Here is a 57671-nt window from a genome sequence, read left to right as displayed (position 1 = left end):
GCTTCACGGCGACGTCAATCGCATTGGTGTCGCTGTCAAAATTCATATCCCAGACCTGAGAGGCAATCAGCGAACGCGGCAACACTTCTCCCTGATGACGCAGGAAAAATTCAAGCAGCGTAAACTCTTTACTGGTCAGGGTGATGCGTGTGCCGTTGCGGGTGACCTTTCTGCTGACCAGATCGACCATTAAATCCGCGACCTGAAACTGACTTTCGACAATGACCGCGGCTCCCCGTCGCAGCAGCGTTCTGACCCGCGCCAGCAATTCCGCAAAGGCAAACGGTTTAACCAAATAATCATCAGCCCCCAGCTCCAGACCTTTGACCCGATGCTCAATGGTACCCAGTGCGGTGAGCAGCAGAATGGGCATGCCTTTGTTGGCGGTGCGCAGCATCCGCACGATATCCCAGCCGTTTACATCGGGCAGCATGATGTCGAGAATGAGCAGGTCATAATCACCGGTCATTGCCAGGTGATATCCGTTCAGACCGTTGTCCGCCAAATCCACAACAAAACCCGCTTCCGTCAGGCCTTTCGTCAGGTATTCGCCGGTTTTTTTTTCATCTTCGACAATCAAAATCTTCATGACATTCTCCATCACGCACTGGCTGTGCGGATTTTCAATTCTAGAGAAGGCGGATCGGATAGCAATCGGTTATTGGCAAAATGACAGTTTTGTCATTTTCCTGTCACCGGTTAAACAGAGTCATTCAGGTATAAATTCACACATCTTTTATGGTTATCAGTCCGGTCTGGACGAGAAGAACTATGTACAAATTTAAGCTTCTTACCCTCAGCGCTATTTTTGTTCTGGCTGGCTGCTCGTTGGCTCCGGACTATCAGCGTCCGGCATTGCCGGTTCCGCAGCAATTCTCCTTAAGTCAGAACACGCTGGTTTCGGCCCCGATGGGATATCAGGATACGGGCTGGCGTACCTTTTTTGTTGACTCCCAGGTGAAGGCGTTGATTGGTGAGGCGCTGGTCAATAACCGGGATTTACGCATGGCGGTGCTGAAGGTTCAGGAAGCGAAAGCGCAATATGGTGTGACGGATGCCGATCGTTACCCGCAGCTTAACGCCGGTTCCAGCGGTACCTATAGCGGGAAATTAAAAGGCGATAGCAGCACCAATCGGGAATTTGAAGCGGGACTGAATCTCAGTTTCGATCTGGATTTCTTTGGGCGACTGAAAAATATGAGTGAAGCCGATCGGCAGAATTTTTTCGCCAGTGAAGAAGCGCGTCGAATGGTGCATATCTCATTAATTTCTAACGTGGCGCAAAGTTATTTCAACCAACGTCTGGCTTATGCGCAACTGCAAATTGCCGAAGAAACGTTGCAAAACTACCAGCGCTCTTATGCGTTTGTCGAGAAACAGTTGATGACCGGCAGTACGAACGTGCTGGCACTGGAACAGGCTCGCGGCGTGATTGAAAGCACACGCAGCGATATTGCCAAACGTCAAGGCGAACTGGCGCAGGCGAACAATGCACTGCAACTATTGCTGGGGACGTACGGGAAATTACCGGACGACCGCGTGCGCAGTCGCGGTGATATAAAACCCGTGACACTGCCCCCCGCACTCCCATCGCAAATATTATTGCAGCGCCCGGATATTATGGAAGCCGAACATGGATTGCTGGCGGCGAACGCCAATATTGGCGCTGCGCGTGCCGCATTTTTTCCATCGATTACGTTGACCAGTTCAGTATCCAGCAGCAGTGGCGATCTTTCCAGCCTCTTTAATGCGGCCAGCGGCATGTGGAATTTTGTCCCGAAAATAGACATTCCGATCTTTAACGCTGGACGTAATCAGTCAAATCTCGATTTAGCAGAAATCCGCCAGCAGCAATCGGTGGTGAATTACGAGCAGAAAATTCAGAACGCATTTAAAGAAGTTGCGGATGCGCTGGTGTTGCGTCAAAGCCTTGCCGATCAAATTACCGGACAACAGCGTTATCTGGACTCATTACACATCACGCTGCAACGCGCTCGTGCACTCTATCAACATGGTGCGGTTAGTTATATCGAAGTACTGGACGCCGAGCGTTCTTTATTCACTACACAGCAATCGTTGCTTGACCTTAATTATGCCCAACAGGTTAATGAAATTAAGCTGTTTGCTGCCTTAGGCGGTGGCTGGGTTGAATGATCTTTAATCTTAAATTCTCAGGAGTATATTGCATGAAAACTACCGCTAAAGCTGCTTTGTTTACTGTGTTATCTGTAGCCATGTTTAACGCTCAGGCCAATGAACATCAGCATGGCGAGATGGTGAATATGGCGCCTGCGGCCCAGCAGGAGCAAGTGATTAGTGCGACAGGCGTGATTGAATCTATTGATATGGATAGCAAAAAAGTCACGATTAAACATGAACCTATTCCCGCAGTGAACTGGCCGGCAATGACGATGCGTTTCACGCTGGTATCTGATACCAGGGCCGATGATATCCAGCCTGGTGATAAAGTTGCATTTACGTTTGTTCAGCAGGGAAATCTCTCTGTCTTACGCGATATTCACATCAGTAAATAACGGATCTCGCTGCTCTCTTTTATTCTTGCCCGGGTTTTCCTGGACACGGGCGAGACTATCGCGCAATGGAAATCACTATGGCGTCTTTAAATATTAAAAATACCGCGCTTATTCTCGGCAGCATGATTGTCGGCGGAATTATTTCTGTCGGTGTGTATACCTATTATTCATCCGCAAAAGTATCGGCCGATACCGGCGCTGCTCCACAAAAAGAAGAGCGTAAAGTTTTATTCTGGTACGACCCCATGTATCCCAACACGCGGTTTGATAAACCGGGTAAATCTCCGTTTATGGATATGGATTTGATCCCGAAATATGCCGATGAAGAGACGGCGAATACATCCGCACCGGGTGTGCGTATTGACCCGACACAGACCCAGAATCTGGGGCTAAAAACCGAACCCGTGCGCCGTGGGCCATTGCAATATGCACAAACTTTCCCGGCGAACGTCAGTTATAACGAATATCAATTTGTCATTGTTCAGGCGCGTTCGGCAGGCTTTATCGAGAAAGTCTATCCGCTGACCGTGGGCGACAAAATTAAGCAGGGCTCGCCGCTTATCGATCTGACAATTCCTGACTGGGTAGAAGCGCAAAGTGAATATTTACTGCTGCGGGAAACGGGCGGCAGCGCGACGCAGGTTGAAGGCATTCTGGAGAGATTACGCCTGGCGGGAATGCCGGAGGCGGACATTCAACGCTTGAAAGCGACGCGGAAAATTCAGACCCGCTTTACCCTCAAGGCTCCTATTGATGGGGTGATTACCGCGTTTGATTTACGTACTGGTATGAACATCTCAAAAGATAATGTGGTCGCGAAAATTCAGGGAATGGATCCGGTATGGGTCAGTGCTTCAGTCCCGGAATCTATCGCCTGGCTGATTAAAGACGCCTCACAATTCACCATTACCGTACCTGCCTGGCCGGGTAAACCCTTCACCATTAGCAAATGGAGTATTTTGCCGAGTGTGGATGCCACGACGCGCACGCTCCAGCTTCGTCTACAGGTTGATAACCCGGATGAGGCCCTTAAGCCGGGAATGAATGCCTATCTGCAACTAAAAACGCAAAGCGAACCGATGCTGCTGATCCCGTCTAAAGCGCTGATTGATACTGGTACCGAACAGCGGGTTATCACCGTCGATAATGAAGGACGATTTGTACCTAAGCAGGTTGCCGTATTTCATGAGTCTCAGGGGTTAACGGCCATCCGCTCTGGTCTGAGCGAAGGTGAAAACGTGGTGTCCAGCGGTCTGTTTCTGATCGATTCCGAAGCGAATATTTCTGGCGCTCTGGATCGTATGCGCACCCAGGAAAATAGGACACACGCTGTACCCGCGATGCCTGCCCAGGCGACCCATTCACACTGAGGACATGATAAATGATTGAATGGATTATTCGCCGCTCGGTGGCAAACCGTTTCCTGGTGATGATGGGGGCGCTGTTTCTCAGCATCTGGGGCACCTGGACCATTGTGAATACGCCGGTTGATGCGCTGCCCGATCTTTCTGATGTGCAGGTGATCATCAAAACCAGTTATCCGGGGCAAGCGCCGCAAATTGTTGAAAATCAGGTGACCTATCCGCTGACCACCACCATGCTGTCGGTGCCGGGAGCGAAAACGGTGCGTGGTTTCTCGCAATTTGGCGACTCTTACGTGTATGTCATTTTTGAAGACGGTACCGATCCTTATTGGGCGCGCTCCCGTGTCCTGGAATATCTCAACCAGGTGCAGGGGAAATTACCCGCAGGCGTCAGTGCTGAAATGGGACCTGATGCGACAGGGGTCGGCTGGATATTTGAATATGCGCTGGTGGATCGCAGCGGCAAACATGATCTTGCCCAATTACGTTCGCTGCAGGACTGGTTCTTAAAATATGAATTGAAAACCATCCCTAACGTAGCGGAAGTTGCCTCGGTGGGCGGGGTGGTCAAAGAGTACCAGGTTGTCATCGATCCGATGAAGCTGACGCAATATAGCATCAGCCTGGGTGAGGTGAAATCGGCGCTGGATGCCTCAAACCAGGAAGCCGGTGGTTCATCTGTCGAAATGGCAGAAGCGGAATATATGGTCCGTGCCAGTGGGTATCTGCAGTCCCTTGATGACTTCAATAATATCGTGCTGAAAACCGGCGCTGATGGCGTTCCGGTCTATCTACGTGATGTTGCCCGCGTACAAATTGGGCCAGAAATGCGCCGCGGGATCGCCGAGCTGAATGGCGAAGGCGAAGTGGCAGGCGGCGTAGTGATCCTGCGTTCCGGTAAAAATGCGCGCGAGGTGATCTCCGCGGTTAAGGCTAAACTTGAAACGCTGAAGAGCAGTCTGCCGGAAGGCGTTGAAGTAGTTACAACATACGATCGCAGTCAACTGATCGATCGCGCGATTGATAACCTGAGCTACAAGCTGCTGGAAGAGTTTATCGTTGTGGCGCTGGTGTGTGCGCTGTTCCTGTGGCATATCCGCTCGGCGCTGGTGGCCATTATTTCTCTGCCGCTGGGACTGTGTATCGCGTTTATCGTGATGCATTTCCAGGGACTGAACGCCAACATTATGTCGCTTGGGGGGATAGCCATCGCGGTCGGCGCGATGGTTGACGCCGCAATCGTTATGATTGAGAACGCGCATAAGCGGCTGGAAGAGTGGGGGCATCAGCATCCGGGTGAAAAGCTGGATAACGATACGCGCTGGAAAGTCATCACCAACGCCTCGGTGGAAGTCGGCCCGGCGCTGTTCATTAGCTTACTGATTATCACGCTATCGTTTATCCCTATCTTCACCCTTGAAGGGCAGGAAGGGCGGTTGTTTGGTCCGCTGGCGTTTACCAAAACCTACGCGATGGCAGGTGCTGCGTTTCTGGCCATTGTGGTGATCCCGATCCTGATGGGATTTTGGATCCGTGGCAAGATCCCGGCGGAAAGCAGCAACCCGCTTAACCGTTTCCTGATTCGTATTTATCATCCGTTATTGTTGAAAGTGCTGCACTGGCCGAAAACGACCTTGCTGGTGGCGGTTCTGTCGATCCTGACCGTCATCTTCCCGCTGAATAAGGTTGGGGGCGAATTTTTACCACAGATTAACGAAGGCGATCTGTTGTATATGCCTTCAACCTTGCCGGGGATTTCCGCAGCGCAGGCGGCAGATATGCTGCAAAAAACCGATAAGCTCATCATGACGGTTCCTGAAGTGGCGCGCGTGTTTGGTAAAACCGGTAAAGCTGAAACGGCGACCGACTCCGCGCCGTTAGAAATGGTGGAAACCACCATCCAATTGAAGCCGCAGGATCAGTGGCGCCCGGGAATGACGATGGACAAAATCATTGAGGAACTGGACAAAACCGTTCGTTTACCGGGGCTGGCGAATCTGTGGGTCCCGCCAATTCGTAACCGTATCGATATGCTCTCTACGGGGATTAAAAGTCCTATCGGCATTAAGGTATCGGGTACCGTGTTGTCGGATATTGACGCCACGGCAGAGCAAATCGAAGAAGTCGCAAGAACGGTGCCTGGCGTGGCGTCCGCACTGGCTGAACGTCTGGTCGGCGGACGTTATCTTAGCGTAGATATTCATCGTGAAAAGGCCGCCCGTTATGGGATGACCATCGGCGATGTGCAACTGTTTATCACCTCAGCGGTAGGCGGCGCCATGGTAAGTGAAACGGTTGAAGGTATCGCCCGCTACCCGATCAATCTGCGTTATCCACAAAGCTATCGCGATAGCCCGGAAACGCTACGGCATCTGCCGATACTGACGCCAATGAAACAGCAAATCACGCTCGCGGATGTGGCGGATGTGCAGGTGGTTTCGGGGCCGTCGATGTTGAAAACCGAGAATGCGCGGCCAACCAGTTGGATCTACATTGATGCCCGCGATCGCGACATGGTGTCGGTGGTGAACGATCTGAAAAAAGCGATTGCTGAAAACGTCCAGCTAAAACCGGGGACCAGCGTGGCATTCTCCGGGCAGTTTGAGCTGCTTGAGCGCGCCAGCCACAAGCTTAAACTGATGGTGCCGATGACGCTGATGATTATCTTCGTACTACTGTATCTGGCATTCCGTCGTTTTGGCGAAGCACTGTTGATTATCACCAGTGTGCCCTTTGCGCTGGTAGGCGGAATTTGGTTTCTCTACTGGATGGGATTCCATATGTCGGTCGCGACCGGGACCGGATTCATCGCACTGGCAGGCGTGGCTGCCGAATTTGGTGTGGTGATGCTGATGTACCTGCGCCACGCCATTGAAGCTGAGCCTGCGCTGGAAAATCCGCAAACCTTTACCGTGGATAAACTGGATGAGGCGTTGTACCACGGAGCGGTACTGCGTGTGCGTCCTAAAGCAATGACTGTCGCGGTCATCATTGCGGGTCTGCTGCCGATTTTATGGGGAACGGGAGCCGGGTCTGAAGTCATGAGCCGTATCGCTGCACCGATGATTGGCGGCATGATCACGGCACCTTTGCTGTCACTGTTTATCATTCCGGCAGCGTATAAGCTGATGTGGCTGCACAGGCATCGCACCCAGAAATAGCCCCCGATAGCGCTCGCCTTCAATCCTTTGACGGTGGGCGCTATGATTCCAGCGCTTTCACCCGTTTACGGTACTCGCCAGGCGTGCAGCCGAATTCACGCAGAAAAACTTTGTGAAAAGATGACGCGCTGGCATATCCCACCGATTCGGCAATCACGACCAATGGCTGGGCGCCGCGCGACAGCATCTGGGAGGCGAATTGCAGACGCAGTGTGGTGAGTACGGCGAGCGGCGTGGAGTTTGAAACCTCGCGAAACAGTTGAGCAAAACTGGCCCGGGACATATGCGCGCGCAGCGCCAGTTCTTCAACACTCCAGGGATGTGCGGGTGATTCCAGCATCTGGAACACCACCGCTCCCAGTCGGGGATGTAATAGCAGATTCAGCACATTTTTGGCAGGGGGGGCCTGAGATAACCATTCGCGAACGGCAAGCGTGAACAGCGTGGCGCATTGCTGGCTGCACACAACGTTGGAACCGGGCAGCATGCTTAATGATTCCTGCTGCATCAGCCCAATCATCGCCTTAAGCCAGTGGTAAACGGGGCTATTTTCGTCAGGTGCCAGCAGCAAAACTTCCGGCAGCGCGGTTAAAAAATAGCGGGAGGATGTCTGTAGTTGCAGACTTCCGCAGACAATATGCGTTTGCTCTTCACCTGACTGGCACAACCGATGCGCGGAGTTTTGCGGCAAGATGACTACCGTACCAGGACGCAGTGTATAAGTGTTGCCGTCAGGCATCTCCAGTAAAGCGCTACCTAGGGTTACCGTATGCCAGCGGATCACGGATAACTCACCAGCTGCATGAGGGAGTTGCCAGTCTCTGCTCAATAAGCAGTTTTGATCAATAGAACCCTGCGGATCGTTAAGCATTAGCAAGCGGCTAAGTGCATCCATAAAGACTCCTGAACAATTTTTGTTGTTGTTGATAGCACCGTAATTATCATCATATTTTTGCATTAAATTAATACCATCAAATAGTTAATTTGCATTTGGTTTTGCATATCTTTAGTTTTTATTATTTGGGATTAGACGATTGAACAGAAAATTGCGCGTTATGGATATGCTGACCTGACAGGGCACTGCCTATAATCCAGAGTAACAAATGAACAATGACTTTGCGGAGAGGCAGCATGAAACAATATCAGGCGATCATTATTGGATTTGGCAAAGCAGGTAAGACGCTGGCGGCTACGCTGGCAAAGACGGGCTGGCGGGTAGCGATTATTGAGCAATCCAACACCATGTATGGCGGAACATGCATTAATATCGGCTGTATTCCAACCAAAACCCTGGTACATGATGCTGAGCTGCAGCATGACTTTGCGACTGCGATGCAACGTAAGACTTCCGTGGTCAGCTTTCTGCGCGATAAAAACTTCCATAATCTGGCCGATCTGGAAAATGTGGATGTGATTGAAGGGCGTGCTGAATTTGTCGACAACTATACCGTGCGGGTAATGCAGTCGACAGGGACGCTTGAGCTAAGCGGTGAGAAGATTTTTATTAATACCGGTGCACAGTCGACGATTCCGGATATTGCGGGATTATCCAGTACGCCAGGCGTCTTTGACAGCACCGGGTTGCTGAATTTGACCCAACGCCCACAGCGCCTGGGTATCCTGGGGGGTGGCTATATCGGCGTTGAGTTCGCGTCGATGTTTGCCAACTTCGGCAGTCAGGTCACTATTTTTGAGGCTGCACCGCTGTTTTTGCCCCGTGAGGACCGGGATATCGCCGATGCGATCGCTGATATTTTACGTGATAAAGGCGTCAAACTGATCCTCAATGCTAAGGTGCAGTCGGTTTCGTCTCATGATGGCGCGGTGCAGCTACAGATGCCGGAAGGGGAACCGGTGGTTGACGCACTGCTGGTGGCATCAGGCCGCAAGCCGGCGACGGAACAGCTGCAACTGAAAAAAGCCGGTGTCGATGTGAACGATCGTGGCGGCATTATTGTGAATAAATATTTGCGGACGTCGGCGGATAACATCTGGGCTATGGGAGATGTAACAGGGGGGCTGCAATTTACCTATATCTCACTGGACGACTTCCGTATTGTGCGTGATGGCCTGTTAGGCGAAGGGCTAAGAAACACCGGCGATCGGCAAAATGTGCCATATTCCGTCTTTATGACACCGCCACTTTCCCGCTTGGGGATGACTGAAGAGCAGGCTCGTGCCAGCGGTGCGGCGGTACAGGTGGTGACGCTTCCCGTCGCTGCGATTCCACGGGCGCGAGTCATGGATGATACGCGTGGTGTACTTAAAGCTGTGGTGGACACGGATACGCAGCAGATATTAGGTGTCTCACTGCTGTGTGTGGATTCGCATGAGATGATTAATATCATTAAAACTGTGATGGATGCCGGGTTACCTTATACCGTGTTGCGTGACCAAATATTTACCCATCCAAGTATGAGTGAGTCATTAAACGATCTTTTTTCTCTCGTGCAATAATAAATATAGAGTCTGCATCTTTGCCCCACCTGTGTGGGGGTTTTTTGGCCCACGTCAGTGTATCTGCTGTTTCAGCAGCACCTTCTGTTGTCGAAGAGGCCATTGCTAAACTGGCGCAAGAAAAGCAGGCATCATCATGGAAAATTACCTCGATGAGAATTGATAGCAGTACTTATGCCACTGTAATTTTGTACAAGTAGGATTGCCGTCATGGAAAAATATCTTCGTTTACTGGGGCAGTGATGATAATTGCCGATTCTGCCCGAGCAATCGTTAAACAACGGTATTGAATTTTTAACGCTGTACCCTCTGTAAGAGAGTTTGCCACTCTAATTTAATTCGGTATTTACCGGGGCCAACATCATGCTGGTCTTTTTATTACTTAAGTTAAATTACGATTAATATACCTGAATGATACATTCATCCCTGTGAAATGAGGCGTCATTGTATTGGTATTAGTTGGCTAATGACCACCTGCTGGATATCGTGCCTATAGGTTCAGCAACCCCCTGTCCACGCTCTGTATTGTCAACCTCTTATTTTTACAGCATTTTTTCTATTTTATTTCTATGCGATTATTGCTATTTATTATCTCAAAATCGAATTTTTAAAAGTGTTGTTATTCACTTTTGTTATAATCATTGCGTAGGTTTGCATGGTTTTAGGCATGGCTTAAGCTAAAATTAATTCTGATTAAATGTTTTTACGTATCAATAAATGATGAAAGATAGTTAAAAACTTAAGTTTTAATCAACTGTTCGACATGGAATCCACTATGGTAATTAGGCGCCAGGGGTGGATGCTGATCTCGCGTTTTTGTCTGTCATCAGACCGGGGCCGAGACATATCTTAAATATGGAAATAAGGGTTTTAGAATGAACTTTGGATTAGCAAAGGACAACAAGTTTGAGATCATCGCTATCCTTCGTGAAGAACTGCATAAGAAGACGAAGCTGGAAGTTTTATGTGAAAACACCAGCGTCATCACGCAGTTAGAAAGGATCGATTTTGAACGCTTTGTAGTCACCGGTCATGAAGACATCATTCCTGAAAAGATCCAATACTTTATCCTGCATAGTGACAGCGGGATTATAAAATTTAGCGCCAGATTTGAAGCAACCTCATCAACAGGTGCTGAGGCAGGATTATCCTACCTCATCCCGGATATGATTTTCTTTGCCCAACAGCGACAGAATCAGCGGTTTTCTTTTCTGAAGGGGTTCGATTTTTTCTGTTTTGGTCGTTACAAAAACGGAGAGAACTACTCACTTAAGATTAAAAACATCTCTCAAGGTGGCTGTGCGTTAATCGCTAAAGATGTTAATGCCCGTTTTCTTTACAAGGATGCAGTGATTAAAAATGCTGCTCTGGATTTTGATACGTTCGGCAGTTTTCAGCTTGATCTAAAAGTCATTGATGTCGTCGCGATCAACGAATTTGATGAGGATAATCAATTGTATGCCTGTCATCAGGTTTCTTGCGAGTTCGATTTTAAGAACCGTCGTGAAGAGGCTGAAGTTGAGAAAACCATTATTAAATTTTTAATGAGTAATAAAATTAGAAGCTTATAAGGAGCGGTGAACAGGATGTTGATGTGTGGCAGTGATAATTTTGTAGGCAACGGTATGTTTGCCTACCTGACAAGCAAACATGTGCCGATAAAAACATTCCAGTTTGAGGATATGTTGCAGCAGCCGTCATTATGCCAGCATCAGACAATGGTTTTTAATATCATTAACAATGAACAGCCTTGTTCCGCCATTGTGCAGTTTTTGAATAAAAACCGGTTCAAGTTTTATAATAGCGTCGTCGTTATCGTTGCTGATAGTTTGGTGGCGAAATTATGTGTTGAATTATTATACGTTGAAAAAACCATAGTATTGACTGAGAAATCCTCATTGCGTGATTTTGCTCAGTTGGCTACGTTGTCAGCCGGGAAATGGAATCCCCGACTGTATCGTTCGCAGAAAAGATTGACGGAAAGAGAGCAACAAATCCTCAATCTATTGGTAAGTGGTTATTCTGCCAAGGAAATCTCTGAATTGGTTAGCCTGAACTATAAGACTATTCAGGCGCATAAGATGAGAGTTGTCGCCAAGCTGGGACTGACCAATACCTCTGATCTGAATAAACTGATTGTCAGATTTACCCACAGCATGTCTTTTTTACCCTAACCTGGCTATTCTTTTCTGATGTAACGCACTTAACAGCACGTACAACTCGGGAGTGATTTTGACTGGTTTTTAATTTATATGATTTGTAGAGGGAGAGGGGGAATGTTTAATTCCGATGAGGTGCTCACCGCGCTTGAAAAGGCATTGAATACCAGTCAGCTTTATATGGTTTATCAGCCTATTTTTAATTTACATACCGAGTGTATTAGCGGGTTTGAAGCATTAATGCGGTGGAACAGCCCTCAGATGGGTATGATTTCTCCTGATGTATTTATTACGTTACTGGAAGACAGAGGCAATATATTTTCAATTGAAGATATGGTTGCCAGTCCGCCGTGGAATGTTGCGAGTACCTGGTCCGAACCTCTTGTATTATCAGTAAATATTTCTGCGCTTGAATTCTGCGATCCTCTTTTACCTCAACGAATCAGACAAAACCTGGCCGCTTCCGGCCTTCCGGTTCATCGATGCCAGATTGAAATAACGGAAACATCGCCGCTGTGTGACAGCCAAATAGCGGCGAAAAATATGACGGAACTGAAGGCAATAGGGGTCAAGTTAGCGCTTGATGATTTTGGTACCGGGCACGCTAATCTTAATTATCTGTTGAAATACCCTTTTGATACCTTAAAAATTGATAAAGAGTTTGTCACCGAAATAGAGCCCGACACTAAATCGACAAGGATTATTGAGGGCATCATTTCTTTAGCGCACAATTTTGGCATTGAAGTCCTGGCCGAAGGGGTCGAAACCCAGTCTCAACTTGATCGCCTGACGCAGATTGGCTGTGACAAAATTCAAGGCTTCTTCATTTCTCCCCCGGTGTTGGCAGAACAGATTCCTTCACTCTTAGCGCAATATAACCGTTAATCTCATCCCTCTTTGTTGTTCCCCTGATCGTTGATTCTTCCGCGTTACCGGGTGGTGTCGCCTGTGCCTTATCCGGCCTGCAGGAACGAACACAAGTCCGTAGGCGTGATAAGTGCGGCGTATCAGGCAGTGCTGTATTCTGGACCGACAAAAAAAAGCCCCCTGTGAACAGGGGGCTTGCGAGTTTATACCTGCTTAAAACGATTTCTTAAAGCCAATAGACGCATTGACCGGGGCTTCAACCTGCGATTTATTGCTGCCGTTGCTGAACTGTGTCCCCAGTTCGCCGTAGACCTGCAGATTTCGGTCGATAGACCACGACAGACCCGCTGCAACCTCGGTGCTGGAGTACTGCTGTGAAGATTCCAGCGTGGTGGTGGCGACCGCATTGCTGAAGTGCGTTTTATCTTTGGAACCCAGACCCTGCCAGACGTTTACCCGGCCGTACGGCTGGAATTTACCATGGTTGGTGTCGTAGTCCGCGACCAGACGCACGCCCAGACGCGCGGTAAAGGAATCGGCGGTGTCCATATTCACTCTCGTTTGGGTTACACCATCCAGCGTGCTGTTATCAAAGTCGCTGTACTGATAGATCAACTGGGCCTGCGGTTCCAGGCTCCAGGCGCTGGCACCTAAACGGAATGCTTTACCCACTTCAGTTGAGGCCGTCAACGTATTGCCTTTGACGGTGTAAGAGCCGTTGTTACCCGATGCCGACAGGCGGGATTTATGGTTCCCGTATTGCAGCACGTTATCGACATACATACCGTCACCAGAGAACCAGGTGGCATAACCGCCAACGTAAAATGCGTTGTCGTCGATGTTGCCGCCTTTGCCGTTGCTGCCCGTTTTACTGCCTTTCACATTGCTGTCGATATCAAGGATGCTGGTATACATCCCGGCTTTCCAGCTTTCATTGGCGTACATATCGACGCCGACCTGAATACCCATGGTATGGGAGCTGGTTTGCGTCCCGGCCGCATCATCCAGTTTGGTTTTACCGGAATAACCAATCATTCTTGCCCAGGCGCGATTGTCTTCATCAAGTCCCGGTTTAACCTCGTCACCCATACGCTGGTGCATGTTGCCTAACAGGCTGATGTCACCCTGGCGAACCACGCTGGCGAGACCAGAATACAGCATGGTTTCTGGACGGTATTCACTCCTCAGGTACCAGTTTTCGCCCTGACCCTGCGCATTCCCGGCATGCAGTTGGTACTCAAATGCGCCCGCAGCCATACGCTCGGCGGCAAGATGGAAGGCATCCCGTGAGGTTTGCGCCGTGGTGGTTGCACCGTTGAGCGCCGTAACCACTTCGATGCCGTCACCCACGGTCGGTGCGCCAAGGCCGGAGCCATCGACATCCAGCAGCGTACTGCCGCTGGCTTTACCGCCATCAATAATCAGACGGTCAGCAATACCTGCGCCGCTACCGTTCTGGATAGCCGCCATGTTGATAGTGCCTTTTTCGCCGGCGTAATCCCCTTTGACGGTTAAGGTTGTGCCAGGTTGCTGGCCGATGAGCGACACATCGCCACCGTTGCTCAGCCCTGCGACTGTCTGGTTATAACCCTGGGTATTCAGGGTGGTGCCCGCGACAACATAGTGGTGCGAGGCGGCGCTCAGGGTATTGGTATCACCGGCTTGCAATACCCCGCTGGTGATGAGCGTTGCACCGCTGTAGCTGTTTTGGCCTTGCAGCTCCGTCGTACCGCTACCGGTCTGATGCAACTGACCTTCTCCGCTGATATTACCGCTTAACGCCAGAGTATCGGCGCGATTAACGTTGAGCACGCCGTTATCAACGATATCCCCTTCAATACTACCTATCGTACCGCCAGTGCCGAGCTGCAATACACCTTGTTCGATGGTGGTGCCGCCGGTATAGGTGTTATCCAGCGTCAACGTCAGTGAACCTTTACCGGTTTTGGTCAGTTGACCGTTACCTTCGACTTCCGTCAGCAGGGACACATCATGTCCGTTGGTGTCGAATGTCCCACCACCAGATTCCAGCGTAACCTGACGTGCGGTATCAAACGCTTCACCATATTTCAGCGTACCGCCGTTAAAGGTGATTCCGGTCTCTGCCGCGCCAAGGTTGGTATCGCCTGCAACCTGAAGCGTCCCTGACGTGATAGTCGTGCCGCCGCTGTAGGTGTTGTTGCCCGTCAGGATCAACGTACCGAGATCGCCTTTATTCAGACCACCGGTACCGCGGATCACGCTGTCAATGGTTGCGGTGTAGTTGACGCCATCGATCGTACCATCACCGACGCGAATCAACGTATTGGCGGTATCGGTAGTAATGGCTTCACCGCCTACACGATAACCGTCGGTGGCGAATTGTGCGCCACTGATGATGACATCGCCTTTACTGTTATCGACGGTCACATTACCGGCTTCCCCCTGGAAGACGGCAAATGCGGCATCGGTAAACGGAGCATTCAGCGCGCCCTCTGGCGTCGATTCATCCGTGGTCCAGTTGTCGTTACCCTGGCTGGATTGCCAGATACCGTCGCCGCCGTTGATGACGCCGTTGTTTTTCAGCTCGCCATTTTCACCGCCGGTGCCGTCCCAGAAGCGCAGCGTTAGTCCGGCATGGTTAACCAGGTTAACCTGATTTTTCACCGAAGTTTGTACGTATAAACTGTCTGCGGCTTCCGGTGCGTTAGCAATGTCCATCACATTGTTGGTTAATGTGCCGGTATAGTTGATGACGCGATAAACGCCAACGTCAAAGCTTCCGCCCGGAGAAGTCTCGATATTGAGCTTACCGTCGAGCGTCAGGGAGCCATTCACGTCGATCAGGTCGTTGAATGCGCCGCCTGGGGTATAAGCCTGGCCAAACTGGTAATCCAACTGGGCGTTATCGCTTAGCGTCAGTGAACCGGTAGTCAGTTTACCCACGCTATTGATGGCGGCACCGGCGGTAATATGGCCGTTATCCTGCACATCGACCGCACCGCCGATAATGCCGTTACCGCCGAGGGTGGCACCCGATTTCACTGTGACCTGACCGGTAGAAGCAGACTGATTGCCGTTGACCAGCAGCACACCTTCGTTGACGTCCGTGGTGCCGGTGTAGGTGTTGTCGCCGGTCAGGATCAGTGTACCGTTACCGATTTTCACCAGGCTGCCGTCGTTGCCGCTGATAATGCCGCTGATGGTGTCAGGCTCCGGAAGCACCAGATTCCCCAGCGACAATTCTTTATTGCCCAGTTCGACATTACCCGCACCGGACAATGAACCGATGGAAGTCGCGCTGTTGACTGCGCTGACATCTACCAGACCGCCTGCAAGGTTTTTGACGACGGTATTCTCTGCCATTGCCTGGTCAGCAAAGGTCATCAGCCCGCTGTTAGTTACATCGGCATTGCCGCCGTTGGCGTTTTCTTCCAGCGCCAGTGTGCTGTCTTTTGCCACGCTGACCGTCGCGTTGCCCGCAGTGGCGTTATTGGTTAACAGCGCTTTCGCTGTGCCCGTCAGGTTCAGTTTGGCGCGGGCGGCTGTGACGGTATCCGCCAGCGTTAACAGGCTGTCGGCAATGTTCATGGTCAGTGATTGCAGACGGGTGTCTGCGCCGCTGACGTTGAGCGTTGCCCCATTATTAACAGTGATGGTGCTGCTCTCGTTGCTGCCGAACGCGCCGGTTTTGCTGGCATTGACCGTCACATTGTTGGCATTGCCGGTGCCGGCAATTTCGGTGTCGCCTTTGTAGCTGTTCGCGCGGTCGAGCGTTAAGGTACTGCCCGCATCGCTTGAGCTGCTGGTGACTTTCAGTTTACCGTCGCCGGTAATCTCACCGGTTGGCGTGAAGTGGTGCGAATTAAGGTCAAACACCGCGGCTTTATCATTCGCGCCCAGTTCAATGGTGCGATTGCTGGTCAAATCCGCACCTAATTGCAATGTCGAGGCGTTGTTAATCGCCAAATCGGTTCCGCTCTGTCCGAGGTTATTATCGGAGGAGATCTGCAACGTGCCGCTATCAATGCGCGTACCGCCACGATACTCGTTATTGCCACTGAGGATCAGGCGACCGAGGTCGGTTTTCACCAGTGTCAGTTTGTCGTTTGTGCTGGCTTCACGGATGACGGACTCAATGGTCGCGGTATAGTTTTGCCCCGCGCCACCGGCTCCGACGCGCAGCATCAGCTCACCGGTTCCCGGTGTCTGGCCTGCGTGGGTCGCGCTTTCCGTGGTGGCATATGCGTTAAGTGCATTACCTTTTACGACATAGCCATCGGCATCAAACTGTGCCCCGGAGAAGTTAACCTCACCTGCAGCGTTATCCACGGTAACGGTACCGCCCTTGGTGGTGAAGACAGCAAAGGATTTCTGCGCCCACGGGGCGTTGCCCTCGCCGGTAGCTGTCGTCCAGTTGTTGTCACCCTGAGCACCGATCGCCATCCATTTACCATCGCCACCGTCAATCTTGCTGTTGCCTTCGATGCCGGATGCACCATGGCTCTGATTGACGGTTGCACCGTCCCAGAACTGCAGGGTAACGCCGTTGGCGTTCACCAGGTTGACCTGTTTGTCGATAGAGGTCTGGACAAAGATGTTGCTCTTATTCTGAGTGTCCGGTACAGCACCTAACTCCAGCGTCTGGTTATTCAGCGTACCGCCGTAGTTATAAATACGGTACACCCCAGGACCGAAATTCCCGCCCGATGACGTGGTGACATCCAGAGTCCCGTCCAGTTGCAGATCGCCTGTGACGTTGATCAGGTCATTCAGCTTACCGCCCGGTGTATAGGCCTGGCCCAGTTCGAAGGCGGAAGTCGTTTTGCTGCCAAGCTGCAGATTACCGTTAATGGATAACGTACCCGCACCGCCGTCACCAGCGCTAATTGTTGTGGCATCGTTCATCAACACGTTGCCGCCGATAATGCCATTACCACCCAGTGTGGATGTGCCGCTGACGGTGGTTGCGCCACGTGCCGCGCTTTGATCGCCATTCACCAACAGCGTGCCGTTGGTGACGGTGGTATCACCGGTATAGGTATTGTTGCCGGTCAGACGGGTAATGCCGCCACCTATTTGCTGCAGTGCACCGATACCGGATATAACGCCATTCAGCAGAACGTCGTTGGCGCGATTAATCGCCAGTATGCCGTTATCGATGATGTCAGATTCGGTGCTGACTTCGCCCGTGTTTCCGCCGGAACCTAACTGCAACGTACCTGTTTGCGCAATGGTGGTAGAGCCGGTGTAGCTGTTGTTGGCGGTAAAGACCGTGGTGCCGCCTGCCGCACGTTCAAACTTCCCGTCACCGCTGATAGTACCGTTATAGATTTGCGCCGCGGTGTTATCACCCTGGGTATCGAAGATAACCCTGCTGCCTGCGCCCTGGGTTGTGACATTGTAGTCGCCAATACTGGCGGCAGTACTGGTTGGCTCGACATGGTCGCCGGTGCGCAGCGTTGCACCATTGTTTACAGCAATAGTTTTGCTTGCCAGACTCAGGTTTTCAACGATGCGGACATCCGCGTTTGACCCGCTGAGTGTCAGCGAATCCCAGCCGGTGCCAATATTCGTGCCGGTAGTCAGGTTGTCGCTGACCAGCGTTCCAATCTTCGCATCTTTTGTATCGGTGAAGGTGAGGGCGTTGCCCGTACCTGCAGCGGTAGTGATGTGCCGCGTTTTCTCCAGCGTCACATTGCCGATGTTGGCTTTATTGTTACCGCCAGTACCGGCGAAATTCACTTCACCGGCATAGGTGCCGCTACGCCAGTTGAAGGTGTCCGTACCTTCACCGGTATTGATTACGCCGCTGGTGACACCGCCGCTGATATCAATAGTGTCATTGCCTTTACCAGACTGAATGGCCACCGCAGTGTCGGTGATGGCCTGCAGAGTGCCGGTGTTGGTAATGGTTTTACTGCTGTCTCCGCTGGCGTCGATTACCGCAGAGGTGGTGCTGGCAGAGATAATCTTGCCGCTGTTGGTCAATGCGCTGACGTTTTTCGCGATGATGGCAGAGCCACCGGCGCTGTCGTGCACGTTAATGTCGGCCTTGGTGTCGATGCGGCCATCAGTATTGGCGCGGATACCGCTGCCTTCGCTGTTCAGTACCTCAATGGTATAGCCTGTGCCGATGGTCAGATTGCCCGTTACTGCGTCACCATTGCGCTGTTCAAAGGCGAAGCCGGTACCTTTACCGTTAACGTTAAGGATGTTGTTTAGTCCATCTTTCATGTTCAGCGCGACGCTGGTACGGATCCCCGCGCCGTCGTTGGCATTGATGGTGACGTCGGTGAGCGTGATATCGGTATTGTTGGCATCGTTTTGAATGCCCGCGCCAGTCCCTTTAGCGCTAATCGTTACCCCTTTTGCAGCCAGCTTACCGGCTCCGGTATCGAGACGAATACCATCCGCCGAACCATTGGTCGTGATTGCATCACCGGCATTACCGGTAATACTCAGGCTGGCACCATTGGTCAGCAGCACGCCTGCGGTTCCGTCGTCAACGGTTACCTGACCCAGTTTTTTAATCTGTGCGCTGGCGCCCGAAGCGCGAACGCCAATACCGTTGCTGACATGCAAGGCGCTGGAGGAGTTGTTGGTTAAGCTCCCGTCTTTTTGAACATCAACGCCGATACTGTCGATGCTGGCCAGATTGATACTTGATTCGCTATCGAGGATCAGGTTACCCAGATTTCTCGCTATATAGGCGATCACTTCATTGCCACTGGCTTCAGAGGTGATCTTCGCGTTTGAAGTAAGCGTAGTGCTGGTGGCATTACCCTCTGCGCTGCCATTCAACCGATGCGCCTGGCCATCAACCACCCCGGCAACGGTACGTTCACCGGTTAAATTAATGGTGGTTTTGTCGCTGATATTACCGCTGGCGCCGCCTTCGATGACCAGTGCTGCGGAATCGCTACCCTGCACGGTAAATGTGGCTTCACCAGTATCGACTTGACTGCCTGCACCGGTAGCGAGAACGCCAACAGAGTTCTTACCGCTGAGGGTAAGGTCAAGGTTGGAGCTGGCCTGGCTGCCAGGAGGGGTGGTGTTACCGGCCAGTAATGCACCATTGGCGATACGGAAAATGGTGGTGCGATCCTGACCGTTGTCATTCATCACCGCCTGACCAATATTGGCGGCCGCGTCTTTCCCATACAGATAATAGCCAATCTGATCGGTGTTGTTGAACACCGGGCTACTCAGGCTATCAACGTTAGCAATGGCGTTATCACGCACGTGTACGCCGATATTCCCGGCCTTGTCCAGCGTAATGTTGGAGTAGACGTTGACCACGGCCTGACCTTTGGCGCCTCCTTCAGCCCAGATGGCGTAGTTACGATCGTTGATGCCACCCGTACCGCCCACGATAATAGAGCCTGTGGCACTGGTGGTTACTTCGGCATTTTTGTTATTGGCGCTGACGTGGATCCCCACGTTATTCGTGCCGTTGACGTTAATCTTGCCGTCGTTGCGGATTTCCTGATTATTTTCCGTGCCGCTGTCACGCACGGAGATACCGTAGTTCTTGTTGTTTCCCGCATCCCCATTACCATTGATGACGATGTTGCCCGTATTCAGTACGTTGCCGGTTGCGTTGCCGATCAAAATTCCTGCCGCGTTACGGACACCGGTACCCAACGTGATGAGACCGTTGTTAATAACCTCTTTGGCGCTTTTGGTCATAATTCCGGCGCTCAGGCTGGCACCACCTGGCATGATGACATCCTGGGTCAGGTTACTTGCGTCACGACCAAGGTAAATAGCGGCATCAGCACTGTTGGTAAAGGTCGCATTTCCCGCGACTTCCACGCCAAAGGCGCTGCCTTCACCGTAAGACGCACCGTTTTTACGTCCGTCGACGACGTTAATATTGCCGTTATTGACACCTTTTGCCTCGCCGGACAACTGCATACCAATGGCCAGCGTCAGCGACGTATCAGGTTTATCCTTGCTCCAGGGATCGGCGGCAGATGCGGTGCCGAAGTTATCGGTAGTGATCGCCTGGTTGATGGTGCCTTCGTTGGTGATAACGCTGGTACCTTGCCCCTGCATACCGAATGCGCCGTAGCTGTTAACGTTCTGATTACCATCTTTATCAATGAACAGACCTGAGTTGATAGTTCCGCGGTTGGTTGCCTCGGCGTTTTGCGCCAACATGCCAATCGCCAGGCTTTGCCCGCCAGAACTGCGTAGCGCGTTCAGCTCGCCGAGGTTGTTGATAACCCCACCATCAATGGCTTTCATGACGCCATTGATACTGCCGTCAACGGCGATTATCGCCTCTTTGTTCAGGGTACCGGTGGTGCCAGCGCCGTTGGCATAAATGGCATGCAACTCACCGCGGGCGGCAGTGGCGTTGTTGATATGTGACTCTCCATCGGTCCAGACTTTGTAGTCCCATGTGAGTTCATCAGACGACTTACTGGAATTAATTAAGCTATCGATATACCCGGCATACTTTGCTTGTGCTGCTGTGACGGTTGTGACCTCTTCAGCCTCCAGCCACAATTGGATTTGGCTGACCTTATCGCCATTGGCATTTTCTGCGGCGTCGGCACTTCTGCCTAACAGGAAGTCGTTAAAATCAGCCAACTCCTGCGTACTGGTAATGGTGAATGTGCGCACCCCGGTTTCGATAACCTTGCCATCTGCATCATAGCCATAAGTCATCAGCGTCACATCATCGCCAAAGACAGAGGTTTGCGCTGAGCCGGCGAATGTTTTTTCAGGGATAACCGGAGCGGCGTTAAATTTTATATAGTTATCGGACTGCCAGTTCACCTGGCTGTTGGCGCCTTGCGCTTCCAGTAAGGAGGAGTCTTTGGCCAGTAACTCGATGGTATTGGCTTTGTCGCGTACATTGAGCGTGTCATTACCTATGTTCAGGTTGGCCGTAGCACCATCGGTTGCCAGCGCGATACCAAACTGCTTATAGATTTCAGACCTGGTTGCATCATAAGTATTTAATACGGAATCGCCGATTTGCGATTTAGTAAGAAAGCGACTTAACACATCGGTATCATAGACCTTAATGGTTTCTGTGCCGTCCGGGAATGCCGGGTCAACCACCTTGAAGTTTTCGCTTTGAGAAGGCGTAGCCGATTGGTTATACGTCACGTATTCCGCCAGCTCTTCAGCTGTGGTGATTTTTTTTGCATCCTGGCCTGGGCTGGTGGCCTGCAGGGTGATTTTTCCTGTTCGCAGTAACTCACTGATGGTGGTTGATTCTACAACGCCGCTTTGACCCGGATTAATCGTCGGGATTGCGCCGCTGATATTGAGTGTCTGACTGGCAGTATTATTTTCATATAAGAAGCCGTAGTCGTGGGGAGCCTGATAAACGCCCGCAGAAATACCGTTCTGGAGATCGTCAGAAATATTTCGCTCGCCCGTAGCGGTAATCTGCGCAGCTGAGGCCATCATCGTAGCGCCACTTAATGCACTGGCGGCCAGTACCGCAACAGTTTTACGTGAACTGCTTTTTTTCTTACCTCTGGTTAATTCAGAGACGACAACCCAGATGCCGAGTGCCGCGTTCCAAATAATGCTGTAAACCTTATTCATATATAACCCTCGTTTACATTCCTGTTATGTATGTGTTAATACGTTGAGTTGTTGGCGATGGTTGGCACGCGGATGTGCTACCCGGTATGTCGATTTTCGAAAATAGTGATCCCTTCCGGGCCAGGCGGAATTAAAAATGAGCCGAAAGGAAATCTGTTAATAATTAACTGTGATTACTATCCTTAAATAAGTCAGTTACGGCTGGCTATAGTGAGAAATGGTGTACTTGAGCCGGGTATTACTTTTACCCAGCTTTCTGGCAATGTTGCTTTTGTACGCCCCGATTGTTTTTTCACTTTTTTGCGATACTCCGGCGATTTGTGCCAGTGACCACCCGCGGGCCAGCATCATCATCACATTGAATTCGTTGGTCGTTATTTTTGTTTGTATTTCTTTGATATTGCGTTGATTTTTGTTTTCGGTGATACGAGTGATTGTTTGCAATAGCTGATCAAGACAGGTGTCCTGATCGAGGAACTGCAGAGCCATTCCGCACACTGTTTGAAAAATAGAAAAAGTGGCTTCATCGGCTAATACGATGATCGTTGTGGATGGTCGTATAGCCATGTTGCGGATAATCCTGGCATATTTTAAAAAATCTGACTTGTCAGGATTAATAATGATGCAATCCGTTTCATAAGATAGCGTTTGGACGGCAGAAAGCGTCTGGGAGGAATGGTACGCGATATCAATATATAATGATGAGCCACGTAGGATTTCTCGCATGCCAAGCCAGGGGTAAATTGAGTCACCCAAAAAAATAGCTTTAGACATAACGATCTCCTTGAAATTTTGGTGCAAGCAGTCGCCTCTTTTTTTGGTTAAAAAAGAGTTTCTCGCGATGCATGAAATGTTAATTAATTCTCGTATGCCCTAAATAATTCAAGTTACAGGAAGTCCGGGGGAAAATTCCCAGGCGTACAGATACTATGTGGCTGAGGTGAACTAACGCAGCCAACGCATATGTAACTTGAATTATGACGGGTATATTCGCTCTTTGCTTTGAACGGATCCTTTTTTATTCGGATATCAACAGATAATATCTGTCTTTATTTAAATCATTAACTATTCTTAAAGTGGATATTACACTTTGTTAAAATTTAAGATAAATCGTTTATATCACCTCTGTGAAGATGATTGATAGATTTCGCTTATTGATCGGCGAGGTTTTGTGTCCCCCGATTCGACAATGACAGGGAATTCCTATAGGTTTAGAAGGGGAATATTGTTAATTGTTATTAATTTCAAACAGATATGTGATTTTCTTAACGGGGAAGGAAACTACCAGGAGAATTCTTAATCAAAGGCCGGGCAGTGAAGGAGCTAAATGTTTGGAAGGAGAAAATAGTGTTTGATTTGAATTAATGCGCTGTAAATGAATGTAATTTAGATTTATATTCTTTATTTATTAATATTTTAAGATGTTTAATCTAAAGTAAGCTTTTCGTGCTTAATCTAAAAATCAGTCTTGCAGCCGCTTTTTTGTCTGCTTTTTGTACGCACGTTTTCTCAGCCAGCCAATAGCTCTTGTTCCACTTGTTGTACCTGCATTTCCAGCGTAGTGCGGATTTCTGTCAGTGCCCGTTGCTGATCGGAAAAGTAGGCTTCTTTGTCTGTTACTGAAGTGGCAAGACGCCAGGCGTTTTCCGCTTCCAGATCGCTAATCTCTTTGAGCAGCGCATTAATTTGCTCCCTGAGCTGCTGAATCTTGCTACGTAAATGTTGTAGATCGTTTAATCGGTCACTTGCCATCATCGGTTCGAGCCCGGTTTGTAACTGGGTCAGTAATGCCCGAACTGCGGCCAGATCGGCATTTTGTCGTGCCTGATTAAGCTGCACCATCATCTGATGGGCTTTCTCTTTCAGGTCATCCGCTACCACGTCCGGGTGGCAAAGGCGGCTGGCCTGACGCCACAGGCGTTTTAACTCATTACGTTCATCTGCTGAAAGCCGCTGGTCGCGGGTGTAACGGTGCTGAGCATCCTGCTGTTGTTCCTGATATTCATCATATTCATGGCTGGCTTCCTCCTGTGCCTGACGGGTCGCGCTGTCGTCCTGGCGAGAAAAGTCGTTTTCCAGTTCACGAATTTCCGCCAGCAGGGCGGTGATAAGCTCAGTCTGTTGCTGAATGCGCTGGCGAGTTTCCACGGATTCGCGGGAGTCCGAACTCAGATTTACCCACTGCTGCTTGAGTTTCGCCAGTTGATCAACGGCCTGTGAAATATAGTGCAGACAGGACTGATAATCTTTTTCCCGACGTTTTCGTTCTGCTTCCTGCTTACGTTGCGCGCTGGCGGCCAGTTGTTTACGCAGTTCGAGAATTCGGCTCATCAACGGTCCGAGGCGAAGATGGTACAGGTCATTGAAATCATCGAGGATTTGAATACGCGTGTTGCGCTTATCAATCAGATCACGCAGTTGGGTTTCAAGCGCTTTCAGTTCGAGCTTACTGGCGGCAATGCCGGGGTCCTGCCACGTTGATACTGCGCGCTGGGATTGTAGCCAGTGTGTAATTTCACGCAGGGCATCGCCGAAACGCCGTTCTTCAATCGCCTGCACGATGACGCCGGGAATGACTGGCAAAGGTTCATTTTTCAGATGCGCCAACTGCTGGAAAATAATCTCTTCATCTTCCAGTTCGATGGCGCTTTTGACGATCTCAAGTCGTTTAATGATCTTATTCATGACAGTCGTTGCCTGGCGTAGTTCAAAAACGGGTGACTGAACCACGCCAGGTTCACCCGTTTGAAAATGTTGGAAAAACAGTAAAGTGCATTCTGTGGCCTGCGATGCCTTCTCGTCCAGAATAATTCACTGTAATGATGAAAAAGCGGTATTAGCGCGCACTTCTTCGCGTCTTTAAACCCTCGTTTCATCTTTTTTATTCACCGGCTAATTATTCTTGATATGATAAAGATAATGCGTATAGTTCTCATTCACTTTTTTGTTATTAGCAATCTGCATGAATTCTGGTAAGGATCCCGACAATGAAAAAAACAACATCCGCTCTGGCATTGTTGGCTGCCATTGCATTAAGCGGCTGTACAGCTGACGCTACGCCAGCCAGTAACCCGCTGGCACAGGAAAAAGCAATCGCACCGGCAGCAACGGATATTCAGCAGCGCGCACTGGCTGACGGCTTGTATGAAATGGCGCTGAGTCCAGCAGGTGATGCGCTGTACGTCGCCAGTGCGGAAGGGTTCAAAGATGTTCAGGGTGGGGTGATTTACAAGCTGGATCCGCAAACGCTGAAGACCATCGGTCTGAGCCACACCGATCTGAAAAACTTTGGTATGGCTATCTCGCCAGACGGTAAAACGGTGTATGTCACCAACTCCCTGGATGGTGGCCTAAGCGCGCTGAATGCCGCAGACGGCAAAGTGAAGAATCGCGTGCTGTTCCCGGAACGTAACCCGCAGGGTTTCCCATACGGTGCGCGCCAGGTACTGCTGCATAACGGTCTGCTCTATATTGGCGCCGTTGCCGATCCGGCGGTGATCTGGGTGGTTGATGCCGAAACGCTGAAACTAAAAACCCGGATTAAAAATACCGGTAAATGGATGACCGGACTGCATTACTCAGAAATGACGCAGCGTATTTATGCGGCAAATGGCGGCGGTGAAATCCTGGTTATCAACCCGCGTACTCAGCGCGTTGAAAAACGCTGGCAGCCGCTGGGCGATAAACCCGCGTTGCTGTTGAATATGGCGGAAGACCCGCAAACTGGTCGCCTGTTTGTCACCGACAATTCCAAAGCGAAAACGACATTGGTGTTGGATATTCATACGGGCAAGCTGCTCAAACAGCTGGATATCGGGGATTCGCTGGCGGTGAAATTCAATGCGAAGCGTAATGAAATCTATATTACCCAGCGTGATTCCGGAAAATTGCTTAGCCTGAATGCAACGGATTACAGCGTGAAGAAAAGCTGGGATCTCCTCCCCAATCCAAACAGCCTGTTGCTCTCTGCTGATGGTCAAACCTTGTTTGTCACCGTGAAACAGAAATTCAATAAAGACCACTCCACCTCCGCGCCAGATAACGTGGTGCGTATTGATCTGAATAAATAATAACAACATGTTGCCGGGGCGCTCTCCGGCAACGTCGTCAGACTTTTAATGGCATGGCTATGGACAACACTAAAACATACGCACACTTAATGAGAAAAACTGTGCTGGCCGCTACTGTTGGCGCGCTTTCCGGCACGGTGAATGCAACTGAGGCCCCCACAGAAGCGGAAGAGACCATTGTGGTACAGGCTGCAGAGGGACGTGATTTTAAGCCCGGTGGCGATACGTTACTGCCTGCTTTTCTCGACGGTCAGGTCGCCAATGGCGGCAGGTTGGGGATGCTTGGTCAGCAAAATGCCATGGATGTGCCATTTAACGTTATAAGCTACACCTCAAAACTGGTCGAAGATCAGCAAGCTAAGACCGTAGCCGATGTTGTCGCCAATGACGCGAGCGTGCAGGCGGTACAAGGCTATGGTAACTACGCAGAGACATACCGTATTCGCGGTCTGAAACTTGACGGCGATGATATGACCTTTGGTGGATTATCCGGTGTGCTGCCGCGCCAGGTGGTGGATACGCAGATGATCGATCGCGTTGAAATCTTTAAAGGCGCGAATGGATTGCTCAATGGCGCGGCCGGTAGCGGCGTTGGCGGGATGATTAATCTTGAACCCAAGCATGCAGACGATACGCCGATCACACGCCTTGGTATGGATTACACCAGTGACTCACAGGTGGGAACGTCGCTCGATGCCGGACGCCGTTTTGGTGACAATAACCAGGTTGGCGCCCGTGTGAATCTGTTGCATCGTGAAGGGGAGGGGGCGGTTGACGATGATAAACGTCGTACCACGCTGGCAGCGCTGGGACTGGATTACCGTGGCGACCGTTTCCGCAGTTCATTAGACGTCGGGTATCAAAAAAAGACGTTTCACGGTGGCAACATGGGGATCAATGTCTACTATGTGCCATTTGTCCCCGATCTGCCGAAAAATACGCACAACTATAGCCAGAGATGGGGTTATAGCGATATTGAAAATGAGTTCGGAATGGCGCGCACGGAATATGATCTGACCGATAACTGGATCGCTTATGCCGGTTTAGGTGCGCAGCACGCGCATGAAATTGGTTTGTACAGTGCCCCGGAAATATACAACCAGGCCGGTGACGCCAAAGCCGGACGCCTTGATACCAATCGTATTATTGATGCGTTCAGCGGGATGGCAGGGCTGCGCGGGAATTTTGATACGGGTTTTGTGTCGCATAAGGTTAATGTAGGTTATTCCGCCGTCACTAAAGAAGACAAAATCGCCTGGCGTATGGGATCACGTGCCGCACGTCCGGACGTCAATATCTACGATACGCAAGATGTAGCAAAACCAGCGGTGACGGCGACGGGAGGCAACTATAGCGATCCGTTAACCAGTGGACGTACGCGTAGTCAGGGGTGGTTACTCAGCGATACGTTGGGCGTGCTTGATGATCAGCTTCTGTTTACCGTCGGCGCCCGTCACCAAAAGGTTGTGGTTCGTGATTACAACAAAGAAACAGGCGCTGAAAACGTTAAGAACAGTTTTGATGACAGCCGCTGGATGCCGACGTACGGTGTCGTATATAAGCCGTGGCAGGAACTTTCTCTTTATGCGAATCATACCGAATCGCTACAGCCAGGCAGCACCGCGCCAAGCAGTGCGGTGAACTACGGTCAAAGCACCGGAATCATCCATGCAAAACAGAATGAGGTTGGGGTCAAAACAGACTTTGGCCGTGTAGGCGGTTCACTGGCGTTGTTTGAAATCAAAATGCCGGTTGCGCAGTTGGATAGCCAGACCCGGTATTACGCCATCAACGGTGAGCAGCGTAATCGTGGCGTGGAGCTGAATGTTTTTGGTGAGCCGGTGTTAGGACTGCGGCTGAACGCCAGTGCAACGTGGCTGGATGCGACGCTCAGTAAAAATCAAAACGGTGTCAACAACGGTAAGACGGCAATCGGCGTACCGGACTTCTATGCGGTGCTGGGGGCTGAATATGATATTAAACCTGTTGAAGGACTCACCGCGACGGCACGGCTGAACCATTCTGGCGCTCAGTATGCCAACGCGGCAAATACCAAGAAACTCGACAGTTTTACCACACTGGATTTAGGTGTGCGTTACCGTATGTCACTCAATCAAAACCAGAACCAGATGATTTTGCGTGCAGGGGTCGATAACGTCACCAACGAGAATTACTGGTCAGGTATTGATGATACCGGGACTTATCTGTTCCAGGGCGAGCCACGCACGCTGAAGGTTTCCGTCAGTTACGACTTCTGATTTTTTTCCTGGGCCTCGGTGCGTTGGGCAAGGATGCCCGGCGTATCCAAACGATTGCGCCTTGCGACAACCAGGTTGAAATGTTAAAAGAAGCCCCTTCAATAAAAACCACACAGGGGTAGGGCGTGAAAAACGCGTCAACTGCATCTGACACCAGCGTGTCTGATGCCGCGTCGACGAATGAACCGACGCTTCAGCGGGGGTTGCAAAACCGCCATATTCAGTTAATTGCGCTGGGCGGCGCAATTGGTACAGGCTTGTTTCTGGGAATCGGCCCCGCTATTCAGATGGCGGGACCTGCTGTATTACTCGGTTACGGTGTTGCCGGGATCATCGCGTTTCTGATCATGCGTCAGTTGGGCGAAATGGTGGTTGAAGAACCCGTTTCAGGATCGTTTGCCCACTTTGCCTATAAATACTGGGGTCCGTTCGCGGGTTTCTTGTCTGGCTGGAACTACTGGGTAATGTTTGTGCTGGTTGGCATGGCAGAACTCACCGCAGCCGGAATTTATATGCAGTACTGGCTGCCTGATGTCCCAACCTGGATTTGGGCTGCGGCTTTCTTCGTGATTATCAATGCGGTCAACCTGGTCAACGTGCGTCTGTATGGCGAAACGGAGTTTTGGTTTGCGCTGATCAAAGTCCTGGCGATTATCGGCATGATTGGCTTTGGTATCTGGATGCTGGTTTCCGGCAACGGCGGCGAACATGCAAGCATTGATAACCTCTGGCGCTATAACGGCTTTTTCGCGACTGGCTGGAACGGACTGATCCTGTCGTTGGCGGTGATTATGTTCTCGTTTGGTGGTCTGGAACTGATCGGAATTACCGCTGCCGAAGCGCAGGATCCGCAAAAAAGTATCCCGAAAGCGGTAAACCAGGTGGTGTATCGTATTTTGCTGTTTTACATCGGCTCATTGGTGGTGCTGTTGGCGCTGTATCCGTGGGTGGAAGTGAAATCCAACAGCAGCCCGTTTGTGATGATTTTCCATAATCTTGACAGTAACGTGGTGGCTTCTGCGCTGAATTTTGTCATTCTGGTGGCTTCGCTGTCGGTGTATAACAGTGGCGTCTACTCTAACAGCCGTATGCTGTTTGGTCTGTCGGTACAGGGAAATGCACCGAAGTTCTTAACCCGAGTCAGCCGTCGTGGCGTACCGGTAAACTCATTGATTCTCTCCGGCGCGATTACGTCGCTGGTGGTGCTGATCAACTATGTGTTGCCGCAAAAAGCCTTCAGCCTGTTGATGGCGCTGGTGGTTGCGACGCTGCTATTGAACTGGATTATGATCTGTCTGGCGCACCTGCGTTTCCGGGCGGCAATGCGTCGTAAGGGGCGTGATACTCAGTTTAAAGCGTTGCTGTATCCGGCGGGTAACTACGTGTGTATCGCCTTCCTCGGCATGATTCTGGTGCTGATGTGCACCATGGATGATATGCGCCTGTCCGCTATCCTGCTGCCCGTGTGGATCCTGTTCCTGTTCGTGGCATTCAAACTGCTGCGTCGCAAGTCCCGCTAATATCTAACCGATCTCATCCTGGTGATGAGATCGGTGATTTATCTATTCTGCAGATTAACGCTGAAATACGCCTGACAGCGCACGAATATCATTTCCGGTAGGGGATTGATGAATGCGTAAACCAAATTCTTCGACGACGGCAAAAATATGGTCGAAGATATCAGCCTGAATACTTTCATATTCCAGCCACACCACCGTATTGGTAAACGCATAAATTTCAATCGGTAAACCGTGGTCATCTGGTGCAAGTTGGCGCACCATTAATGTCATATCTTTGCGAATACGCGGGTGGTGACGCAAATACTCGTTCAGATAAGCGCGGAAGGTGCCGATATTGGTCATCTGGCGATGATTCAATACAGACTCAGGCGCATCTAATTGCTGGTTCCACTCGCTGATTTCCTGGTGACGCGTGGTTAAATAGGGTTTCAGCAGATGCGCTTTATGCAATCGCTGGCGTTCATCCTCATCAAGAAAATGGATGCTGGTGGCATCAATGCTGATGCTGCGTTTAATTCTCCGACCACCGGAAGCCGACATCCCGCTCCAGTTTTTAAACGAGTCTGATACCAATGACCAGGTGGGGATAGTGGTGATGGTATTATCCCAGTTGCGTACTTTTACCGTGGTTAATCCAATATCAATAACCGCGCCATCGGCACCGTATTTCGGCATTTCCAGCCAGTCGCCCAGCTTGAGCATATCGTTGGCTGAAAGCTGAATACCGGCGACCAGTCCGAGGATCGGATCTTTAAATACCAGCATTAAGACGGCGGCCATCGCGCCCAGACCGCTAATCAGTATTGCCGGGGACTGGCCAATCAGCAGAGAGATCATCAGGATCCCGACGATAATTGCGCCGATTAACTTGATGCCCTGAAATATTCCTTTCAACGGCAGTTGTGATGCGGCAGGGAGCTTTTGTGACAGATTGAGAATCACGTCCAGCAGGGAGAATAAAGACATCAGGGCGTACATCATGATCCACAGCTGTGCGCAGGTTACTAATATTTCTGCGGCTTCACTGCCTTTCTGTAGCCAGAGTGCGGCCTGTATATTGACAATGATACCTTGCAGCGTGAATGCCAGTCGGTGAAATAATTTGTTCTGCGTGATGATTTGTAGCCATAGACGGGAGCTGGCGTTGGCGCGCTTTTCAAATGCGCGTAATACCACCCAGTGCAAAATAACGTGAACAATAATGGCGGTGATAAAAATAATGCCAAAAATCATCACCAGCGAGGTGGTGTGATTTATTTCAATGCCGAGTTCTTCTACCTGAGATATCAATTCCTGCATAATGTCTCCTTAATAAACAGCGGTCTATGATGACCGCTGTGTGGAGCTTATGCAAATGTGGGGATCAGACTTCTGTCAGCGTCGTTTCTTGCGGCAGACGTGATTTTGGCAGGGCGGCGTTGAAGTCTTCTACGCTGTGATGACCCACCGGGACCACAACAACGCTGGTGTAACCTTTTTCTTTCAGACCAAACTCTGCATCCATGATGGCCGCATCAAAGCCTTCAATCGGTACAGCATCCAGACCCATTGCCGCCACACCCAGCAGGAAGTTACCAACGTTCAGGTACACCTGTTTCGCCATCCAGTGGTTGTCGTCTTTAAGTTCCTTGCGGTGCAGGTCGGCAAAGAATGTACGACCTTTGTGGTTTGCGGCTTTGGCTTCCGGGGTAGCAAAGCGTCCATCGCGCTCTTCTTGATCCACCACGCGTTCCAGCCACGCATCGTCCATCGTCGTTTTGGCGCAGAACACCACGACGTGGGAAGCATCCAGCATTTTACGTTCGTTGAACACAAAGCCGCCGGCTGCGGATTTAGCCACCCGCGCTTTTCCTTCGTCAGTGCTGGCAACGATAAAGTGCCACGGCTGAGAGTTGGTACTGGACGGACTAAACTGCAGCAGTGTTTTTAATTTTTCTGCTTGCTCAGCGGTCAGTTTTTTATTCGGATCGAATGCCTTAGTGGAGTAACGTTTTAAGGCGACAGAAACAATATCCATAACTACTCCTGGTGGTTTTTCGTACCCTGCGGGTGCGTTTTGTTTCAGCAGGGTACAGGGTTAGCGGGAAAAAGATAAGACAGAAAAAAGCAAAAACACTTATTGGAGTTAACGATAAATCAGTCTGGACGCAGGCGTTTTTGATCCCGCTTAGGCAGGCCGTCTACCACCCGGTGCCATGAGTCGTTCACCAGGTCAGTCAGTAATGACTCGCTAATATCATCGCCGGGGTAGACGGATATCCAGTGCTTTTTATTCATGTGATAGCCCGGTTCGATACTGCGGTAAATCTGCTGATTCAGCAGTGATTTTTGTGGATCAGACTTCAAATTAACCAACGGACGACCGCGCTGCTCTGAGACAATCATAAAAATCTTACCGCCGACTTTGAAGACATCGTATTCCGGGCCGAACGGCCAGCATTGCTCAGTAAAAGGCAGTTCGAGCGCAATACGTTTAGCACAAGCATGCAGCGTTTGGCCGTCCATTATTTTTCCTCGCGGGTCAGTGCGCGCCACATGGCCTCAAACCCCATCGAAATATATTCATTCGCGCGGGCAGGATCGCGGGCGGCAAATTCCATGGTTGTTTCTGCCAGTGAAAGAAAAAGCCCATCACCGAAGGCACGATATTCGTCAGACATAAATTCAGGGCGAACGGAACGATGACATAAATCGCGCAGTTCCGGGAACATATCGTCAGCCTGCTGTTCGGTTTCTTTGCTGATTTTCTCGCTGACGGCCAGTTGGCGGATAGTGCGATGTCCACAAGTATGGTCCAGACCCCAACTGATGTAGCTGTTCCAGATGGAGTGAGTCATGGTTTTGGCATCGGTCACTGAGCGATCCAGATTTGCCATCATTGACTGGCAGAGGTCTTGTTTTAAATGGAGGTAAAGCTCGTTGATCAGATCATCTTTTGTGGCGAAATAGCGAAACAACGTTCCCTCTGCGACACCTGCATTGCGGGCAATAACGGCGGTAGAGGCCGCAATGCCTGATTGTGCAAATGCTGCGGTTGCAGCTTCCAGTAATGCCTGTTTTTTGTCTTCACTCTTCGGACGAGCCACTACACTTTACCCCTAAGTCTGTAAAAAAATAGGATTGAATCACGGCCTTTGCCGCACCGCAACGGCGAATGTCAAAGATTGAAAATCATCTTGACGACAAACTTTCGATTTCTATAATGAGTGCTTACTCACTCATAATCAAGAGTCAGTCGCGCAACCCAGCGGAAAGGGGGCGCGTTTAAGGTCAGGATATGAAGCGTCTCACAGTTTGTGTGGTTGTTATTATGCTCATTGCCGCAGCAGCAAGTTTACCGTTTGTACTCAATGCCGGATTTGGTCAGGCGCCGCAAGGAGCACAACTGAGTCAGGTTGAACAGTCGCCACACTATCGTGATGGACAGTTTCATAATCAGGTCCCGACCTCGGGCTATACCGGCAACAAAGGTATGCTGGCGGCCTGGTGGGAGTTTCTGATCGCGAAGCGAGAAAACGCGCGACCCGCGCAGCCGTTGCCACTGGTTGCGACCGATCTCGCCAGTTTATCGCCACAGCAGGATACCCTTGTCTGGCTGGGACATTCCTCGTGGTATTTACAGTTGGCGGGCCAGCGTATTCTTATTGATCCGGTGTTGAGCAATTATGCCGCACCGTTTTCATTCCTGAATAAAGCTTTTGCTGGTGAGTATCCGTGGACTGCGCAGACGATGCCGGAGATCGATCTTCTTATTATCTCGCATGATCATTATGACCATCTGGATCTCGCCACCATCAAGGCCCTGATGCTGAAGATTAAGCGCGTGATTACGCCACTTGGCGTGGGATCGCACCTGCGTTACTGGGGAATGAACAGCGAGATTATTGAGGAACGTGACTGGAATCAATCCGTCAAAGTGACAGATTCGCTGATCGTCCATGTCCTGCCTGCCCGCCATTTTTCTGGCCGGGGGATTAAACGTAACCAAACGCTGTGGGCCAGTTTCATGTTTGAAACGCCGGAACAGAACGTTTACTACAGCGGCGACTCCGGCTACGGGCCGCATTTTAAAGCGATTGGCGAGCAGTTTGGCAAGGTCGATTTGGCAATCATGGAAAATGGTCAGTATGACCAGGACTGGAAGTTCATTCATATGATGCCGGAAGAAACCGCCCAGGCCGCGGCCGATCTGCACGCGAAAGCGGTATTACCCGGACATGCGGGTCGCTTCGTTCTGGCAAAACACACCTGGGATGATCCCTACAAAAGACTGGCACTTGCCAGTCGCCGCCAACATTACCGATTGCTGACGCCGATGCTGGGTGAGCCGGTAGCACTGTCCGAACCGGACCAACAGTTTACGGCCTGGTGGCAGCAGGCAACGCAATGAACAGAGGGGAGAGCATGATGACGATTTCTGCTCAGGTAATTGATACGATTGTTGAATGGATTGATGATAATTTGAACCAACCCTTGCGCATTGATGATATTGCGCGCCATGCGGGGTATTCAAAATGGCATCTGCAGCGCCTTTTTCTGCAGTACAAAGGCGAGAGCCTCGGGCGTTATATCCGTGAACGTAAGCTATTATTAGCGGCACGCGATCTGCGCGATACCGACCAAAAAGTTTACGATATCTGTTTGAAGTATGGCTTCGATTCGCAGCAGACTTTCACGCGTATTTTTACCCGTACGTTTAGCCAGCCGCCTGGGGCGTATCGTAAAGAAAATCACAGCCGCACACATTAACGGTATACGGGTTCTCGCGGGTCTATTCTGCCAGCGAGAACCAACGCCGCCAGATGAAGCGCAGTACAAAATATTCAATCACCCCGAGAAGCAAGAACCACAGACAAAACAACAAAGTATAAAACTGATTAAGATCCATTAAATGAAAGGTTGTGACTAACTTTTGCGCCAACACCAGGCCAAGCGAAGGGGCGGGCAGCAGCAGGCAGGAAAGCAGAGCCAACAGCAGTATCCCGGCGGCGGTCATCAGTGATTCAAGCGGGTGTTTCATGGCATTGTTAAACTTGAGTTAAAAAGCCATTGTCCGGGATATCGTTGGTTAACGCAAACGTCGCGCTTAATGCCCCGCCCAGATCTCACAGTGTTTTTTCACCAGTCCACTCAGCGAGCCACCGTTTGCCACAAAATCACGCATGTGCCGCACCTCATTGTGACCCTTTTTCACCTGCTGATGTAAGGTGTGAACGGCACTCGCTGCCCCCACTTTTTCCGCCGACGCTGCGACAGTGTCCAGTAAGCGTAGCGTGTCATCAGCCAGGCGATGGTGATCCCCGGTATTCACGTCGGTGAGTATTCCTTCCATCCCAAAACGACAGGCCTGAAAACGGTTGAACTTGTACAACAGATAATCATTTTCCTGATGCCTGAATGGCCGTTCGGTGAGTAACCAGTGGGCGGTAGCCTGAATAAGCCCGGCTATGTTGAGTGCGTGCTCAAGGGTCAGCGGGGTGTCCATCACCCGTACCTCTACTGTGCCAAAATGCGGACTGGGGCGGATGTCCCAGTGCAAATCTTTAATGCTGTCAATCATGCTGGTATACGCCAGTTGGCGAAAGAGCCTGGTAAATTCCTGCCAGTTGCTCACCCACGGCATCGGGCCATTATCGGGAAATCCGGAGAAAATGTTCAGCCGTGCACAGGCAAAGCGTGTATCAGCAGCCTGCATATAGGGCGAGGCCGCAGAGAGCGCAATAAAGTGGGGGACAAATCGCGACAGGCCGTGCAGCAGGTAAATCGCATCGTCACCGTTGGCACAGCCGATATGAACATGCTGACCGAAAACCGTGGCCTGCTGAATAAGGTAGCCGAAGTTCTCCAGATTCCGCCGATAGCGTTCGTCATCACACACTTCCTGACGCTGCCATGTTTGAAACGGGTGCGTACCACCGCCGCAGATGTCGAGGTGAAGCGTTTGGGCTGCGCGCAAAACAAGGTGCTGCATGGTGGAAAACTGCGCGGCTGCCTGGTCAACATCGCGACACACCCCGGTCGCCATTTCCAGCATACTTTCGGTGATATCGTGCTTCACCTCGCCGACGGTGAGTTCTGACTTCACGGCGTCAATCAACCTGGACGCGTCTTGGCTCAGATCGTAGCCCGGAGGATTGATTACCTGCATTTCCAGTTCAATGCCTAACGTAAAGGGGTCAGAGACATGAAAATCGGGTAGTGACATCGTGTTCTCCTGAGCGTTGATTTCTAATCAGTATAGAAGGGGCGGCGATTTTCTGTTCTGCGTGAAAAATCCCTGACCAGCGCTTTGAAGGTGAAATGGCGGGTGCTATAACGTGGTTTTTTACTTGCATAACAGGGGGTGAACAGTGCCAGAGATAAATCTGTATGGGCAGACGGTGGGTGATGCCCTGCCGGACTGGAATGGCGCAACCGCGCTGCCACGGAGTGTGCTTATTGGTCAATATTGCCGTCTGGAGCCCCTGGACGCTGACAGCCATGCCGCCGATCTGTTTGACGCCTACGCGCAGGCACCTGACGAACGTGACTGGACCTGGCTTGCCAGCACGCGTCCTGCGAGCGTAGAGGAGGCCGTGCGTTGGGTCACGGGCAAATCAACGGATGCCTCTTTGGTTCCCTATGCGGTGATTGATTTACAATCCGGGCGCGCCGTAGGGTTAGTCTCATTTATGGCGATCGACCTTGTAAATGGCTCGGTCGAGATAGGCCATGTGACCTGGTCGCCACGAATGAAGAATACGGTACTGGGTACAGAAACCGTCTGGCTGTTGCTACGCCAGGCGTTTGCGCTGGGCTATCGTCGCGTGGAGTGGAAATGCGATTCCCTGAACATCGCATCCCGACGTGCGGCGGAGCGTTTAGGGTTTATCCATGAAGGTCGCTTTCGCCAAAAGATGGTGCGTAAGGGGCGCAACCGCGACAGCGACTGGCTATCAATGATTGACGATGAGTGGCCACAGCGTGACGCTGTTTTGCAGCGTTGGCTGGCTGTCGACAACTTTGATGAAAACGGGCGACAACGCCGATCGCTGGCGGCGTTTCAACCGGCATAGTACGTTTGCCTTGATCACTCAGACTGAAAAGGCCGGGGCCGGGCATAGGGTAATGATGTTTTCTTCACGCCGAAACCAGCTAACGTTAACGCTCAGCCCGGCGAGGCTTTGCGAAAATGACGGCGTAATTTGCAAGGTGATCTGCGTCGTGGTGAGAGCGATAACGTTGGCGCTGGAGAAGCCCGGAAGGTGCGTCAAATGCGCTGAAAACGCCTTATACAGACTCTCTTTGGCGCTGAAGGCCAGGGTTAAGGCAAGTGGAAAGGGGAGTGATGCGTGAAGCAAAACCTGTCGCTCAGTGTTGTCGATAATGCTGTCAGTCAGCTCAACTGCGACCTGCGGCGAAAAAATAGCTTCAATATCCAGTCCGACGGGGTGGCATGAGACGACAGCCAGTGCCGTTGTTGCGCTATGGCTGATACTGCCAAAGAGGCCATGTGGCCACAGCGGTTGTCGCTGTTCGCCGATGCCGGGCACCGTTTTGATACCGTATTCACGTAAAGCATGTATTGCGGCGATACGTCCTGCCAGATGTTCTGCTTTACGTTTACGTGCGCCAGCGGTTAGCTGGGCATGGTGAGGGAGCCAGAGCAGATCGTGTTCGTGAAAGCTGTTGGGATCGAACTCAACAATGTGCAGCGTCTGGTCTGCGAAAGTGAGTGGTGTGTGCGTTGTGTGCATCATAGTTATGATTTCCCTCTCCCCGCAGCGAGGAGAGGGAAAGCGTTATCAGAAGTGCGTGTTAACGCTCATGAACCACGTACGACCCGGTTCGTTATAGGTGTACGCGCCAGCGCCCGCCATATAATTACCGGTAACGATATCACCAGTGGTCTGGGCATTGCCTTCACGCCACAGACGTTTGTCAAAGACGTTATCCACGCCGCCGGTCAGGCTGACGTTTTTGGTCACGTCCCAGGTCGCGCTCAGGCCGACGATGCTGTACGGACTCACTTCTTGTGCCGAGCTGCCGGTCACCGGTTTACCCTGGTAATCGTATTTCTTCGGCTGCTGTTTGCCGTACCAGGTAAAGGTGGATTGCAGTGACAGATCTTCACGCGCCTGCCAGCTCAATGTTGAGTTCAGCGTGTACTCAGGAATAATCGACAGACGTTCGCCAGTCTCTTTATTCTTGCTTTGCAGCATGTAGGTGATGTTGTTGGTCCAGGTAACGGTTTCGCTAACCGGCACGTTCAACGTTCCTTCCAGGCCTTCTACCACCGCTTTAGGAATGTTTCCCCACTGATAGATATCGGTGTAGGTTGTTGTGGTCTTGCCCGTTGTTGCGTTTTTCTTGCTGATCGAGGTTCTGTCAAACGGTACCGTACCTGCTTCAATCTTGTTACGGTAATCGTTGCGGAACCAGGTGATGCCGGCCAGCCAGCCGTCACGTTTGAACTCGAGACCAATCTCTTTGTTGATGCTGGTTTCAGCTTTCAGGTCATCGTTACCCATCATGTAGCAGCCAATACCGCTGGCAGAACCGGTGGCATAACAGCCCTGGCCTTTACTGTACAGAATGTAATTTGGGTTGAGTTGGTACAGGCTTGGTGCTTTATAGGCGCGCGCGATGCCCATTTTCAGCGTAAAGTCGTCGCCCAAACCTTGAGACAGATTCAGCGACGGGCTCCAGTTGTCGCCCACAATGCTGTGGTGATCGAAACGCAGACCCGGTGTCAGCATGGTGCTGTCGGTCAGCTCCATGTTGTTTTCGGCAAACAGAGAGAAGATCTCGGCTTTCGAATATGGGCTGCGATCGGTGCTGCTGTAGCCTGGAATATTACCGCCCATAAAGGACTGCGAGTTAGACAGCATGTCCTTCATGCGCTGCTGGTTCCATTCAGTACCCAGCGTCAGGTTTTGATTGACCAGCAGATCCAACGGAATGCTGATCTCACTGTGCAGCATGACGTCATTCAGGTCGGCATCGACATATTTTTGTGAAGCCGTCGGGTCGAAGATCCCCTCGGTTCCACCGGCCAGACCTTCCGGGGTGCGAGAGTTCCGCGTGTGTTCGTACTGCACCCAGTTGCTGGCGGTGACACCATTATCCCAGCCGCCGTTCCAGGTCAGCGAGTAGTTCTGACGGTACAGACGGTTAGTTTCTTTACCGTAGTTATCTTTCACCAACTGGTTAGTGTTGGTATTTTGCGTGTCACCCGCGTACAGGTTGCCCTGGCGGCTGTAACCCGCTTCCAGTTCCAGTGACTGAAGTGGGGCGAAATCCCAACGCACAATACCGTTGATGTCTTTGTTGATCACCCCTTCGCGACCGGCCGGTAAGGTATTGGAATACGTACCTGTACGTTCTGACTGATGGCCCTGGTTGATATCCCAGGCATCGGCCTGTGTTTTATCGAGGTTACCGTACAGACGGAAGCTGAAATCTCCGCCCATTGGACCATTCAGGCTAAAGTTGGTGCGTTTGGTCGAACCTTCGTCTTTGTGCTCCGGCGCGTTGAAATAGGTATCCCATGAACCGTGCCATTCACTGCTGCCTTTTTTGGTGATGATATTCACCACACCACCTGCCGCGCCGTTGCCGTAGCGTGCTGCTGCCGGGCCGCGCAGGACTTCAATGCGTTCTATCATTTCAGGTGGTACCCAGGCGGTATCACCGCGGGTATCACGCTCACCACGCCACCCCTGACGCACAGAGTTGCGGCTGGTGACCGGTTTGCCGTCGATCAGTATCAGGGTGTTTTCTGGGCCCATACCGCGAATATCAATCTGACGGTTGTTACCGCGCTGGCCGCTGGTTGAGTTACCGGTCAGGTTAACGCCTGGCATGGTACGGATGATTTCCGAGACGTCGCGAGCCGGAGGGTTCTTGCGGATTTCATCTGCGGTGATGGTTGAAACGCCCGGCGCCTGCAGGTTCTGCTGAGCGGCGGTGACGACGATGGTGTCTTCATGAGAGACGGCGGCGCTATCGGTTTTATCTTCTGCCATCGCAGGCAGTGCTACCCCGTAAATCCCTAAATTGACCAATAAGGCCAGTGAATGAATCTTGTTGTTCATTGTATGTCCTGCTTTCTTTTAGCCACGAGTACCCGTGTGCCGTTTTGGGCACCAGGCCTGATGTCGCCCGCATCTGCGTAAACCCTCCGTTCCAGAAAAAAGTACGCAGCGCCAGGTCGGTTTATAAGTGGTGAAAAACTGTGCGCGCTTCCCACAGCGCGTCAATACGCTATTGCAAATGCAAATAGTTATCAATAATATTATCAATATATTTCACGCTCATATATAAAATTTCAAAATAAACATGGGGTTATGACAGTGACGGCGTTAATGATGGGAAGCGAGGCGTGGTGGCAGTCAAAAAATGGCCCGGAATGGGAGCGAGAAGACAACGGTGATTACCGCGTAACGTTCTGGTGGCGCGACCCACAGGGAAGCGAAAAAGAGTCAGCCATTCGCCGGGTGTGGGTCTACATCACGGGTGTTACCGATCATCATCAAAATGCCGTACCCCAGTCGATGCAACGTATTGATGGTACGAATGTTTGGTGCTGGAATATTTCCCTGAGCGCTAACTGGCGCGGCAGTTACTGTTTTATCCCCTCCGATCGAAACGATATTTTTGCCTCACTGGCACCGGGTGAAACGCCCGATCGCACTGTGCTACGCGAAGGCTGGCGACAACTGCTGCCACAGGCTATTGCGGATCCTCTCAATACTCAAAGCTGGAAAGGGGGTCGGGGGCATGCGGTGTCCGCGCTGGAGATGCCAGATGCTCCCGTACAGCCGGGATGGGATCGCCCTGAAAATCCCGACTCGCCCGCAGTATGCCTGCAATGGCACAGTGACCGGTTGGGTAATACGCGCCGGGTGTGGGTTTTCACCACCGGTGAAGCCAACCCGCAAGAACGTCCCCTGGCTATTCTGCTGGACGGACAATTTTGGGCACACAGTATGCCGGTCTGGCCGGCACTGACCTCACTCACTCATCGTGGCCAGCTTCCTCCCGCGGTATATCTCCTGATTGATGCCATTGATACGCCGCATCGCAGCCATGAGTTGCCGTGTAACGCTGATTTTTGGCTGGCAGTTCAGCAGGAATTATTGCCGCTGGTGAAAACCACTACGCCATTCAGCGACGACCCGCAGCGCACGGTGGTTGCCGGGCAAAGTTTTGGCGGTTTGGCTTCGCTGTATGCCGGACTGAACTGGCCAGATCGGTTTGGCTGCGTACTCAGTCAGTCCGGATCTTATTGGTGGCCGCATCGCGATGGTCATCAGGATGGCGTGATTATTGAACAACTGAAGGCCGGAACGGTAAGCGTTCAGGGTCTACGTATTGTGCTGGAAGCCGGGACCCGCGAGCCGATTATTTTTCGTGCTAATCAGGCGCTATTCACCCAATTTCCCTCTGCACCACAGTCTATTTTCTGGCGTCAGGTTGAGGGTGGACATGATGCGCTTTGCTGGCGCGGCGGCTTAATGCAAGGGCTGATGACGCTCTGGCAACCGCTCACCGACACGCTTTAACCGGATGATGTTCCACGACAGGAGTTGAGTATGGAATTCAGTAACCCCTTCGATAACCCGCAGGGACAGTTTTACATTCTGCAAAACCCACAACGTCAATTCAGCCTCTGGCCTCAGCAGTGCTCACTTCCTGCTGGCTGGACGGTTGCGTGCGAACCGCAGTCACAGGACGCCTGCCAGCAATGGCTGGATGCGAACTGGACCACGCTGACGCCAGCAAACTATGTCGATGTACAGGAGGCGCAATGACTCAGCGCTTACCCTTAGTTGCGGCCCAGCCAGGGATCTGGATGGCAGAAAAGCTCTCCACATTGCCCTCGGCGTGGAGCGTTGCACACTATGTCGAATTAACCGGTGAACTGAATGCACCACTGCTGGCAAAGGCGGTCGTGGCCGGTCTGGAGCATGCGGATACCCTGCGGATGCAGTTCACTGAGGATAACGGTGACATCTGGCAATGGGTTGATCCTACGCTCACCTTTGCTGAACCTGACATTCTCGATTTACGCAATGAATCCAGTCCGCACGAGGCGGCACGCGCGTTGATGCGGGCGGATCTGCAACAGGATCTTCGCGCTGACGGCGGCAAGCCGCTGGTCTTCCATCTGCTCATTCAGGTGGGAGATAAACGCTGGTACTGGTATCAGCGCTATCATCACTTACTGGTTGATGGCTTTAGTTTCCCGGCTATTACCCGCCAGATTGCTGCAATTTACACAGCGTGGCTGCGCGGTGAATCCACGCCAGCCTCGCCATTTACGCCGTTTGCCGAGGTCGTGGAAGAGTATCAACAGTATCGTCAAAGCGATGCCTGGCAACGTGATAGCGCATTCTGGGCTGAACAACGCCAACAACTGCCGCCGCCGGCTTCATTGTCGAGCAAACCGCTGCCAGGTCGCTCAGCCAGCGCGGATATTATTCGTATGAAGTTAACTGCGCCTGAAGGTTCATTCCGCCAGCTTGCGTCACGCATGCCAGATGTTCAGCGTGCGGATCTGGCGCTGGCGCTGGTTGCATTGTGGCTCGGTCGTTTATGCAGCCGAATGGATTATGCCGCCGGGTTTATCTTTATGCGCCGCATGGGGTCAGCGGCGCTTACCGCTACCGGGCCGGTGTTAAATGTCCTGCCCTTTGGCGTGAGACTTGATGCAGCAGAAAGTCTCCCTGCGCTTGCGCAACGGCTGGCTGGACAGCTGAAGAAAATGCGCCGACACCAGCGCTATGATGCCGAACAAATTGTCCGTGACAGCGGGCGTGCGGCCGGGGCTGAACCACTGTTTGGCCCGGTGCTGAACGTGAAGATCTTTGACTATCAGTTGAATATTCCTGGCGTGCAGGCACAAACCCATACGCTGGCGACGGGGCCGGTGAACGATCTGGAACTGGCGCTGTTCCCGGATGAAAACGGTGGGCTGAGCATTGAAATTCTGGCGAATAAGCAGCGATATGACGCCGCTACGTTGGCACAGCATGCTTCGCGTTTAACGGCGCTTATCGCGCAATTTGCCGCAAATCCGTCGCTACGCTGCGGGGATGTGGAGATGCTGCTGGCGTCTGAGCACGAACAGTTGGCGACAATTAACAATACGGCAGTGACGATCCCTTCCACCACATTGAGTGCGCTGGTGGCCGGGCAAGCCAGCAAAACACCGGATGCGCCGGCGCTGGCCGATGCTCGCTATCAGTTTAGCTATCGCGAAATGCGTCAGCAGGTGGTGGCACTGGCAAAACTGCTGCGCGAACGCGGTGTGCGCCCAGGGGACAGCGTGGCGGTTGCCTTACCGCGCTCCGTGTTCCTGACGCTGGCGCTGCACGGTATCGTCGAAGCGGGAGCCGCCTGGTTACCGCTGGATACCGGATATCCGGACGATCGCCTGCGGATGATGCTGGAAGATGCTAAACCTACGTTGCTTATCACCACTGATGAACAACGGGGTCGTTTTAGCGGTATCCCTGGGCTGGAAAGCCTGTGCTACACCGCGCCGTTGCCAGAGCAAGATGACACACCATTCGCTTTATCACGACCAAATCATACGGCCTATATCATCTTCACCTCCGGATCGACGGGCAGACCAAAAGGGGTGATGGTGGGACAAACCGCCATCGTTAACCGTCTGCTATGGATGCAGAATCACTATCCGCTGACGGCCGACGATGTGGTGGCGCAAAAAACGCCATGCAGTTTTGATGTTTCGGTCTGGGAGTTTTTCTGGCCCTTCATTGCCGGCGCAAAACTGGTGATGGCTGAACCAGAGGCACATCGTGACCCGCTGGCGATGCAACAGTTCTTCGCGACGTTTGGGGTGACGACAACGCACTTTGTACCGTCGATGCTGGCGGCGTTTGTGGCCTCACTGACGCCAGAAACGGCGCGGGAAAGCTGCTCCACGTTGAAACAGGTGTTTTGTAGCGGTGAAGCGCTGCCGGCAGCGTTGTGCCGCGAATGGGAGCAACTGACTCACGCGCCGCTGCACAATCTGTATGGGCCAACCGAGGCGGCGGTAGATGTAAGCTGGTATCCAGCCTGGGGTGAGGAGCTTGCTGCCGTAGCCGGGAACAGCGTACCAATCGGCTATCCGGTCTGGAATACCGGTTTGCGGATCCTCGATGCCATGATGCGTCCAGTGCCCATTGGTGTCGCCGGTGACCTGTACCTGACGGGGATCCAACTGGCGCAGGGATATCTCGGCCGACCAGATCTGACGGCGAGCCGTTTTATTGCCGATCCCTTTAACCCTGGCGAACGTATGTACCGTACCGGAGACGTGGCGTGCTGGCTGGAAAATGGCGCGGTGGAATATCTTGGGCGCAGTGATGACCAGCTAAAAATCCGTGGGCAGCGTATTGAACTGGGCGAGATTGATCGGGTGATGCAGCAACTACCAGATGTTGAGCATGCTGTTGCCCATGCCTGCGTATTCAATCAGGCGGTAGCGACAGGCGGCGATGCGCGCCAGTTAGTGGGCTATCTGGTGTCACAATCGGGTTTACCGCTGGATATTCCGGCATTGCGCGAGAGTCTGCGCGCAACCCTGCCTGCACATATGGTACCGACAATGCTGCTGCAACTGGCAGAGCTCCCGCTCAGCGCCAACGGCAAGCTGGATCGTAAAGCGTTACCAATGCCACAACTGACGTCACGTCAGGAAGGGCGGGCGCCGCGAGCAGGGACTGAAACTACGATTGCTCAGGCGTTCACGGCCTTGCTGGGCTGCGAGGTCAATGATGTTGAAGCGGATTTCTTTGCGCTTGGCGGGCATTCTCTGCTGGCGATGAAGCTGGCGGCGCAATTGAGCCGCATTTTTGAGCGCCAGGTAACGCCTGGGCAGATTATGGTGGCCTCGACCGTCGAACAGCTCAGCGCATTGCTGGATGGCAATGATGACGAGCAGTCGCAACGGTTGGGATTTGAAACGCTGCTGCCGCTGCGTGAAAGCGATGGTCCTGTGCTGTTCTGCTTCCATCCGGCATCGGGTTTCGCCTGGCAGTTTAGCGTGTTGTCACGCTACCTTCCTCCACAGTGGTCGATTATGGGTATCCAGTCACCGCGACCGGATGGCCCGATGCAGACAGCAGAAAACCTGGATGCGGTGTGCGAACAGCACCTGGCAACGTTACTTTGTCAGCAACCTCATGGACCTTATTATCTGATTGGGTACTCGTTGGGCGGTACACTGGCGCAGGGCATTGCTGCCCGATTACACGCGCGCGGAGAAACGGTCGCATTTCTTGGCCTGCTGGATACCTGGCCGCCGGAAACGCAAAATTGGTCGGAAAAAGAGGCCAATGGACTCGACCCGGAAGTGTTAGCGGAAATTGATCGTGAGCGGGAGGCGTTTCTGACTGCTCAGCAGGGCAATGCATCCGACGCATTGTTTAGCGCCATCGAAGGTAACTACGCCGATGCGGTTCGCCTGCTGAGTACGGCACATAGCGTACCTTTTGCGGGACACGCGACGCTGTTTGTTGCTGAACGCACGTTACCGCCGGGAGTCAGCCCGGAACGCAGTTGGTCGCCGTGGATTTCCAGTCTGGATGTTTATCGCCAGGACTGCGCGCACGTTGATATCATTACGCCAATGGCTTTCGAGAAGATTGGGCCAGTCATGCGTGACTTGCTCAACGATATCCAATAAATGGACTCGCCACCTCTGCGGAGGTGGCGCGATTTACCTGTTTGCTGTGCGTCCTAACGGGACCACTAACGGCGTTCCGGCTACCGGATCGTCGATAATCATACACCGCAGCCCATAGATTTTTTCAATGAGCTCTGCCGTGACAATCTCTTTCGGCGCACCCTCGGCAACGATCTTTCCATCACGAAGTGCAATCAGATGGGTGGCATAGCGACATGCCTGATTCAGATCGTGCAGAACGGCGGCCAGCGTGTAACCTTTCTCCCGGTTTAGCTCACTCAGCAGCTCCAGCAGATCGATCTGATGGCTGATATCCAGCCAGGTGGTGGGTTCGTCGAGCAGCATAATCGACGTTTCTTGTGCCAGCACCATCGCTATCCACGCGCGTTGGCGTTGACCGCCGGAGAGAGTATCCACACTTTGCGCCGCCAGATGCGTGATCCCCGTGGCCTGCATCGCGTGGGTTACCGCGATTTCATCTTCTTTACGCCAGCGGGTAAATAAAGGCTGATGTGGATAACGCCCGCGAGCAACCAGCTCCTGCACGGTAATATCGCCCGGCGTGGTGGCATTTTGCGCCAGCAGACCAATTCTGCGTGCGACCTCTTTACTGGGGTAATGTTGAATATGTTCGCCATCGAGCCAGACTTTGCCGTGCGCGGGCGTCATCAGACGACTCAATGTACGCAGCAGCGTGGACTTTCCACAACCGTTGGGGCCAATAATGGCAGTGAAGTGACCATCGGGGATCGAGACATTAAGGTTTTCCGCCACGGTAAATTTGCCATAACCCAGCGTTAACTGGTCGCCACGCAAACGGGCTACTGATTCGGTCATTTTTTGCGGGACTCCTGAATTAACAAGACGATAAGGTAAATACCGCCGAGGCTTACGGTGACAACGCCAACCGGAAGCTGATAAGGCATAAATAGCTGCTGAGCGCATAAATCGGCCATCAGCAGTAGCAGGGCGCCGCACAGCGCCGACTGCGTTAATCCCCAACGTGCCGTGCCGCTAATCCGCCGCGCGATGTGTGGGGCAACCAGGGCAATAAACGAGATAGGGCCTGCCAGCGCGGTGGCCGCAGCGGTCAACACCACGGCGACCAGCATCATCATCAGACGTGAGCGTTCAACGCTAACACCGAGCGCACAGGCGCTGTCATCACCCATTTCCAGTAAACGCAGGCGGCGTACCAACAGCGCGGCGCACCCCAGCATCACGATAATCAGCGGCGCAGAAGGCCAGGTCTTCGCCCAGGTCAAACCGTTGAGCGATCCGGCGTTCCACAGCCCGGCGGTCAGCGCGGTTTCTAAGGACGCCTTCAGCAGCAGCCAGGTGTTGAAGGCCACCAGCATAGCGCGAATGCCGATCCCGATGATGATCAGTCGGAAGGTGTCGATGCCGTTGCGCCAGGCCAGCGCCCAGACCACCAGCGAAGTCAGGATCCCGCCGAGCATTGCCGCCAGCGCGATGGCGGTAAGATGCTGACCAAACAGCACCATTGCCACCAGTACGCCGCTCCAGGCACCGGTATTGAAGCCCATCACGTCCGGGCTACCCAGCGGGTTGCGCATCAATGACTGGAATATTGCGCCGCTGACGCCCAGCGCCGCGCCAATCAGCAGCGCCATCAACACGCGTGGTAATCGCCACTCGGTCACCACCAGCGTAATGCTACGCGGTGCATCACCGAGCAGGGCGGCAATAATTTGCGGGGTCTCGAGCATAACGGCACCGCTGCGCAGGCTCCACAATCCAACGGCCAGGCAACCAACGACCAGCAGCAGACAACTGACAATCAGGCGACGGGAGAGATGCATCATGCACCACCTCCGCGCTGTTTGCGGCGTACCAGGAAGATGAGAACCGGCGCACCGATAAACGCGCTGACGACCGAGACGCGCAACTCGCCAGGCACAATCAGACGACCGATGATATCGGCAATCAGCAGCAGAGAAGGGGTGGCCAGCAGAGTGACGGGCAGCGACCAGCGATGATCTGCGCCCACCAGCCAGCGTGCCATATGCGGCATCATCAGGCCGATAAAGGCGATAGGGCCGACGATGGCGGTCGCACTTCCGCACAGTACGGTAATCACCAACAGGCCGATAAACTGGGTACGCGCAACTTTGCTGCCCAGCGCCGTTGCGGTGTCGCTTCCCAGACTGAGGCTATTCAGAGCACGGCTAAGAAACAGCGCGACAGCACCGGCAATCAGGACCGGGATCAGCACGACTTTCAGCGTCTGCAGGCTGCGGATATCCAGTGAACCGGCTTGCCAGAAACGCAACTGGTCGTAGACGTCCGGGTTGAGAAGGGCGATGCCAGTAGATAATCCTTCCAGAACAGCACCCAGCGCAACACCGGCCAATGTCAGGCGTACCGGGCTGAGCTGTCCACCGCCCTGACTACCGGTAAAAGCCACAATCAGTGAGGCTGCGAGAGCCCCGGAAAAAGCCATTAGCAGCTGTTCTTGCGGGGAGGAAAAGCCAAACAGCGACGCGCCTAAAACAATCGCGAAGCTGGCCCCGGAATTGACGCCAAGAATCCCCGGATCGGCCAGCGGGTTACGGGTGAGCGTCTGCATCAGCGCACCCGCCAGGCCCAGCGCACCACCTGCGAGGAGCCCTGCCAGCGTACGCGGAAGTCGCGCGTCCAGCACGATGGTGCAATCGGCGCTTTGACAACTGCCGGTGAGCGCATCAAATACCACGGAGGCGGGCAGCGACTTTGCGCCAATAACCAGACTTAATGCCGTGGTGAGAACAAGTAGTAACAACAGTCCGGGCACGGCAAAGGCGCGTGTCGCGGAAACAGAGCATGACATATCAACTTCCCTGATAATGATAGTAATTATCGTTATCGATCTTATTTGGATATGTTAGCATGTGCAGCCATTGAATGGATATTGAAAAAGTACCTGGTAAGGCTCTGTAATGAATCGACAATCCTGGCTGCTTAATCTCAGCCTGTTAAAGACCCATCCTGCATTTCGCGCCGTCTTCCTCGCCCGTTTTATTTCCATTGTCTCTCTGGGGCTATTGGGGGTTGCGGTCCCGGTACAGATCCAGATGATGACCCAGTCGACCTGGCAGGTGGGTTTGTCGGTGACGCTGACCGGGAGCGCCATGTTTATTGGTCTGATGGTGGGTGGCGTACTGGCCGATCGCTATGAACGCAAAAAGGTGATCCTGCTGGCCCGCGGAACCTGTGGTATCGGTTTTATTGGCCTGTGCCTGAACGCGCTGCTGCCCGAGCCGTCGTTGCTGGCTATTTATGTTCTTGGTTTATGGGATGGCTTTTTTGCCTCGCTGGGTGTCACTGCGCTGCTGGCGGCGACGCCTGCGCTGGTCGGGCGTGAAAATCTGATGCAGGCCGGGGCGATTACCATGCTGACGGTACGTCTGGGCTCGGTTATTTCGCCAATGCTTGGCGGGGTGCTGCTGGCGACCGGGGGCGTGGTCTGGAACTACGGCCTGGCGGCCGCGGGTACATTTATTACCTTGCTGCCGTTGCTGAGTCTTCCCGCGTTGCCGCCTCCGCCGCAACCGCGTGAACATCCGTTGACATCGCTGGTGGCGGCGTTCCGTTTTCTGTTCGCCAGCCCGCTGATTGGCGGTATTGCACTGCTCGGCGGCCTGTTGACCATGGCGAGCGCCGTGCGCGTGCTGTATCCGGCACTGGCGATTAACTGGCAGATGTCGAGCGCTCAGATTGGCTTACTGTATGCGGCTATTCCCCTGGGCGCGGCCATCGGGGCTTTAACCAGCGGGCAACTGGCACACAGCGTGCGTCCGGGTCTGGTTATGCTGGCATCAACCGTGGCCTCTTTCCTGGCTATCGGCCTGTTTGGTTTGATGCCGGTCTGGGAGCTGGGGGTTGTTTGTCTGGCGCTGTTCGGTTGGCTGAGTGCGGTCAGTTCTTTGTTGCAGTACACCCTGTTACAGACGCAGACGCCGGAAGCGATGCTCGGGCGAATTAACGGTTTGTGGACCGCGCAGAACGTAACCGGCGATGCGATTGGTGCGGCGCTGTTAGGGGGGCTGGGGGCGATGATGACGCCTGCGGCCTCGGCAAGCGTCAGTGGGTTTGGGTTGGTGATTGTCGGTCTTTTACTGCTGCTGTTGTTGGGAGAAGTGCGCCGATTCCGGCAAGTTCCCGTGAATGTCTGATCGCGTTATGCTCTACGGATTGTAGGCCGGATAAGGCGTTAGCCGCATCCGGCACTGACCATTAAAACAGAGCTGACAGACGTTGCAGCAGTAGCGTCGCGCTGTAGTAATCCAGACGGAAGGTTTCCGTGCCCAGCGCATAAACGCGTTTGTTTTGCACAGCAGGCAGATGCGCCAGCAGTGGATTAGCATAAATCGCGTCGGCATCTTTGCTGTCGCCTGCAAACAGGAACAGCGCTTCACCGTTCAGGCCGGCCGCCAGATTCTCACCACCAAGCTGGATAATGTCGTGACGTTTACCCTGGCTCTGGCTGGTATGTAGCCCGGCAGGTAGCGGTGCCAGCGTGAAACCGAGCTGTTCCATCAGCTTGCCTTGCGCGGACTCCGGCGTCCACAGGTTGGCGCTGTGCGCGGCTGCGGTATACACCAGCGCACTGACCGGCTGTGGCGGCAGGGTGATACGTTGCTTTACCGCGAGCAGTTGCTTATCAAACTCAGCAATACGCGTCGCTGCCTGTTGCTCCTGCCCGGTGATTTCACCTAATTGTGTCAGCAGTGACTGCCAGCTTTTGTCGTCGTAATTAATGATAAGCGTAGGGGCTATGGTGGACAGTTGGTCGTACAGCGCAAGCGCGGAATCTCCCCCGGTGGCGCTGACCAGAATCAGGTCCGGCATTTGTGCTGCAACGGCTTCGGCGCTCGGCTCGCCAATATACAGGCGGCTCAGTTTGCGTTCTTTGGCGACGTCGCTCCACTGGCGTAAAAAGCCCTGAGCGTCACCAATACGGTTATTCGGTGTCGTGGCACCGCTGGCGACGACCGGGGCATCAATCGCCAGCAGAGAACCGGTGAGGGTCACGCTGGTGGAGACAATTCGCTGCGGTTTATGCTCCAGCGTATGCGTGCCGCGGCTGTCAGTAACCTGGCGTGGCCAGTCAGCGGCATGACTTAAAGAAACTCCTGAAATAGCGAGTCCAACCAGTAACAGCGCAGTGCGGTAAAACGCGGGAAATCTCACAAATAAGCTTCCTGTTATCAATGTAGTTAATGCTTCTCATTTTCATTGTTACGCGTCAGGGATGCAAGCCTAAGTCGCACATTGTGTTACCACAAGAGTTGACATACCGACGCTTTGCTTTTAGGTTAGCGACCGAAAATATAAATGATAATCATTATTAAAGCCTTTATCATTTTATGGAGGATGATATGGACATGTCACTGGTCGAGGAAAAAACGCAGACTATGGCAACTCTCGCTCCCGACAGTTTTTTCTTTATGTCGCCGTATCGTAGTTTTACGACGTCAGGATGCTTCGCCCGCTATGCGGAACCGGCAATTGATGGTGATTCACCAGACAGCCCTTTCCAACAGAAAATGCACACACTGTTTGCGCAGGCCAAATCGCAGGGCATCGCAAACCCCATTATGGTAGGAGCCATTCCCTTTGACACCCGCCAGCCTTCGTCGCTGTTTATTCCCCAATCATGGCAAAGCTTCTCACGTACGGCAAAGCAGCAATCAGCGCGTTACTTTACTGCCCATCAGTCGCTGAATGTTGTTGAGCGTAAATCGATTCCTGAGCAGGATTTTTTCGAAGATATGGTCGCCAGAGCAGCGGCGCTGACGGCAACCCCGGAAGTCGACAAAGTGGTGCTGTCTCGCCTGATTGATGTGACAGCCGACGCCAATATCGACAGTGGTGCGCTACTGGAGCGGCTGGTAGCGCAAAACCCGGCAAGCTACAACTTCCATGTACCTATCGACGATGGTGGTGTACTGATCGGCGCCAGCCCGGAATTGCTGCTACGCAAAGAAGGCGACCATTTCAGTTCGCTGCCGCTGGCGGGATCTGCGCGTCGCCAACCGGACGATGTTCTGGACCGGGAGGCTGGGATCCGTCTGTTAGCTTCCGAGAAAGATCGCCATGAACACGAGCTGGTCACCCAGGCGATGAAAGCGGTTCTGCGCGATCGCAGCAGTGAGTTGCAACTTCCGTCGTCTCCGCAACTGGTCACCACGCCCACGCTCTGGCATCTCGGTACCCCGTTTGAAGGTAAAGCCAATGCCCAGGAAAACGCACTGACGCTGGCTTGTCTGCTGCATCCAACACCGGCGCTAAGTGGCTTCCCGCATCAGGTTGCTCAGAAACTGATTGCCGAACTGGAGCCGTTCGATCGCGAACTTTTCGGCGGCATTGTTGGCTGGTGTGATTCGCAGGGCAACGGCGAATGGGTCGTGACGATCCGCTGTGCGAAATTGCTGCGTAATCAGGTACGTTTTTTCGCCGGAGCCGGCATTGTGCCAGCCTCGTCACCGATTGCGGAGTGGCGTGAAACAGGTGCCAAGTTATCCACCATGTTGAATGTTTTTGGACTGCATTAAGCGCCTGGTCTACCAGGCTATTCAGGCCTTATCGACAGGCTCTAAGGAGCAATAATGAGTATTCCTTTCACCCGTTGGCCGGAAGAGTTTGCCCGCCGCTACCGTGAAAAAGGCTACTGGCAGGATTTGCCGCTGACCGACATTCTGACCCGCCATGCTGATAGCGACCAGACGGCGGTGATTGACGGGGAACGCCATCTTAGCTACCGCCAGTTAAACCAGGCGACGGATAATCTTGCCTGTAGCCTGCGCCGTCAGGGGATCAAATCCGGCGAGACTGCACTGGTGCAGTTAGGCAACGTGGCTGAGCTTTATATCACTTTCTTCGCACTGCTCAAACTGGGCGTGGCGCCCGTATTGGCACTGTTTAGCCATCAGCGTAACGAACTCAACGCCTACGCAGCGCAAATTAAACCGGTGTTACTGATTGCCGATCGCCAGCATGCGTTATTCAGTGGCGACGATTTTCTGAATACCTTTGTTGCCGAACACAATTCAGTGCGCGTGGTTCAGTTGCTCAATGATGACGGCGAACACAATCTGCAAACGGCTATAAGCCAACCCGCAACGGCGTTTACCGCGACACCATCACCAGCTGATGAAGTGGCGTATTTCCAGCTTTCCGGCGGCACGACCGGGACGCCAAAGCTGATCCCGCGTACCCACAATGATTACTACTACAGCGTGCGCCGTAGTAACGAGATTTGCCATTTCACCGCTGAGACCCGCTATTTATGCGCGATCCCGGCAGCGCACAACTACGCCATGAGTTCGCCAGGTGCGCTGGGCGTTTTCCTCGCGGGTGGAACTGTGGTGCTGGCGGCAGACCCGAGCGCGACGTTGTGCTTTCCGTTAATTGAACAGCATCAGGTAAACGTTACGGCGTTGGTACCGCCAGCGGTGAGTCTGTGGCTGCAGGCAATTCAGGAGTGGGGCAGTAACGCACAACTGGCTTCGCTGAAACTGTTGCAGGTGGGAGGCGCGCGGCTTTCGGCTTCGCTTGCCGCTCGCATTCCGGCAGAGATTGGCTGCCAGCTGCAGCAGGTCTTCGGTATGGCGGAAGGGCTGGTGAACTATACCCGTCTGGATGACAGCCCGGAGCGCATTATCAATACCCAGGGCCGTCCGATGTGCCCTGACGATGAGGTCTGGGTGGCAGACGCTGACGGTAATCCTTTGCCACAGGGCGAGACTGGACGCCTGATGACGCGTGGCCCGTACACCTTCCGGGGTTACTTCAATAGCCCTGAGCATAATGCCAGCGCGTTTGATGCTAACGGATTCTATTGCTCTGGTGATCTGATCGCCATCGATCGGGATGGTTACATCACGGTGCAGGGACGAGAGAAAGATCAGATCAACCGTGGCGGAGAGAAGATCGCTGCAGAAGAGATTGAAAACCTGCTGTTGCGGCATCCGGCGGTGATCCATGCCGCATTGGTCAGTATGGACGATGAGCTGATGGGCGAGAAAAGTTGCGCCTGCCTGGTGGTTAAAGCGCCGCTGCGTGCAGTACAGATCCGTCGTTTTCTGCGCGAACAGGGCGTGGCGGAATTCAAATTGCCGGACCGTGTCGAGTGCGTTGAGTCATTGCCGCTGACCCCGGTCGGCAAAGTGGATAAAAAACAATTACGTCAGTGGCTGGCATCACGTTCACCGGCCTGAAGGAGAAGAAGAAATGGCAATTCCTAAACTGCAGGCTTATGCGCTGCCAACGGCGCTTGATGTCCCGGCAAATAAAGTTGACTGGGCATTTGAACCAGAACGCGCCGCGCTGCTAATCCACGACATGCAGGACTATTTTATCGGTTTTTGGGGCGAGAACTGCCCGATGATGGAACAGGTGGTGGCCAACATCGCCGCGCTGCGTCAGTACTGTAAAGCACATAATATTCCGGTCTATTACACTGCGCAGCCGAAAGAACAAAGTGATGAAGACCGCGCGTTGTTGAACGATATGTGGGGACCCGGCCTGACGCGCTCGCCTGAACAGCAAAAAATCGTCGATGCGCTGGCGCCGGACGAAGCGGATACCATTCTGGTTAAATGGCGTTACAGCGCGTTTCATCGTTCACCGCTGGAGCAGATGCTAAGAGACACTGGACGTAACCAACTGATCATCACCGGCGTGTACGCGCATATTGGCTGCATGACCACTGCGACTGATGCCTTCATGCGTGATATTAAGCCGTTTATGGTCGCAGATGCGTTGGCAGATTTTAGCCGTGATGAACACCTGATGTCGCTGAAATACGTGGCGGGGCGTTCCGGTCGCGTGGTGATGACCCAGGAGTTACTGCCGACGCCTGTTCCGGACAGTAAAGATGCGCTGCGCGGCGTGATTCTGCCGCTGCTCGATGAGTCTGAAGAGCCAATGGATGACGAAAACTTAATCGATTACGGTCTGGACTCAGTACGTATGATGGCGCTGGCGGCTCGTTGGCGGAAAGTGCATGGCGATATCGACTTTGTGATGCTGGCGAAGAACCCAACGATTGAGGCCTGGTGGAAACTGCTCTCCCGTGAGGTGAAGTCATGACCGGCTTTGATTTCACCGGTAAAACGGTCTGGGTTACTGGGGCGGGAAAAGGGATTGGTTACACCACGGCACTGGCGTTTGTTGATGCCGGGGCGAAGGTCACCGGATTCGATCGCGAGTTTTCTCAGCAGGTGTATCCGTTTACCACCGAAGTGCTGGACGTGGCGGACGGTGGGCAGGTGGCTGAGGTATGCCAGCGCGTACTGTCGCAGAGCGAGCGGTTAGACGTACTCGTCAATGCTGCCGGGATCCTGCGCATGGGGGCTACCGATGCGTTAAGCGCTGAGGAGTGGCATCAGACGTTTGCCGTCAACGTTGGCGGGGCGTTTAATGTGTTTCAGCAGACGATGGCGCAGTTTCGTCGTCAGCAGGGGGGGGCGATTGTCACTGTCGCCTCCGATGCTGCGCACACGCCGCGAATCGGCATGAGTGCATATGGGGCATCAAAAGCCGCATTGAAAAGTCTTGCTCTGACGGTCGGACTGGAGCTGGCGGGTAGCGGAGTACGCTGTAATGTGGTTTCGCCGGGATCGACCGACACTGACATGCAACGCACGCTGTGGGTGAGTGATGACGCGGAACAACAGCGTATTCGCGGGTTTGGCGAGCAGTATAAGCTCGGTATACCGCTGGGGAAAATCGCGCGTCCCCAGGAAATTGCCAACACCATCTTATTCCTTGCCTCCGATCTGGCCAGCCATATTACGTTGCAGGACATTGTGGTCGATGGCGGTTCGACACTGGGAGCATGACGGTGATCTGGAAACGACATTTAACGCTTGATGAACTGAATGCCACCAGCCAGAACACGCTGGTGGCGCATTTAGACATTGTCTATACCCGACTGGGAGACGATGTGCTGGAAGCCGAAATGCCGGTGGATGAGCGTACGCACCAGCCGTTTGGTCTGTTGCACGGTGGGGCGTCAGCGGCGCTGGCGGAAACGTTGGGGTCAATGGCGGGTTATCTGATGACCCGCGACGGGCAGTGTGTGGTGGGAACTGAGTTGAACGCCACGCATCACCGCGCGGTATCGCAGGGGAAAGTGCGCGGTGTGTGCCAGCCGTTGCATCTTGGGCGACAGAATCAAAGCTGGGAAATCGTCATCTTCGATGAGCAGGGGCGGCGCTGCTGCACCTGTCGTTTAGGCACGGCGGTGATGGGGTGAAGTCACCCGGCAAAGTAAAATGAAATTGCAGGGTTAACAGGTAAATGAAGTGATCTAGTTAACAATGCAATGTAAATACTCAGTGATACTTCGGGTTTGCATGGTTGTCAGGTTGTTAAATCCAGAAAAGATGTTATAGAAACAAAATGTAACATCTCTCTGGATCGGACAACGGATAACAACTATGAACAAATCAGGGAAGTACCTCGTCTGGACAGTGCTCTCCGTAATGGGAGCATTTGCCCTCGGCTATATCGCATTAAACCGTGGTGAACAGATCAACGCCTTGTGGATAGTTGTGGCGTCGGTCTGTGTCTACCTTATCGCTTACCGTTTCTACGGCTTGTACATTGCGAAAAATGTACTGGCGCTGGACCCGACGCGTATGACGCCAGCCGTGCGCCATAACGACGGGCTCGATTATGTTCCTACCGATAAAAAAGTACTGTTTGGCCACCATTTTGCGGCAATTGCCGGAGCGGGTCCGTTAGTTGGACCGGTGCTGGCGGCGCAAATGGGCTATCTGCCGGGGATGATCTGGCTGCTCGCCGGGGTAGTGTTGGCCGGCGCGGTGCAGGACTTTATGGTGCTGTTTGTTTCTACCCGTCGCGATGGTCGTTCCCTTGGCGAACTGGTGAAAGAAGAGATGGGTCCTACAGCCGGTGTAATTGCGCTGGTGGCCTGTTTTATGATCATGGTGATTATCCTTGCCGTGTTGGCAATGATCGTCGTGAAAGCACTGACGCACAGCCCGTGGGGAACCTATACCGTCGCATTCACCATCCCGCTGGCGATCTTTATGGGGATTTACCTACGCTATCTGCGTCCGGGGCGTATTGGCGAAGTGTCAGTCATCGGTCTGGTGTTCCTGGTATTTGCCATTATTTCCGGCGGCTGGGTTGCGGAAAGCCCGACCTGGGCACCGTATTTTGACTTTACCGGTGTACAGCTGACGTGGATGCTGGTGGGCTACGGTTTCGTGGCTGCCGTGTTGCCGGTATGGTTGCTGCTGGCACCGCGAGATTACCTCTCGACCTTCCTGAAGATTGGTACCATTGTGGGTCTGGCCGTGGGTATTCTGATCATGCGTCCCACGCTGACGATGCCTGCATTGACCAAGTTTGTTGATGGTACCGGCCCGGTCTGGAGCGGTAACCTGTTCCCGTTCCTGTTTATTACCATCGCCTGCGGTGCGGTCTCTGGTTTCCACGCGCTGATTGCCTCCGGCACTACGCCGAAGATGCTGGCGAATGAAGGTCAGGCCTGTTTTATCGGCTACGGCGGGATGCTGATGGAATCCTTTGTCGCCATTATGGCGCTGGTGGCGGCCTGCGTTATCGACCCGGGCGTTTACTTTGCGATGAACAGCCCGATGGCTGTATTGGCACCTGCCGGAACCACCGATGTGGTTGCGTCAGCGGCACAGGTCGTGAGCAGTTGGGGCTTTGTTATCACGCCTGATACGCTGCATCAGATTGCGAACGATGTCGGCGAACAATCCATTATTTCCCGCGCAGGAGGAGCGCCGACGCTGGCCGTGGGGATGGCTTACATTCTGCACGGCGCGCTGGGCGGCATGATGGATGTGGCGTTCTGGTATCACTTCGCCATTCTGTTTGAAGCCCTGTTCATCCTGACGGCAGTTGATGCGGGTACCCGTGCCGCGCGCTTTATGCTGCAGGATCTGCTGGGCGTCGTTTCACCTGGGCTGAAACGGACCGACTCGCTACCGGCGAACCTGCTGGCAACCGCGTTGTGTGTACTGGCCTGGGGTTACTTCCTG

At 52.7% G+C, this 57671-nt stretch carries 41 protein-coding genes and 1 pseudogene (2 of these 42 running past the window's edge); 25 read left to right on the top strand and 17 right to left on the bottom strand.

Annotated elements, in window-relative coordinates:
* Positions 1-589, bottom strand: partial view of a copper response regulator transcription factor CusR gene (gene cusR / locus IB196_RS16380; RefSeq protein ID WP_040232623.1) — the 5' portion only. The gene continues 95 nt to the left of window position 1, outside the view; the window shows 589 of its 684 coding nt (coding positions 1-589); its start codon is at positions 587-589; its stop codon lies off the left edge, out of view.
* Positions 590-771: 182 nt separating this feature from the next.
* On the opposite strand from cusR, the gene IB196_RS16375 reads away from it, so the two are divergent.
* From IB196_RS16375 to IB196_RS16360, 4 genes are all read left to right on the top strand, one after another.
* Complete coding sequence (locus IB196_RS16375) at positions 772-2154, top strand: efflux transporter outer membrane subunit (protein ID WP_149691382.1); 1383 nt, start codon at positions 772-774, stop codon at positions 2152-2154.
* 32 nt (positions 2155-2186) lie between these two features.
* Positions 2187-2534 (top strand): cation efflux system protein CusF, encoded by a 348-nt coding sequence (gene cusF / locus IB196_RS16370; protein ID WP_188231768.1) that lies wholly within the window; start codon positions 2187-2189, stop codon positions 2532-2534.
* Between the two features lie 77 nt (positions 2535-2611).
* Positions 2612-3904: an efflux RND transporter periplasmic adaptor subunit gene (locus tag IB196_RS16365; RefSeq protein WP_149691381.1), complete on the top strand. Its 1293-nt coding sequence runs from the start codon at positions 2612-2614 to the stop codon at positions 3902-3904.
* Positions 3905-3915: 11 nt separating this feature from the next.
* Positions 3916-7059, top strand: a complete 3144-nt coding sequence (locus IB196_RS16360; RefSeq protein ID WP_149691380.1) for a CusA/CzcA family heavy metal efflux RND transporter — start codon at positions 3916-3918, stop codon at positions 7057-7059.
* Positions 7060-7099: 40 nt separating this feature from the next.
* Here the strand turns inward: IB196_RS16360 and rclR are convergent, their stop codons facing one another.
* Positions 7100-7954 (bottom strand): reactive chlorine-specific transcriptional regulator RclR, encoded by an 855-nt coding sequence (rclR, locus tag IB196_RS16355; protein ID WP_188231769.1) that lies wholly within the window; start codon positions 7952-7954, stop codon positions 7100-7102.
* Between the two features lie 236 nt (positions 7955-8190).
* Here rclR and rclA point away from each other — a divergent pair, with 236 nt between their 5' ends.
* The 5 genes and pseudogenes from rclA to IB196_RS16330 all read left to right on the top strand — a co-directional run bounded on the left by rclA (position 8191) and on the right by IB196_RS16330 (position 12560).
* Complete coding sequence (rclA, locus tag IB196_RS16350; RefSeq protein ID WP_188231770.1) at positions 8191-9516, top strand: reactive chlorine resistance oxidoreductase RclA; 1326 nt, start codon at positions 8191-8193, stop codon at positions 9514-9516.
* A 44-nt stretch (positions 9517-9560) separates the two neighbouring features.
* Positions 9561-9716, top strand: a pseudogene (locus tag IB196_RS16345) (YdgH/BhsA/McbA-like domain containing protein); the annotation flags it as partial.
* Positions 9717-10391: 675 nt separating this feature from the next.
* Positions 10392-11087: a pilus assembly protein PilZ gene (locus tag IB196_RS16340; RefSeq protein ID WP_005122030.1), complete on the top strand. Its 696-nt coding sequence runs from the start codon at positions 10392-10394 to the stop codon at positions 11085-11087.
* A 15-nt stretch (positions 11088-11102) separates the two neighbouring features.
* On the top strand, positions 11103-11690 hold the full coding sequence (locus IB196_RS16335; RefSeq protein WP_149691432.1) for a LuxR family transcriptional regulator: 588 nt from the start codon (positions 11103-11105) through the stop codon (positions 11688-11690).
* Positions 11691-11792: 102 nt separating this feature from the next.
* Positions 11793-12560 carry an EAL domain-containing protein gene (locus IB196_RS16330; RefSeq protein ID WP_040232611.1) on the top strand — a complete coding sequence of 256 codons (768 nt, stop codon included), beginning with the start codon at positions 11793-11795 and terminating at the stop codon, positions 12558-12560.
* 195 nt (positions 12561-12755) lie between these two features.
* Here IB196_RS16330 and IB196_RS16325 read toward each other — a convergent pair whose 3' ends face one another.
* The 3 genes from IB196_RS16325 to IB196_RS16315 all read right to left on the bottom strand — a co-directional run bounded on the left by IB196_RS16325 (position 12756) and on the right by IB196_RS16315 (position 24779).
* Entirely contained in the window at positions 12756-22094 is a 9339-nt protein-coding gene (locus tag IB196_RS16325; RefSeq protein ID WP_188231771.1) for an autotransporter outer membrane beta-barrel domain-containing protein, read from the bottom strand.
* 195 nt (positions 22095-22289) lie between these two features.
* Positions 22290-22868 carry a LuxR C-terminal-related transcriptional regulator gene (locus IB196_RS16320; protein WP_040232609.1) on the bottom strand — a complete coding sequence of 193 codons (579 nt, stop codon included), beginning with the start codon at positions 22866-22868 and terminating at the stop codon, positions 22290-22292.
* A 735-nt stretch (positions 22869-23603) separates the two neighbouring features.
* The gene (locus IB196_RS16315; protein ID WP_182290815.1) at positions 23604-24779 is read right to left on the bottom strand and encodes a DnaJ family molecular chaperone; all 1176 of its coding nucleotides are present in this window, start codon (positions 24777-24779) and stop codon (positions 23604-23606) included.
* 302 nt (positions 24780-25081) lie between these two features.
* Here IB196_RS16315 and IB196_RS16310 point away from each other — a divergent pair, with 302 nt between their 5' ends.
* The 3 genes from IB196_RS16310 to pheP all read left to right on the top strand — a co-directional run bounded on the left by IB196_RS16310 (position 25082) and on the right by pheP (position 29942).
* Complete coding sequence (locus tag IB196_RS16310; protein WP_182290813.1) at positions 25082-26164, top strand: YncE family protein; 1083 nt, start codon at positions 25082-25084, stop codon at positions 26162-26164.
* 59 nt (positions 26165-26223) lie between these two features.
* Positions 26224-28422 carry a TonB-dependent siderophore receptor gene (locus tag IB196_RS16305; RefSeq protein ID WP_188231772.1) on the top strand — a complete coding sequence of 733 codons (2199 nt, stop codon included), beginning with the start codon at positions 26224-26226 and terminating at the stop codon, positions 28420-28422.
* Positions 28423-28547: 125 nt separating this feature from the next.
* A complete protein-coding gene (pheP, locus tag IB196_RS16300; protein ID WP_061067477.1) occupies positions 28548-29942 on the top strand; it encodes a phenylalanine transporter in 1395 nt (464 codons plus the stop codon).
* 54 nt (positions 29943-29996) lie between these two features.
* Here pheP and IB196_RS16295 read toward each other — a convergent pair whose 3' ends face one another.
* The 4 genes from IB196_RS16295 to IB196_RS16280 all read right to left on the bottom strand — a co-directional run bounded on the left by IB196_RS16295 (position 29997) and on the right by IB196_RS16280 (position 33028).
* On the bottom strand, positions 29997-31241 hold the full coding sequence (locus tag IB196_RS16295; RefSeq protein WP_188231773.1) for a mechanosensitive ion channel family protein: 1245 nt from the start codon (positions 31239-31241) through the stop codon (positions 29997-29999).
* 64 nt (positions 31242-31305) lie between these two features.
* The gene (gene nfsB, locus IB196_RS16290) at positions 31306-31959 is read right to left on the bottom strand and encodes an oxygen-insensitive NAD(P)H nitroreductase (protein ID WP_005122012.1); all 654 of its coding nucleotides are present in this window, start codon (positions 31957-31959) and stop codon (positions 31306-31308) included.
* A 119-nt stretch (positions 31960-32078) separates the two neighbouring features.
* On the bottom strand, positions 32079-32447 hold the full coding sequence (locus tag IB196_RS16285; RefSeq protein ID WP_005122011.1) for an MmcQ/YjbR family DNA-binding protein: 369 nt from the start codon (positions 32445-32447) through the stop codon (positions 32079-32081).
* The gene (locus IB196_RS16280) at positions 32447-33028 is read right to left on the bottom strand and encodes a TetR/AcrR family transcriptional regulator (RefSeq protein ID WP_005122009.1); all 582 of its coding nucleotides are present in this window, start codon (positions 33026-33028) and stop codon (positions 32447-32449) included. The genes IB196_RS16285 and IB196_RS16280 overlap by 1 nt, the downstream gene beginning before the upstream one ends.
* A gap of 191 nt (positions 33029-33219) precedes the next feature.
* Between IB196_RS16280 and IB196_RS16275 the strand changes: the two genes are divergently transcribed.
* Positions 33220-34332, top strand: coding sequence for an MBL fold metallo-hydrolase (locus IB196_RS16275; protein ID WP_188231774.1), 1113 nt, complete (start codon positions 33220-33222; stop codon positions 34330-34332).
* A 17-nt stretch (positions 34333-34349) separates the two neighbouring features.
* Positions 34350-34691: a RamA family antibiotic efflux transcriptional regulator gene (locus tag IB196_RS16270; RefSeq protein WP_005122005.1), complete on the top strand. Its 342-nt coding sequence runs from the start codon at positions 34350-34352 to the stop codon at positions 34689-34691.
* 22 nt (positions 34692-34713) lie between these two features.
* Here the strand turns inward: IB196_RS16270 and IB196_RS16265 are convergent, their stop codons facing one another.
* A complete protein-coding gene (locus tag IB196_RS16265) occupies positions 34714-34962 on the bottom strand; it encodes a DUF1158 family protein (protein WP_005122002.1) in 249 nt (82 codons plus the stop codon).
* Positions 34963-35028: 66 nt separating this feature from the next.
* Entirely contained in the window at positions 35029-36147 is a 1119-nt protein-coding gene (locus IB196_RS16260; RefSeq protein ID WP_040232602.1) for a YbdK family carboxylate-amine ligase, read from the bottom strand.
* A gap of 145 nt (positions 36148-36292) precedes the next feature.
* Between IB196_RS16260 and IB196_RS16255 the strand changes: the two genes are divergently transcribed.
* The gene (locus IB196_RS16255; protein ID WP_005121998.1) at positions 36293-36997 is read left to right on the top strand and encodes a GNAT family protein; all 705 of its coding nucleotides are present in this window, start codon (positions 36293-36295) and stop codon (positions 36995-36997) included.
* An 18-nt stretch (positions 36998-37015) separates the two neighbouring features.
* On the opposite strand, the gene entD is transcribed toward IB196_RS16255, so the two are convergent.
* Complete coding sequence (gene entD, locus IB196_RS16250; RefSeq protein WP_188231850.1) at positions 37016-37678, bottom strand: enterobactin synthase subunit EntD; 663 nt, start codon at positions 37676-37678, stop codon at positions 37016-37018.
* Between the two features lie 48 nt (positions 37679-37726).
* Complete coding sequence (locus IB196_RS16245) at positions 37727-40018, bottom strand: TonB-dependent siderophore receptor (protein WP_188231775.1); 2292 nt, start codon at positions 40016-40018, stop codon at positions 37727-37729.
* A gap of 252 nt (positions 40019-40270) precedes the next feature.
* On the opposite strand from IB196_RS16245, the gene fes reads away from it, so the two are divergent.
* The 3 genes from fes to entF are packed head-to-tail and all read left to right on the top strand — an operon-like array spanning position 40271 to position 45624.
* A complete protein-coding gene (fes, locus tag IB196_RS16240; protein ID WP_040232598.1) occupies positions 40271-41488 on the top strand; it encodes an enterochelin esterase in 1218 nt (405 codons plus the stop codon).
* 30 nt (positions 41489-41518) lie between these two features.
* Positions 41519-41737 (top strand): MbtH family protein, encoded by a 219-nt coding sequence (locus tag IB196_RS16235; protein WP_005123454.1) that lies wholly within the window; start codon positions 41519-41521, stop codon positions 41735-41737.
* Complete coding sequence (gene entF / locus IB196_RS16230) at positions 41734-45624, top strand: enterobactin non-ribosomal peptide synthetase EntF (RefSeq protein ID WP_188231776.1); 3891 nt, start codon at positions 41734-41736, stop codon at positions 45622-45624. The genes IB196_RS16235 and entF overlap by 4 nt, the downstream gene beginning before the upstream one ends.
* Positions 45625-45657: 33 nt before the next feature.
* Here the strand turns inward: entF and fepC are convergent, their stop codons facing one another.
* From fepC to fepD, 3 genes are read right to left on the bottom strand one after another with little or no spacing between them, the layout of a single operon-like run.
* Positions 45658-46461: an iron-enterobactin ABC transporter ATP-binding protein gene (fepC, locus tag IB196_RS16225; protein WP_005123456.1), complete on the bottom strand. Its 804-nt coding sequence runs from the start codon at positions 46459-46461 to the stop codon at positions 45658-45660.
* Positions 46458-47450, bottom strand: coding sequence for an iron-enterobactin ABC transporter permease (gene fepG, locus IB196_RS16220; protein ID WP_182290805.1), 993 nt, complete (start codon positions 47448-47450; stop codon positions 46458-46460). Before fepG ends, fepC begins: the two co-directional genes overlap by 4 nt.
* Positions 47447-48454 carry a Fe(3+)-siderophore ABC transporter permease gene (gene fepD, locus IB196_RS16215; protein ID WP_040232594.1) on the bottom strand — a complete coding sequence of 336 codons (1008 nt, stop codon included), beginning with the start codon at positions 48452-48454 and terminating at the stop codon, positions 47447-47449. Before fepD ends, fepG begins: the two co-directional genes overlap by 4 nt.
* 109 nt (positions 48455-48563) lie before the next feature.
* Between fepD and entS the strand changes: the two genes are divergently transcribed.
* Complete coding sequence (gene entS / locus IB196_RS16210) at positions 48564-49799, top strand: enterobactin transporter EntS (RefSeq protein ID WP_040232592.1); 1236 nt, start codon at positions 48564-48566, stop codon at positions 49797-49799.
* 61 nt (positions 49800-49860) lie between these two features.
* On the opposite strand, the gene fepB is transcribed toward entS, so the two are convergent.
* Positions 49861-50817 (bottom strand): Fe2+-enterobactin ABC transporter substrate-binding protein, encoded by a 957-nt coding sequence (gene fepB, locus IB196_RS16205; protein WP_188231777.1) that lies wholly within the window; start codon positions 50815-50817, stop codon positions 49861-49863.
* Between the two features lie 188 nt (positions 50818-51005).
* Here fepB and entC point away from each other — a divergent pair, with 188 nt between their 5' ends.
* The 6 genes from entC to cstA all read left to right on the top strand — a co-directional run.
* The gene (entC, locus tag IB196_RS16200) at positions 51006-52181 is read left to right on the top strand and encodes an isochorismate synthase EntC (RefSeq protein WP_188231778.1); all 1176 of its coding nucleotides are present in this window, start codon (positions 51006-51008) and stop codon (positions 52179-52181) included.
* A 54-nt stretch (positions 52182-52235) separates the two neighbouring features.
* Entirely contained in the window at positions 52236-53846 is a 1611-nt protein-coding gene (entE, locus tag IB196_RS16195; protein ID WP_040232584.1) for a (2,3-dihydroxybenzoyl)adenylate synthase EntE, read from the top strand.
* A gap of 13 nt (positions 53847-53859) precedes the next feature.
* On the top strand, positions 53860-54720 hold the full coding sequence (locus IB196_RS16190) for an isochorismatase (protein ID WP_040232582.1): 861 nt from the start codon (positions 53860-53862) through the stop codon (positions 54718-54720).
* On the top strand, positions 54717-55472 hold the full coding sequence (gene entA / locus IB196_RS16185; protein ID WP_005123464.1) for a 2,3-dihydro-2,3-dihydroxybenzoate dehydrogenase EntA: 756 nt from the start codon (positions 54717-54719) through the stop codon (positions 55470-55472). Before IB196_RS16190 ends, entA begins: the two co-directional genes overlap by 4 nt.
* 2 nt (positions 55473-55474) lie before the next feature.
* Positions 55475-55888 carry a proofreading thioesterase EntH gene (gene entH / locus IB196_RS16180; protein WP_040232884.1) on the top strand — a complete coding sequence of 138 codons (414 nt, stop codon included), beginning with the start codon at positions 55475-55477 and terminating at the stop codon, positions 55886-55888.
* A 184-nt stretch (positions 55889-56072) separates the two neighbouring features.
* On the top strand, positions 56073-57671 hold the 5' portion of the coding sequence (gene cstA, locus IB196_RS16175) for a pyruvate/proton symporter CstA (RefSeq protein WP_016152202.1). The gene runs 507 nt beyond the window's last position; 1599 of the gene's 2106 nt are visible here — the first part of the coding sequence; it begins with the start codon at positions 56073-56075; its stop codon lies off the right edge, out of view.

The sequence above is a fragment of the Citrobacter sp. C6_1 genome (genome assembly GCF_014596835.2).
Lineage (GTDB): Bacteria > Pseudomonadota > Gammaproteobacteria > Enterobacterales > Enterobacteriaceae > Citrobacter > Citrobacter pasteurii.
This window is presented reverse-complemented; position numbering and strand designations above follow the sequence as displayed.

Coding starts and splice junctions, on each gene's coding strand:
- IB196_RS16330 (WP_040232611.1), top strand. CDS start 11,793: ATGTTTAATTCCGATGAGGTGCTCACCGCGCTTGAAAAGGCATTGAAT.
- IB196_RS16260 (WP_040232602.1), bottom strand. CDS start 36,147: ATGTCACTACCCGATTTTCATGTCTCTGACCCCTTTACGTTAGGCATT.
- rclA (WP_188231770.1), top strand. CDS start 8,191: ATGAAACAATATCAGGCGATCATTATTGGATTTGGCAAAGCAGGTAAG.
- fes (WP_040232598.1), top strand. CDS start 40,271: ATGACAGTGACGGCGTTAATGATGGGAAGCGAGGCGTGGTGGCAGTCA.
- entC (WP_188231778.1), top strand. CDS start 51,006: ATGGACATGTCACTGGTCGAGGAAAAAACGCAGACTATGGCAACTCTC.
- IB196_RS16245 (WP_188231775.1), bottom strand. CDS start 40,018: ATGAACAACAAGATTCATTCACTGGCCTTATTGGTCAATTTAGGGATT.
- fepD (WP_040232594.1), bottom strand. CDS start 48,454: ATGTCATGCTCTGTTTCCGCGACACGCGCCTTTGCCGTGCCCGGACTG.
- IB196_RS16275 (WP_188231774.1), top strand. CDS start 33,220: ATGAAGCGTCTCACAGTTTGTGTGGTTGTTATTATGCTCATTGCCGCA.
- cusF (WP_188231768.1), top strand. CDS start 2,187: ATGAAAACTACCGCTAAAGCTGCTTTGTTTACTGTGTTATCTGTAGCC.
- entS (WP_040232592.1), top strand. CDS start 48,564: ATGAATCGACAATCCTGGCTGCTTAATCTCAGCCTGTTAAAGACCCAT.
- entD (WP_188231850.1), bottom strand. CDS start 37,678: ATGCACACAACGCACACACCACTCACTTTCGCAGACCAGACGCTGCAC.
- IB196_RS16305 (WP_188231772.1), top strand. CDS start 26,224: ATGGACAACACTAAAACATACGCACACTTAATGAGAAAAACTGTGCTG.
- IB196_RS16270 (WP_005122005.1), top strand. CDS start 34,350: ATGACGATTTCTGCTCAGGTAATTGATACGATTGTTGAATGGATTGAT.
- IB196_RS16320 (WP_040232609.1), bottom strand. CDS start 22,868: ATGTCTAAAGCTATTTTTTTGGGTGACTCAATTTACCCCTGGCTTGGC.
- IB196_RS16310 (WP_182290813.1), top strand. CDS start 25,082: ATGAAAAAAACAACATCCGCTCTGGCATTGTTGGCTGCCATTGCATTA.
- IB196_RS16340 (WP_005122030.1), top strand. CDS start 10,392: ATGAACTTTGGATTAGCAAAGGACAACAAGTTTGAGATCATCGCTATC.
- IB196_RS16265 (WP_005122002.1), bottom strand. CDS start 34,962: ATGAAACACCCGCTTGAATCACTGATGACCGCCGCCGGGATACTGCTG.
- IB196_RS16375 (WP_149691382.1), top strand. CDS start 772: ATGTACAAATTTAAGCTTCTTACCCTCAGCGCTATTTTTGTTCTGGCT.
- nfsB (WP_005122012.1), bottom strand. CDS start 31,959: ATGGATATTGTTTCTGTCGCCTTAAAACGTTACTCCACTAAGGCATTC.
- IB196_RS16315 (WP_182290815.1), bottom strand. CDS start 24,779: ATGAATAAGATCATTAAACGACTTGAGATCGTCAAAAGCGCCATCGAA.
- IB196_RS16190 (WP_040232582.1), top strand. CDS start 53,860: ATGGCAATTCCTAAACTGCAGGCTTATGCGCTGCCAACGGCGCTTGAT.
- rclR (WP_188231769.1), bottom strand. CDS start 7,954: ATGGATGCACTTAGCCGCTTGCTAATGCTTAACGATCCGCAGGGTTCT.
- IB196_RS16335 (WP_149691432.1), top strand. CDS start 11,103: ATGTTGATGTGTGGCAGTGATAATTTTGTAGGCAACGGTATGTTTGCC.
- entA (WP_005123464.1), top strand. CDS start 54,717: ATGACCGGCTTTGATTTCACCGGTAAAACGGTCTGGGTTACTGGGGCG.
- entF (WP_188231776.1), top strand. CDS start 41,734: ATGACTCAGCGCTTACCCTTAGTTGCGGCCCAGCCAGGGATCTGGATG.
- IB196_RS16285 (WP_005122011.1), bottom strand. CDS start 32,447: ATGGACGGCCAAACGCTGCATGCTTGTGCTAAACGTATTGCGCTCGAA.
- IB196_RS16365 (WP_149691381.1), top strand. CDS start 2,612: ATGGCGTCTTTAAATATTAAAAATACCGCGCTTATTCTCGGCAGCATG.
- IB196_RS16295 (WP_188231773.1), bottom strand. CDS start 31,241: ATGCAGGAATTGATATCTCAGGTAGAAGAACTCGGCATTGAAATAAAT.
- IB196_RS16325 (WP_188231771.1), bottom strand. CDS start 22,094: ATGAATAAGGTTTACAGCATTATTTGGAACGCGGCACTCGGCATCTGG.
- fepG (WP_182290805.1), bottom strand. CDS start 47,450: ATGATGCATCTCTCCCGTCGCCTGATTGTCAGTTGTCTGCTGCTGGTC.
- IB196_RS16235 (WP_005123454.1), top strand. CDS start 41,519: ATGGAATTCAGTAACCCCTTCGATAACCCGCAGGGACAGTTTTACATT.
- fepC (WP_005123456.1), bottom strand. CDS start 46,461: ATGACCGAATCAGTAGCCCGTTTGCGTGGCGACCAGTTAACGCTGGGT.
- IB196_RS16360 (WP_149691380.1), top strand. CDS start 3,916: ATGATTGAATGGATTATTCGCCGCTCGGTGGCAAACCGTTTCCTGGTG.
- entE (WP_040232584.1), top strand. CDS start 52,236: ATGAGTATTCCTTTCACCCGTTGGCCGGAAGAGTTTGCCCGCCGCTAC.